Source organism: Mesoflavibacter sp. CH_XMU1404-2, from assembly GCF_037029465.1.
Classification (GTDB): Bacteria; Bacteroidota; Bacteroidia; order Flavobacteriales; family Flavobacteriaceae; genus Mesoflavibacter.
Genome location: NZ_JAYMEM010000026.1, coordinates 346,029 through 403,699, shown reverse-complemented (window position 1 = coordinate 403,699; position 57,671 = coordinate 346,029). Strand labels below are relative to the sequence as shown.

The window sequence follows — 57,671 nt, the reverse complement described above, 5'->3', positions numbered from 1 at the left end:
TAATAATAAGAGAAGTGAAATTAGGTAGGTCTTTTTCATTTTAATGATTTATGGGTACAAATTAATAAATTATTGAAAAGAAAAAAGCCTGATAAAATTATCAGGCTTTAAGAGTGTATCAATCTTTAATTCATTTCTTTTTTAAGCTTTTTGGCTAATGTTGCTTGGTCTTTGTAGAGTTTCCCACTCATTCCTAAACATTGTCCGTCTTCAAGCTTCATTGTTTTACCGTCTTCCGTCGTATAAGTTCCATCTGTTTGCACAATAGTTCCGTTGTGCAGTTTTAATTCTTTTTTTAAGGGTTCTACTCCTTTTTGTGTATAATGATATACTTTTTCATTTAATAGAATTACATAATTAGCGTCTTCTACTTGTATTTTATCTTGTGCCATTACTGCTCCTGTTGTCATAAATAGAGCGAATGCTAAAAGGATAACTTGTTTCATTTTGATGTGTTTTAATATGATTAAATATACTAATTTTTGATGAGTAATATTCATCTTTAACTTATAATTCACTAATTATGCCAAAAATAAAAAGCTTGGTTTTACACCAAGCTTTTTAATCATTCTATCAAAATAAATTAGAGGATTAGCCTTTTAACCAAGCTTGTCTAATTTCTTTTTGCTTTTGTGTTGCTTCTGGGTTTTCGGTAATAGTTTTTCCTGTAGTATAAGACTGTGTTAGTTTTGTTTTTACAGTATATTCTTTACCATTTCTATCAATAACAACTTCTACTTCTTGTCCTGGTTTCCACATATACATATCTGTTAAGATTTTTTGTGCAGTCATAAAAGAAAAAGCTTCACCGTTTACAGTTTTCATTACATCACCAGGTTGTACACCATTATCTGCCCAAAAACTGTTTTTTTTTACAGCTTCAGAAAATGGAAGTTTCATAGTTTCTTGATTAGGAGCAAAAATTAACTCACCGCCATTCTGGATGTAGTTAGTTTTTACTTTTCCTTCACTCATCATTAAGCCTACTTTTTCAAAATATACATTATAGTCTATTGGTGTTCCTCCAACTACATGTGTATTTAAAAACTCTCCAACGCTTGGGTAAGTCATTGCAGTGATTTCGTCTATTAATTTATCGTCTTCAAATGGTTTGTTTTTTCCGTATTTATTAGATAATTCTTTCATTAAAGATAAAATACCACGCTGTCCATTACTTTCTTCACGCATAATGATATCAATACACATACCGATTAAAGCACCTTTCATATAAACGTTATAATATTGTGGTGCGTAAGGCTCATCTAAAACATTTTCACTCATTTCGGTAAAACTCATTGAGTCATTCATGTTTTTAGCGGTTTGTATTTTTTGTAAAATATCACCGTAAAATTCTTGGTTATCCACTAAACCTTGATCTACTTGAAATAACGTTGCAAAATACTCTGTTACGCCTTCATACATCCATAAATGCTTAGAAAATGTTGGCTGGTTGTAATCAAAATAATGTACATCTTCTGAATGTACACTTAATGGTGTTACGATGTGAAAAAACTCATGAGACACGACATCTATCATACTTTCTGCTAAAGCATCAAATGGCATATCTTCTTGTAAAACAACTACTGTAGACGTATGATGCTCTAAAGCTCCAAATCCTTTAGGAGAACCTTCTGATCCATCAGATAAGTATAAATAGATATCGTAACGAGGTGTGCTGTTTATATCGCCTAAATATGTTTTTTGAGCTTGCATCATTTTTTCAACAACACCTTTAATTTCTGTAGCTGAATGTACTTTGTTAGGAGAGTAAACACTTAATACAATTTTAATGTCTCCTACTTGAAATTCTTCTACATCTAATTCTCCATAAAACATTGGGTTATCTGTAATGTCAAAATATCTTGGTGCAAAGTAGCTTGATGTGATTAAGCTTCCGTCCTCGCTTGTTTTATTTGAAGTTTCCTGCAAAGCAGATGTACGTTTAAAGTTTGCTGGCGCAGTTACATCTAATTTATATTGACTGTTTTTTAAACTATCAAAATACCCTATAAATCCATGTAAATTCATTACATAATTTGTTGGCTCTATGTTTGTTCCTGCTGGCGAAAAAGGTTGCTCGCCTCCTATTCCTCCTTCAACTTCTTGATCAAAAGTATCATTTACATAATAGGTAATATAATCTAAGTCTTTAGCATTAGTAATTGTCCAGGTATTTGTGTCTACCTTACTTGTAGATAACTCTTCTCCTTTATAATTAAAAGCTTTAAAACTATCAATATATTTACCAAAGTCGCTTACCGAGTATGTTCCTTGTACAACTCTTGGCAGTCTATACGTTACTGTTTCTGTAGTAAAACGACCAGGGTTAATCGTTACTGGTACTTTATCATTTGTTACTTTAGATAAGTCTATTGAAGTTTCAATAGGTGTTTGTGTTGCTAAAAGACTTGTAGTGGTTTTAGATCCACCGCAACCTACTAGTAAAAGTCCTGAAGCAAGTGTTGATAATAGGAGTTTTTTCATATTTAAATATTATTTGTTAATGGTCTTGGTAACAAGACGCTCAAAAGTAAAATTTGTTACAATCGTAAAGATTAAGATTTTGTTAAAATGTTAATTTCTTATTGCTGTTTTTAATTGTTCAATTATTATCTTTGACAAACTTTTAATAACACATGCAGTTTAAAAACCCAGAACTTCTTTACGCGCTTTTCTTACTGCTAATTCCTATTATTGTTCACTTATTTCAACTAAGAAAGTTTCAAAAAGAATACTTTACAAACGTTGCTATTTTAAAAAAGGTACAATTACAAACACGTAAAAGTCAACTAATTAAAAAGTGGCTAGTCTTATTAACTAGGTTACTACTTTTAACTGCTATTATCATTGCTTTTACTCAGCCCTATTTTTCAAAAACTAATAGTTTTAACACAGAAAAGGAAACCGTTATATACCTAGACAACTCGTTTAGTATGCAAGCTAAAGGTAATAATGGTCCACTTTTAAAACGTGCAATACAAGATATCATTACTTCTATTGATGAGAATGAAAAATTCTCACTAATTACCAATACTGATAGTTATAGAAACACAACTATAAAGGCAATTAAAAACGAATTACTTCAACTTGAATATTCTTCAAATCAATTAAGTTATGACGCTGCGTTATTGAAAGCTAAAAAGCTATTTTCTAATAAAGCAAATAGCATTAAAAACTTGATTTTTGTGTCAGATTTTCAGCAAAAAACACAAGAATTTAGTATTGAAAAGGATTCAAGTATTACTTTAAGTGCTATTCAGTTAAACCTTGTAAGTAAAACAAATGCGTTTATTGACAGTTTGTATATTTCTAAACAAAACGCAACTAATTATGAGTTGACTGCTTTATTAAAAAGTAATCAAACTACTACTATTAATTTACCTGTTTCTTTATATAATAATGATCAATTAGTCTCAAAAGTTTCAGTTGAAATTAAAGACGAAAACAAAGCTATTTTTACAATACCTAACAATCAAACTACAAAAGGTAAAATTACTATTGATGAGGCGCAACTTCAATTTGATAACACCTTATATTTTAGTATAAATACGCCTTCAAAAATTAATGTTTTAGCAGTGTCTAACGATGATGCCAACTATTTAAATGGAATTTTTACTGAAGACGAGTTTAATTTTACAAAAAAAACACCAAACACATTAGATTATGCCCTTTTTGATACACAAAACCTAGTAATATTAAACGAAATTGAAAACCTACCAAATACTTTAATTACTGCTCTTAAAGTCTTTACAGACAAAGGTGGCGTCGTTGCATTTATACCTAATATAAAAGGAAATTTATCAGACTACAATAGGTTTTTACAGCAATTTAACTTTAGTGTTTTTAATTCAATTTTAGAGCAAGAAAAGCGCATTACATCCATAAATTATGCACATCCAATTTACGCTAATGGTGTTTTTGAAAAACGTATAGATAACTTTCAGTATCCAAAGGTTAATCTGTATTTTCCTCAAAATACATCTCAAAGCACTGCTATCCTTCAATTTGAAGATAACAAACCATTTTTATCACAACGTAATAACGTGTTTGTTTTTAGCGCTGCAATTAATGAAGACAATTCAAACTTTAAAAATATAAATCTAATTGTACCTACATTTTATAACATTGCAAAACAAAGCTTAAATACTGCCCAACTTTATTATACAATCGGTCAAAACAATCAATTTGATGTGTCTGTAAATTTAAAACCAGATACTGTATTAACTCTTGTTAATAATGACGAGTCTTTAATACCAGAACAGCAATATTACAACAATAAAGTGGTTATAAAAACTAACGATTTACCAGAAAACGCTGGTGTTTATGAAGTAAAGAATAAAAATGAAATTTTAGAATACGTAAGCTTTAATTACAACAGAAACGAAAGTGATTTAACCTATCAAAACCTTGAAAACATAGAAGGCATCAATGTTTCAAACTCTGTTAAAGAAGCTTTTAACACAATAAAAAATGACACTAAAGTTAATGAGTTATGGAAATGGTTTGTAATTTTAGCTTTAGTGTTTTTAATCATAGAAATGCTCATCTTAAAATACTTTAAATGAACGTCTTAATCAAATCGGCAACAGTAATTGATACATCTAGCAAGTTTCACAATCAAATTGTGGATGTTTTAATTGAAAAAGGAAAGATTTCACAAATTGCTAAATCCATTAAAAACACTAGCAATTATAAAGAAATTGAGTTAGAAAATTTACACATTTCTCAAGGATGGTTTGACTCTAGCGTTTGCTTTGGCGAACCTGGTTTTGAAGATAGAGAAACGATAGAAAACGGTTTAAAAACCGCTGCAAAATCAGGATTTACAAGTATTGCGCTGCAAGCAAATACCAATCCGATTATCGATACCTGTTCTGATGTTGCCTTTTTATTATCAAAAGCACAATCGCAAACCGTTGATTTGTTACCAATTGGCGCATTAACAAAAAATAGCGAAAGCGTTGATTTAGCTGAACTTTTTGACATGAAAAATGCTGGCGCAGTAGCGTTTAGCGATTATAAAAAACCAATTACTAATCCTAATTTATTAAAAATTGCTTTGCAGTATGCTAGCAATTTTGAAGGATTAGTTTGTAGTTTTCCTTTAGAACAAAAAATTGCAGGAAAAGGCATGGTTAACGAGCATGTTTCAAGCACGTTATTAGGCTTAAAAGGAAGTCCTAATTTAGCCGAATCACTACAAGTAGCCAGAGATTTATTTATACTAGAATATGCAGGCGGCAAACTTCATATACCAACAATTTCTACTAAAGAAAGTGTAAAGCTAATTAGAGAAGCCAAACAAAAAAAGTTAGACGTAACTTGCAGTGTTGCCATACATAATTTCTTTTTAACCGACGATGTTTTAAACGAGTTTGACACACGTTATAAAGTCAATCCGCCATTACGTACACAAGAAGATGTGGAAGCATTAATTGAAGGTGTAAAAGATGGAACAATAGATATGGTAACCAGTGACCATAACCCACAAACTATAGAAGAAAAGAAAGTAGAATTTGATCACGCCAGCTACGGTACCATTGGTTTAGAAAGTGCTTTTGGAGCTTTAAATCAGATATTTTCTACTAAAAAAGCTATTCAACTATTAACCAAAGGGAAAGAACGTTTTGGCGCAATAGCTTCTAGTATTGAAGAAGGTGAAATTGCAAACATCACGCTATTTGACCCAAACACAAAATATGAGTTTAATAAGTCAGATATCCTTTCAAAATCAAAAAATAGTGCCTTTTTAGGACAAGAATTAAAAGGAAAAGTTTACGGTATTTATGCCAACAAAAAATTAGTTTTATAATGAATCAAAATATAATTGAAGAAGGAAAAACATTAGCAGTAGTGAGTTATTTAACCATTATTGGAAGTGTTATTGCCATCATAATGAATAACGAAAAGAAAAATGAGTTTACTGCATTTCATAATCGTCAAGGTTTAGGACTTTGCTTAATGTATATGATTATTGCATACTTTATCAGTCAGTTTGATAATATGCAAATTTCTATAGCATTTTGGGTAGGAATGGGTTTATTATTTTTCTACGGAATTATAAATGCTGTTAACGGTAAAATGCAAACTGTGCCATTAGTTGGACCGTTTTTTCAACGAATTTTTTCATCAATAGGAAAATAAAAATGACTGATTTAAGCTTAGAGTATTTAGTAAGACCTTCAACTTTAAAAGAAAATGCACCATTACTTCTACTCTTTCATGGTTATGGAAGTGATGAGAATGATTTATTTAGTTTTGCTTCAGAGTTACCAGAGGAATTTTTAATTATTTCCGCGAAAGCGCCTTACCCAATGCAACCTTTTGGAAATGCATGGTACGCCATAAATTTTGATGCAGAAAAAGGAAAATGGAGCGATAACGAGCAAGCCAAACAATCTAGAGATTTGATTGCTAATTTTATAGATGAAATTTTAGCTAAATACAACGCAGATAGTGATAATGTAACACTTTTAGGTTTTAGTCAAGGCGCAATTTTAAGCTATGCAGTTGCTTTTACATATCCTGAAAAAATTAAAAATGTTATTGCTTTAAGCGGCTATGTAAATCCTGATTTATTTGAATTAAAAGCACCAGAAACTTATAAAAATCTTAATTTTTACTGTTCACACGGAAGTGTAGACCAAGTTATACCAGTGGATTGGGCAAGACAAACCAAACCATTTATGGAACAATTAGGCGCAAACTATAAGTATAGCGAGTTTCCTGTTGGACATGGCGTTGCGCCACAGAATTTTTATGAGTTTAGAGAATGGTTGAAAGCAAACACTAATTTGTAGGATACAACAAGTGATCTAATACTTTAAAATTCAATTGATTTTCAGGAGTAATTTCATATTTAATTAGTAATTCTCCCCAAAACACACCATCAGAAAAATCGGCAATAATCCACTTGTGATTTAAAATTTTAATAGAATTGAATTGCATTTTCTTTCCTTCTGAAGCTGCATAAGGAATTAATGGATGTTCTCCTGGTACGTCTGTTAAATCATACAATTCATTTTCAATTAAAGTAATTAAAGAATCCGTATTGATATTTCGGTTATAATAATAGTCTTTAGCTTCTTGATTATATCTAAAATCAAACATTATAAAATCATTTAACTGATTGTTTAGAAGCGCTAAAGAGTCTTTCATTCTTATGTTTTTCTCTTTTAAACTTTTTAATTGTCCATCATTGGCATTTACGTAGTTTTTAGTGTTTACGTACTGAAACAAAACAACAAGTAACGTAAAAATAAACAGGTACATAAAAATTTTATTCTTCATTATAATTTTTGATTTTAAAGTTGAATTTGAAGTTCATCATATGCCAAAAAAACGTTTTTTGGTAATTTTTGTTGTACTTCATCATGAAAACCTAACAAGTGGCTTATATGAGTTAAATAGGCTTTTTTAGGTTGTAATATATCTATAATTTGTAATGCTTCTTCTAAGTTTAAATGCGAAATATGAGTCTCTTCTCGCAAGGCATTAATCACTAAAACATCTAGGTTTTTAAGTTTTTCCATTTCTTCATCAGGAATTGTTTTAACATCTGTTAAATAAGCAAAGTTGTTAAATCTAAATCCAAATACTTGCAATTTATGATGAAAAACTTCCACAGGAAAAACCTCTAAATCATTCAGCTTAAATGGTTTATTTTCAATTTCGTTTATTGCTAAATTTGGTACACCTGGATATTTATTTTCAGTAGCAAAAATATAAGCAAAACGTTGCTTAAGTTGCTCTACTACTCGTTTATGTGCATAGATTGGAATATCTCCTTGACGAAAAAAAAACGGTCTAATATCGTCTAAACCTGCGGTATGATCGGCATGCTCGTGTGTGAAAATAATTCCGTCAATTTTATTCACATTTGCACGAAGCATTTGTTGTCTAAAGTCTGGACCGCAATCTATTACGTAAGTGTAATCATCCCATTCTACCAAAACTGAAACACGCAAACGTTTATCTTTAGGGTTTTTGCTTAAACACACTGGATGAGTGCTTCCTATAATCGGAATGCCTTGTGAAGTACCAGTACCTAAAAATGTAATTTTCAAACTGTTTAAAATTTTAAACAAAAATAAGTTAATTTTTTTGTTTACTATAGTTATTTGGTACCTTTGTAGCACTTAATTTTATAGGGATTTTTATGGAAATTACGCTAAAAGGAGATAAAGAATTTGAAAATATTCCATCCTTAAAAGACAAAGCGCTTCGTATTAACTTAAACGAAAACATCTACGGTACATTTGCCGAAATTGGTGCTGGTCAAGAAACTGTAAGGCATTTTTTTAGAGCTGGTGGCGCATCCGGTACTATTGCAAAAGCAATGTCTGCTTACGATAAAAACTTTAGTGATGCCATTTATGGTATAGAAGAAGATAGACGTTATGTAACAGAGGCGCGTTTACGTAAAATGCTTCAACATGAATACAGACTTATTGAAGAGCGTATAGGAAGAGAAAACAATCCCCATAGAATGTTTTTTAGTTTTGCAAATACCGTTGCAACTATTGATTTTGCTAAGAAATATAAAGGACACGGTTGGGTAGGAATTAAATATCAAATAGATCCCGAAGACAAAGAAGTAAACGAAATTATTCTTCATATTCGTTTTAAAGAGAATGATGCTAGATTACAACAAGAAACATTAGGTATTTTAGGAACTAACCTAATTTACGGAGCTTTCTATAAATATAACGAACCTAAAAAATTATTAAGATACTTATACGATCATTTAGATAAAGACCAATTAGAAATTGATACCATCAACTTTACTGGTCCTGTATTTAAAGATGTAGACAACCGTTTAATGAGCTTACAGTTAGTTAAAAATGGTATGACAGATGCCGTTATGTTTGCTCCAGATGGTAATAATGTACTTCCTGCAAGAGTCCTTTACAAGAAAAACATTTTAGCATTACGTGGTAGTTTTAGACCTGTAACTAAGGTTAATATGGATATGTACCACAAATCCTTAGAAATGTTTATTAAAGAAAATAAGGTAGATGAAGACAAAACACAAGTTATCTTCGAAATTACACTTTCTAACCTAAGAGCAGAAGGTGAAATTGACGAGCAGGACTTTATGGATAGAGCACGTTTACTGTGTTCTTTAGGTCAAACTGTATTGATTTCTAATTTCCAAGAGTATTACAAGTTAGTAGAGTATTTCTCTCAATATACTAAAAACCGTATGGGATTAGCAATGGGTGTAAATAACTTAGTAGATATTTTTGATGAGAAATATTATCGTCATTTAAGTGGTGGAATTTTAGAAGCTTTTGGTAAGTTATTCTTTAAAGATTTACGCGTATATCTTTACCCTATGGAAAATGAAGATGGAACAATTACTACAAGTGATAATCTTAAAGTTCATCCAAGAATGAAAGAGCTTTACAAGTTCTTTAAATACAATGGTAAAGTGGTTGATATTACTGATTATGACCCATCTACATTAAACGTTTTCTCAAGAAAAGTATTAAAAATGATCGCTGAAGGAGAAGATGGTTGGCAACCTATGTTACCAGAAGGTGTTTCTAAACTAATCGCAGAACAAAGTTTATTTGGTTGTGAAACTGAAGAAATTCAAAGTAAATAATCTTATATTGTATAAAAAACAAAAAGGCGTTAGATTAAATCTAACGCCTTTTTTATTTAGGTTTCAACTAACTTCTTATACCAACTCTAATATTTGAGCTGCATGGTCTTTTGTTTTTACTTTATCAATAACGTGCTCCACTACTCCATTTTCATCTACTAAAAAAGTTTTACGGTGTATACCATCATATTCTCTACCCATAAACTTTTTTGGTCCCCAAACTCCAAACGCATTGATTACTTCTTTTTCTTCATCTGCTAAAAGCGGAAAAGGAAATTCATACTTATTCTTAAAATTAGTTTGCCTTTTTTCAGAATCGGCACTAACACCTAATAATTCAAATCCTTTATCTTGTAAAACTTTGTAGTTATCTCTTAAATTACAAGCTTCGGCAGTACAACCTGGTGTACTTGCTTTTGGATAGAAAAAAACAATTAATTTTTTTCCTTTATAGTCAGATAAAGAAACTGCATTTCCATCTTGATCATTTACTGTAAAATTTGGCACTTTATCGCCTTGTTTTAATGTATTCATAGTTGTAATTTTGATTTTATTCAAAAATACGAATTAATGACTAAGCAAGAAAAGGTACATTTTGTTATAAATACGTTAAATAAGTTATATCCTGAAATCCCTATCCCTTTAGATCATAAAGATCCTTACACTCTTTTAGTAGCCGTTTTACTATCTGCACAATGTACAGATGTTAGAGTTAACCAAATAACACCGTTATTATTTGCAGAAGCAGATAACCCTTATGATATGGTTAAATTATCTGTAGAAGAAATAAAAGAAATTATAAAACCATGTGGTTTATCACCTATGAAAAGTAAAGGCATTTATGGTTTATCTAAAATTTTAATTGAAAAATATAATGGTGAAGTCCCGCAATCTTTTGAAGCTTTAGAAGAGTTACCTGCTGTTGGACACAAAACAGCTAGTGTTGTAATGAGTCAAGCATTTGGTGTACCTGCTTTTCCTGTAGACACACATATCCATCGTTTGATGTATCGTTGGAATTTATCTAACGGAAAAAGCGTAGCTCAAACAGAAAAAGACGCTAAACGCCTATTCCCTAAAGAACTATGGAACGATTTACATCTGCAAATCATTTGGTATGGAAGAGAATATTCTCCTGCTCGTGGTTGGGATTTAGATAAAGATATTATTACAAAAACTATTGGAAGAGCTACAGTTTTAAAAGAATATCATAAAAAAACGTCCTAATGTTTTAGGACGTTTTTCTTTTAATTTTGAAGTGATTCAAACTTCATGCTTTTATAATTTATAACACTTAAAGCCTTAGAGTAATTAAGGATAAAACTTATTGTTTCATCTTTTGGGTTCAATTTAAAATCTGATTTAGGTTTATTAGAGTAAAGTTTTGCCATTTAATGTAGATTTTTAGTTTGTTACTACATTATAACGGATAAGATTTAACTTTATTGTTTATCCTAATTTGTTAAAACAATATTGTGCTTTTCTATTACTTTTCTCATATTAATTAATGCATATCTCATACGTCCTAAAGCAGTATTTATACTTACTCCTGTGCGTTCTGAGATTTCTTTAAAACTCATATCTTTATACATACGCATTACCAAAACTTCTTTTTGGTCTTCTGGTAACTCGTCAATCAAACGTCTTACATCTGCTTCTACTTGACCTTTTATAATTGTTTTTTCTGCATTTAAAGCATTATCACTTATTACAGAAAAAATATTAAAATCTCCTGAGTTGTCAAACTTAGGCATACGACTGTTTTTTCTAAAATGATCTATAACCAAATTATGAGCAATACGCATTACCCATGGTAAAAACTTACCTTCTTCGTTATATTTACCTCTTTTTAAAGTTCTTATTACTTTGATAAAGGTATCCTGAAAAATATCTTCAGATATATCTCTATCAAAAACTTTAGAGTATATAAAACTGTAAATTCTTTGTTTATGTCTTGTAATTAAAACTTCTAGAGCAGATTCTTCGCCTCTTATATAATTACTCACTAATTGAGCATCAGAGATTAATTCTTTTTGCATAATCATTACTTTTTTTTGCACAGAAAACGTGTTTCGGGCTTGGGGTTTATAAATTAAAAAAGTAATGTTTTGCTATAGGCAAAAGTGTTTGTGGGTTAATTGATATGTTTCAAATGTAACAACAATTATTCCAAAAATGCAAACATAATTTCAAGTTTTAACATTTTAATGCACAATAATCTATTTTTTAAGCTGAAATTGTTGTGTTATCTTTGCAAATCTATACGAAAATTGACTATGAAGACTACGCTTTCTGAAGTAAACCCTAAAGAGAACATCATAATTAAAGGTGCTAAATTGCATAACCTTAAGAATATAGATGTTGTTATACCTAGACGTAAATTAGTTGTTATAACAGGTCTATCAGGTTCTGGTAAATCTAGTTTAGCATTTGATACGTTGTATGCAGAAGGACAACGTCGTTATGTAGAAAGTCTTAGTAGTTATGCACGACAATTTTTAGGTAGACTTAACAAACCTAAAGTAGACTATATTAAAGGTATTGCGCCTGCAATTGCTATAGAACAGAAAGTAAATTCTACTAATCCACGCTCTACTGTCGGAACTACAACCGAGATTTACGACTATTTAAAACTACTTTTTGCACGTATTGGTCGTACCTACTCTCCTATTTCTGGTAACGAAGTCAAAAAAGACACTGTAACAGATGTTTTAGAATTTATAAAAACTATTGATTTAAAAGAAAAACTTTTACTTCTAGCTCCTATTTATTTAGAAGAAGGAAGAGCACTTCAAGACAAACTTAGCGCCTTAAATGCTCAAGGATATTCTAGAATTAAAGTAAAAGATGAAGTTTTAAGAATTGATCAAGCAAAAGATTTAACATCTACTGAAGATGTATTTTTAGTTGTTGATAGAATTGTAACAAAAGACGATGACGATTTTTATAACCGATTAGCAGATGCCATTCAAACTGCTTTTTTTGAAGGTAAAGGCAATTGTTATATTGAAACTTTAAAAGATAACTCAATAAGACATTTTAGTAATAAATTTGAATTAGATAACATGCAGTTTTTAGAGCCAAATGTGCATCTATTCAGCTTTAATAACCCTTACGGTGCATGTCCAAAATGTGAAGGTTACGGTGATGTTATTGGTATTGATGAGGATTTAGTAATTCCAAATACTGCACTTTCGGTTTATGAAGAGGCTATTTTCCCTTGGCGAGGAGAAAGTATGAGTTGGTACCGTGATCAATTGGTAAACAATTCGCATAAATTCGATTTTCCTATACACAAACCCTATTTTCAATTAAGTCAAGAACATAAAAATTTAATTTGGGAAGGTAATCAGTATTTTGAAGGTTTAAATAGCTTTTTTGAAGAGCTAGAAAGTAAAGCTTACAAAATTCAAAATCGTGTTATGTTATCGCGCTATCGCGGAAAAACAAAATGTAACGTTTGTGGTGGTAAACGTTTGCGTAAAGAAGCTAGTTATGTAAAAGTGAGTAATGCTACAATTACAGATTTAGTTGAAATGCCATTAAGTAAGTTGTCTATTTTTTTCAATCAATTAGAATTGAATGATTATGACACCAAAATTGCCGAACGTTTATTAATCGAAATTAAAAATCGTTTAACCTTTTTAAGCAACGTTGGTTTAGATTATTTAACCTTAAACAGACGATCTAACACACTTTCAGGTGGCGAAAGTCAGCGTATTAACCTAGCAACATCACTAGGAAGTAGTTTAGTGGGTTCGATGTACATTTTAGACGAGCCTAGTATTGGTTTGCATCTAAAAGATTCAGAAAAACTAATATCGGTATTAAAATCTTTACGCGATTTGGGTAATACGGTTATAGTTGTTGAGCATGACGAAGATATTATGAAACAAGCTGATACCATTATAGATATAGGTCCAGAAGCTGGTACTTTTGGTGGTGAAGTTGTTGCTACAGGTACGTTTAAAGACATCTTAAAATCAAAGTCACTTACTGCTCAATATTTAAATGAAACTTTAAAAATTGAAGTTCCAAAAAAACGTCGTACAAGCAAGTATAGCGTAGAAGTTGTTGGTGCAAGAGAAAATAATTTAAAAAACATTGATGTTACTTTTCCTTTAGAAATGCTAACCGTTGTTACCGGTGTTTCTGGAAGTGGAAAAAGTACATTGGTTAAGAAAATTCTTTTTCCTGCTATTCAAAAGAAATTAACAGGATTTAGTGATAAAGCTGGACAATTTTCAGAATTAAAAGGAAATTTTAGTAACATCAAGCATATTGAGTTTATCGACCAAAACCCAATTGGTCGTTCATCACGTTCTAATCCTGTAACGTATATCAAAGCTTATGACGATATCAGAGCTTTATTTGCAAAACAAAAACTAAGTAAAATTAGAAATTTTGCTGCTAAACATTTCAGTTTTAATGTTGATGGTGGACGTTGCGAAACCTGTAAAGGTGAAGGCGAGGTTACTATAGAAATGCAATTTATGGCAGATGTACATTTAGTCTGCGAAACCTGTAATGGTAAACGTTTTAAAAAGGAAGTTTTAGAAGTTACTTTTGAAAATAAAAGCATTGATGATGTGCTGAATATGACCATTGACGACGCTATTTCTTTCTTTGATACACACAAGCAAAACAAAATAAAAGACAAATTACAGCCTTTACAAGATGTTGGTTTAGGCTACGTAACACTTGGGCAAAGCAGCTCTACCCTTTCTGGCGGAGAAGCACAACGTATAAAGTTAGCAACATTTTTAGGCAAAGGAAATACTAAAGACAAAGCCTTATTTATTTTTGATGAACCTACAACAGGTTTGCATTTTCATGATATTCAAAAATTACTAAAATCATTTTATGCTTTAATTGAAAAAGGACATTCTATTATTGTTGTCGAGCATAATTTAGATTTGATTAAATGTGCAGATTACATTGTAGATCTTGGTCCTGAAGGTGGTGAAAATGGTGGACAATTAGTCGCTTTTGGTACACCTGAAGAAGTGGTAAAAGTTAAAGAAAGTGTTACTGCTAAATACTTAAAAGATAAGATTTAATAGATCATAAAAGCTAATACTGCTATTAACACTGAAGCAAAAGGAATAATCATGCCCATAAAAATTGTAGTTATGGCTCCACTTTTTATAAAACTTAAAATCCAACCTTGTTGGTAAAACTTTTTTACTGCTATAAAAAAGTAGAAAAACGTAGATAAAACCAATAAAAAGTCTAACCAATCGGGCATATCATAAAACCAGTTTATACCTAAGTCTATAGCCATTACCGCAAATATAAAAGAGAAAAAATAAAAACTAAATACCAAATGGTAGGCATATCTTCCTTTATTAAAATAGAAAACCTTTAAAAGCAACGCAAAAATTGGTAACAGAAAAAACATAGCTATCGGAAAACTATCTGTAATGGTTTGATAAATAGACCCAACACCTTTTTCTTTTTGAAACTTAAACATTTGCTCAAAAAACTTTCGTTTTAAATAACCTGCATCTTCAGGCATTCCCATCTTTTTTAAGATAAGCTTTTTGTCTGCTCCAGCATCAATTAAAGAGTCTATTTCTTTTTCATCATAAGTAAAAGAAGTCCCAAAAAAACTACCGTTAGGTTTTCTATCTTTTGCATCTATTTTTTTATTTATTAAAGAATCTAACTTTATAGAATCTGCTACTTTTTCAAAAGCTTCTCTATATTCTCTTTCTTTTTTTACAGCTAATTCTTCTTTTATAGCTTTATCTAATTTTGATCTAGTTTCTCTGATATAAAAAGAAAAAATGAAGAAAAATACTACCGAAACAAATAAGTAAAACTGTGCTGGATGCAAATAAGTTAGTCGTTTACCTTGTAAAAACTTTTTTGGTAAAAAACCTGGCTTTACCATTAAAGGCAAAAAGCTTTTTAAAAATTTAGAATCCCAAAGTAAATAGTTATTAATAGTATTATAGAAAAGACTTCTAACTGTTAACTCTTCTCTATTTTTCATACCACAACAAGGACAAAACTTAAAGCTGTCTTTAAATTCTGTTTCACAGTTTTCGCAAACTTTATATTGAAGTGACATGGTGGTTGGTTGTTTACGTAAATGTAAAAATAATCTTTAAAATATGCCTAATTTCTTTTAAAATTGAAATAAAAGGAATGTAATTTCACTTCAAAATACTAGTAAAATCAACACTTTTCAAGTTTGGCACAGCTATTGAAACTAATTAATCAAATAGCGAACGCCGAAACGCTTAATAGTAGGCAAAAATCTAAATCCTTAATACTATGAAAAAACTAGTACTTTTAATTACAGGTGTGTTAATGGGATTAACCACTGTAACCGCAGAAAATAAATCTGCATCGCAAGGTGAAGATTTAGTTGTAAACCCAAATCGTTTTGTACAACCAATTTTGTTTGTAGAACGTGGTGTTGAATTTTTAATTTTCCCTGACGGAAGTTTTGATTTTAATACTCAATTAGATTATACTCAAGGAGATAATTATTACAGACGTAGTAATGTAAGTGTCAATACAAAACGTAGTAGCGTAAATCGTACTTATGGAGCGCCTGGTACTTACAACACCTACTACGGACCAACAAATAACGGAACTATTGTTTTACATGATAGATCAGGTAAAGTAAGACGTGTTGGATATGTATTTTTGAATTATAATAGACAAGGACAAGTTAAACGTATAGGTTCTGTTTATGTAAATTATAATAGATTAGGATTAGTAAGCCAGATTGGAGGTATGCGATTAGTATATAACCCAAGAGGAAAATTAATCAGAACTATAGGACACGTAAACAGATACAACACTTCTTTTATTTTAGATAACAACTACGGAAATCCATACGGATCACCAATAGATAATAATCATGATTACAATTATAATAATGATGATTTTTACTACTACAGAAACGGTGTTAAAACCGAAAAACCTAAATTGAAAAAATAATTTTCAATAACACAAAAAACCTCGTAAGTCTTTATTTACGGGGTTTTTCATTTCAAAATTCAACTCTTAACTACAACGTTTTCGGTTTTTGGCACGATGCTTGTAATTAACTAAGTGTACAATCATAAAACAAACAGTTATGAAAATTTCAAGCAAATTTCACGAACACTTATTTAATATAAACAACGTGAGTAAAAAATTATTCCTTTTATTATCAGCATTTACCTTAAGCATATTTGCTGTTAATGCAGACACAACAAACAAATCAGAAAGTTTAACTATAAACGAATCTTTTAACCGTGGTTACGGTAACTCTTTCATCTTTACTGAAGCTGGAATTGAGTTTTCGGTTTTTGCAGATGGGCAGTTTGATTTTTACATGCCTAATTATGGACCTAATGTAAATGTTTCAGTTAATACACCTAATGCATCTATTAGCTTTAATACTGGTTACGATTATAATCCTTATGTACAATATGATGAGTACGGTGCGATTATTCAAATTGAAAACACACCAATATTTTACGATTATTACGGACGTGTTAATCAAATCGGTAACATTATAATTAACTACAATAACCGTGGTTATGTAACAAGAGTTGGTGGACTTTATGTACACTACAACCGTTACCACAGATTTTCTCACTGTACAGGATTTATAAACATTTATAATAGAGTTTATGTATACAGACCTTGGCATGCGTATTATGTAATTCCAACAACGTTTTACAGAGTAGTTTATACAACACCTTACAGAAGACATTATAGACCTGTTAGATATGTATATAACAGACCTTTTGTAAACAATTATAGACGTAAAACTGCGGTAGCAACTAGACGTGGTAATACAATTACTAGAAGTAGAAGTCTTGCTACACGTAGCGAAGGTAGAACAGTTAGAAATGTAACAAGAAATAATGTGCCAAGAACACGTAGTAATGCTACTAGTTCTACACCAAGAACTAGAGGTAATTCTACAGCTTCTACACCAAGAACAAGGGGAAACAGCTCTGATTCACAGCCTAGAACACGTGGCAATAGTTCGGTTAATACTCCAAAAACTAGAGGAAACTCAAGTAATGCAACAAAACCTAGAACTCGCGGTAACAATAATGCTTCTCAACCAAGAACGGTTAGAAATAACACAGTTACTTCTAAGCCTAGAACAAGAAGTAATTCTACTGTAAAACCTAGGACTAGAACACAAACTAGAGCTAATACAAGTAGATCAAGCTCTACACCAAGAGCAACTCAAAGTAGATCTCAGTCAAGATCAAAAGCATCTTCAAGTAGATCAAGTTCTAATTCAAGAAGTACATCAAGATCGTCTTCTAGATCTGGAAGAAGAGGATAAAATATTTATAACACTTACTATAAGTCCTATAACAATGGTTTATAAAACCTCAAGTTATAGGGCTTTTTTATTTCTTTAAAAATGAATTTAAAATTTCTGTAATTTCTGAGGATAAATTAAGCTTATAAACGCTTAATCCATAAATTAATACAAGAAGTAATGATTTTAAACCGATGTTAATTATTGAATGAAAAGGAAATTCCCAAAAGAATAAACCAAAAGCACAAATTAAAATTAGTAACGCAGAGTTTAATGTTTCTTTGGTAAACGGTTGAATTTTAAATTTACTATAAACAAATAACAACTTTACAGTATTGTACACAAAGATGGTTATACAACTTGCGTAAGCTGCACCATTAATACCGTAAACGGGAATAAAAACCAGATTTAAAATTATGGTTAAAATAGCCAACATAACTCCAAAGACTAATACCATTCTATAATAATCACTATTAAAAAGAATAGCGTTATTGTTTCCTAAAAGATTATCAAATAGTTTAGCTAAACCAATAACTAGAACTACTAAAAAACCTTCTGAGTAATTATCAGGAATCATTGTATATAGCTGATTGATATTGACTATAATTGCTAAAAAGATAAATCCGCTAATTATGAATAAATTCAACGAGCTTTTTTGGTATAATTTTTTAAGTTCAACTTTATTTTTTTCATTTAAAAATTGAGCTGTTAATGGGTTTGTTATTTGATGCATAGATCGTGATGGCACACCAATAACCGTAGCAATATAAATAGCTACGCCATAATAAGCTACATTATTTAATGCTTCAAACTGACCAATCATAAACTTATCAATTTCAAGAATGATATTTGCAATAGAGCCTGCAATAATTATTAATGAAGAGTATTTTAAAACACTAGATAATTTAGGAATTTTAACAAATTTAAATACTGGTAGTTTTAAATTGAATGCATAAAGTTTCATCACGACCATTCTTACAATATAAACGATAACTATACCATAAATAAGCTGCTGTACATTTAAATATCCAAAATGAAGTGCTAACAACAAAATAGAAATACAAAGTCTATGAAAAACCTCTTTCATAAAATTACCAAACACACTATGTAAATGTACTTTACTCCATGCATAAAACACCTCAAAGTAAGCAAAAGCAATGGCGCAAACGTAAATTAACCAACTGTAATCTTTGATGATTGGGTTTTCTTTTGCAAGCCAATTTCCAACGGTATCATATGCTAAAACACCTATAAAACCTAATGGAATAATGACAATTAAAGGCAAAAATAACATTAAGGTTAAAAAACCATTTTGTGATTGTCTAGTCTTAAAAGACGAAAAGAATTTAATTATCGTATTATGTGTACCAAAAGCCATTAAAGGCATTAAAATATTGGCTGTAGAGAGTATAAAAGTAATTAACCCAAAATAGTCGTCGGATAAAAATTTAGTGTATAAAAACACTACATTAATAGCACCAATACCAAAACCAAGGTAAGTAATTACCGTGTTTTTTATGGATTGATTAACGACTATACCCATCAGTTTTACGAATTACGATTTTTGATATATAAAATAATTTTAAACTTCACTTATAAGATATTGATAATCAATGTTTTTCGTTTATTACTTATTGAGCATTATGATAAAATTCGTCAATTCGAGTGGATTTTACGATTGAAAATTAGTAAAATCAGTATCGAGAATAGAATTTTTAAATTTAAACAATTTCTCGATACAATTTTTCGTGCCTCAAAATCACTCGAACTGACGCTTAATTTTATTCGCAACGGGTTGTTTATTGTTTATTGTTTATTGAAATCAAATCTACTAATTGTTTTGTTAATGCTTGTCGCGAAAAACGTTGCAATCCAATAGCATTAACTTTTAAAGTATTGTTTTGATAATCCTCAAAAAGCTGTTTTATAGCTGCTTTTAAAGCTGAAAATTCTGAATAATTAAAAAACTGTCCTGTATTTGTTTGCTTGATAATATTTTCAATATCTGCACCTTTTGGTCCAACAGCTAAAATTGGTCTATTAGACACCATATATTCAAACAATTTACCAGGAATAATAGCTTTAGTATCTTCAGAATTTATTTCAATCAGCAATAATATTTGTGATTTTTTTTGAAACTTAACAGCTTCACTATGTGAAACATACCCAACTTTATTTACATAGCTAGTTAAACCGTAATCTTTTAAAGAGTTTAACACGTTCTCTCCTACTTCACCTACTAAATTTAACTGAAAATGTTTTGCAAAATTTTCATCTTCCTTAACAAATTCAGAAAGTGCTTGCCATAAAATCTCAGGGTTTCTTTTAGATAATAAAGAACCTATGTGAGATATGGTAAATTTTTCATCTAAATCGTTAACTATTACTTTTTCTTTATCGTAACCGTTTGTTATCACGCTAATTGGCTTATCTGTAATAGTTTCAAATTCAGTTTTTGTACTTGGACTTGTTACCACAATCTGATCGGCTTGATTAAGCACTTTGCTTTCCAATTGCTTGTGTTGCTTTTTTGCATAATTGGTTAATTTAAGCTGCTTATGGTAACCTATACTTGTCCAAGGATCTCTAAAATCTGCAATCCAATTAACATCTAATTTTTGCTTAATTTTTAAACCAATTAAATGTAAACTATGTGGTGGACCAGTTGTAATTACTGTATCTATATTAAAATCTTGAATATAAGTTGTTAAAAAATTAGTAGATGGTTTTACCCATTGTTTTCTGGCGTCTGGAATAAAAAAGTTACCTCTAATAAATAATAACAAACGTTCTGGTATGCTTTGCTTGTTTTTTTCTTTTATAATCCCTTTACTAATTGTTTTGGTTTGTTTAGAAAACAAATTAGCCAATTTATATGGCTCTTTTATGGGTTGTTTTAAAATGATTGCATTTTCAGGAATTTCATCCTTTAAAGACTCATCAATTATTGGGTAATTAGCATTAGAAGGACAATAAACAATAGGCTCTATATTGTATTCTGGTAAGTATTTTACAAATTTTAACCAACGTTGTACGCCAGGTCCGCCAGCTGGTGGCCAATAGTAAGTCACTATAAGAACACGTTTTGCCATATTACTCTGGTTTTCTGTTTTTAAATTGGTAAAATAAACCACCAATTATTAAAATGAATAACAACACAGAACTTGCCAAAGCAATTTTACTTCCAGTTTCTATTACTTTTGGTTCAAATTTAAATTCAACAGTGTGTTTTCCTTTAGGTATTTGAAGACCTCTTAACGCATAATTGACTTTGTAATGTGGCTTTAAGTTTCCATCGATGTAAGCATTCCATCCATTACCATAATACATTTCTGAAAATACTGCAAAACCATCATTTGGATTATTTGAACTGTATTTAATGTAATTAGGTTTATACGTTTCAACTTTTATAGATGCTGTTGAATCCACTTGAAACGTTTTTTCTTGTAATTCTGCTATACTGAAAATAGCTACATTTTTATTATCTAAACTGTCTAAAGTTTTAATTTCTTGATCGGCATTTTCAACGTTTTTAAGTTGTTTTACAAACCAAGCATTTCCGTTAGCTTCATTATTTACGTATGGAAATGGTTCTCCGTTTTCACCTTGTCCAATAATATATTTTGCATTAAGCATATTAAGGACATTTATATTATTATTAGATAGATAAAACTCGTATAAATCTTGGTAACGCTTCGGTTTTGCAGCGTGATAACCACCTAAAGCGTTGTGGAAATAACTTGCTTTTGCGCCACCTGAAGTTAAATCATACACTCGATAATTAGAATCGTCTTTTAAGATTTGTAAGTCGGCTTTATTGGCTTGGTACGGACGTTCCATTTTAATTTTCGATACAAAATCTTCATTGTTAACATAACGTCTATCAACACTTACTAAATCTACTACGATAAGAACAGTAAACGCAAGAATAACTTTAGTTTCGGTGAATTTCTTCTTTAAAAACAGATAAATAATTCCTGCGGAAAGTAGGACGAAAATTAAAGTTCTAAACGTGTCCATAGTTAGAAAACTAGCTCTGTCTTCGCGTAAAGCATCAACAAAATCTTGACCATAATTTTGACGATAATAACCGTCATTACCACCAACAAAATCGAAGAATCCAAATAATTTTCCTAACAGTATTAGAACTGTAAAACCAGCAGTAATTATAGTGGTTTTCTTTAATGCGTTAAGTTTTTCTTCATCAGAAGTATTATCAAATAATTTTTTTATTGCAATTATTGCCAAAATAGGAATACACAACTCTAAAATAACTTGTATAGAACTTACGGCTCTAAATTTGTTGTAAAGAGGTACAACGTTTATAAAAAAATCGGTTAAAAAGTCTAGATTCTTTCCGTAAGACAATAAAAGAGATAAAATAGTTCCGCCTAAAAGCCACCATTTTAAACGACCTTTTACTAAAAACAATCCTAAAACAAATAGAAAAATCACAACTGCTCCAACATAGGCTGGTGCTTCTACTATAGTTTGATCGCCCCAATATGTTGGTGTGCTTTTTGCGTATTCTTTAGCTTCTGCAGGTGAAACGCCTCTATCTGTAAAAAACTTATACATTGCAGAGTTTTCGCCAACATCTTCTCCGCTTCCGCCACCATAAAACCTTGGAATAAACAGGTTGAAACTTTCAATTATACCGTAACTATACTCTGTGATGTATTCTTTACTTAAACCATTTGTATTTGCTCTACTTGATCCATCTGGATTTATAGTTAACTCAGATTTTCCTCGTGTACTTTCATTAACATATTCCTTTGTCGCTAAAATATTTGTAGCATTAAGACCAATAGATAAAATTACAGCAACAGCTAATATTCCTATAGACTTAAAATAATGCGGTAATTCTTGTTTTTTATAAGCATCTATTAAATACACTATACCTAAAACAATGACTAGTAATAGTAAGTAATAGGTCATTTGATAGTGATTTGCAACCAATTCTAATCCCATTGCAACAGCTGTTAGTAAAAATCCAGCGATATATTTTTTTCTAAACGTGAGGATAATACCACTTAACACTAAAGGCATATAAGCAATAGCATGTGCTTTACTATTATGACCAACGCCGAGTATAATGATGAGATAGGTTGAAAACCCAAACGCTAAAGCGCCTAATCCAGCTAGTTTCCAATCTACTTTTAGCACCAAAAGCAGAATATAAAAACCTAAAAAATAAAGGAATAAATAATCTGCAGGTCTTGGTAAAAAGCGTAATGATAAATCTAATTTTTTAATATAATTATTTGGGTACTTTGCCCCTAATTGATAGGTAGGCATACCTCCAAAAGCACTATTTGTCCAATAGGTTTCTTCACCAGTTTCTGCTTTAAAATCTTTTTGTTGTTTTGCCATACCTTGGTAATGGACAATATCACTCTGGAAAATGGTTTTGCCTTGTAAAACAGGATTAAAATATAATAAGGCGCAAACAATAAAACCTACCAACACGATTAAGTGTGGTAATAACTTTTTAAAAGAAAATGGCATAAATAATTATAAATTCAATGAGGTTGAAAATTAGTCAATTTCTTCGTAATCTACATATTCACCTACATTTTTATTTGAAGATTTGTTTTCAGGCATTTTGTCTATGGTCACTTCACCTTCTTTACTTAAAGGTTCTTGACGTTGTTGGTTAAATGCACCACCAAAGCGTTCTTCAGCTTTTTTAGCAGCGTATTTAAATAAGACTGGCGCGAATATTCTAGATAGGATTTTAAATCCGTAGTAAATCAGTAATATTATTAATATGGTTCTTAATAAACCCATAATTCAAATTTTATTCAATAAATACAAAAATACAATTCTCTAATTTTAATTTCGTTATTTAATAGCTAAAAAAAATATAAAATCTCTATATTTGACTTTAAACAAATAGCTATGCTTAACCCAAAATCCTATATTAAATACGTATTATTTTTCTTTAGTATTTCGGCATTTTCTCAGTATACCGAAGTGATTAATTCTAACAGACCTGGCGAGTCTAAAAGTGCTTTTGCTGTTGGTGTAAATGTTGGTCAAATAGAAGCTGGACCTTATACTGTTAATGAAAAACATACACCTTTAAAGAATGAAGCTAAAGGTTTTGGAATTGACTTTGCACTACGCTACGGTTTGCTTTGGGAAGAGTTAGAAATTAACCTTGAAGGTACCTACCAAAACGATACGTTTACAGATAATAGATCTGCATTATCACCTAACGAGACTAAACGATCTAATTTTAGAAATTTTGCATTAGGTGCTAAATATTTGGTTTATGACCCATTTAAAAACAAAGAAGAAGAAAAACCAAACCTATACAGTTATCACGCTAATAAAAAGTTTAAATGGAGTAATTTAATTCCTGCTGTAGCTATTTACGGAGGCGTTAATCTAGATGCTAAAGACAATATTTACGTACCATATACAAATCCTTTTACTAGTCCTGCTTATGAAGGTGGCGTTAACTTTAAAGCTATGTTTGCTACACAAAACAACTTTAGTAGCGGTTGGGTATTTGTCACTAATTTTTCTATGGAAAGATTAGGTACAGATTTTTCTAGTTTTCAGTATATCTTAACGCTTACAAAAGCTTTAAATGAAAAGTTTGTACTGTTTGGAGAAACTCAAGGTATTAGCGGAGATTACTACGCAGATAATTTATTTAGATTTGGTGGTGCTTACCTTTTCGGAAAAGACTTTCAGTTAGATACCGCTTTAACTTTCAATACAAAAGATACACCTTCTGTTTTTAGCTTAAATTTTGGTGCGTCTTACAGGTTAGACTTTCACAAAGATCCACAAGTAGACAACGGTACTAATGTAATGGATGAATATGAAAGAAAAGCTAACAGAAACAGAAATAAGAAAAAGAAAAAAGGTGACGACGATTCTCCTTCTGATGATGGAAAACGAAAGAAAGAAACGCAAGTCATCAATTTTGACGACGAATAATCCTTATTTATAATCTATGATAACCATTAAAGAAGTAAAATCTAAAGCAGATTATAAAGCTTTTGTAAAGTTTCCTTTTAAAATCTATAATGATTGTGAATATTGGATTCCGCCAATAATAAGTCAAGAATTAGAAGTTTTTGACACTTCAAAAAACCCTGTTTTTAATGATGCTGAAGCTACATTACTATTAGCTTACAAAGAAGGTAAAGTTGTTGGTCGTGTAGCTGCAATTATAAATTGGTTAGAAGTAAACAAACAAGATGACAAAAAAATGCGCTTTGGTTGGTTTGATTTTATTGATGATTTAGAAGTTAGTAAAGCATTAATAGAAGAAGTAATTAAGATAGGAAAAAACAATAATTTAGAGTTTGTTGAAGGTCCTGTAGGCTTCTCAAACCTTGATAAGGTTGGTGTCTTAACCGAAGGATTTGATCATCCAAACGACATGATAACTTGGTATAACTATCCGTATTACCAAAAGCATTATGAAGCACTTGGCTTTAACATTGAAAAAACTTATATAGAAAGCTCTTTTAAATTTAGTAATGTAAATCCAGAATCTTTTGCTAAAATTCAAGATTTAATTAAAAGACGCTATAAGTTAAAACCACTAAATTTTACTAAGACTAAAGAGATAATGCCTTACGTAGATAAGATGTTTGACTTGTTTAACCTTTCTTATGCTAAACTATCTTCTTTTGTTGAAATTACTGATATTCAAAAAGAATATTTTAAGAAAAAATACATCAATTTTATAAATCCAGAATACATCAAATTTGTTGTAGATCAAGAAAACAACTTAATCGCTTTTGCTATTGTTATGCCTGGATTTACAAAAGCATTAAAAGAGATGAATGGTAAATTATTTCCTTTTGGATTTTTAAAACTTTTAAAAGCTAAAAAGGAAAGTAAAAGCGTTATCTTTTATTTAATTGGAGTACATCCTGATTATCAAAACAAAGGTGTACATGGTATTATTTTTAATGAATACTACCCTATTTTTAAAGAAAAAGGTATTGAAGATTGTTACCGAACTCCAGAATTAGAAAACAATGAAGCTATTCAAAAAATCTGGAAAAACTTCGACCCTAAAATTATAAAAAGGCGAAGCACTTATAGAAAAACATTATAGATAAAAAAATCCGATTTAAATATTTAAATCGGATTTTTAATTTTATATAAAAGTGAAAATATTATTCACCCATTGCTTTCATTAATGCTGCAGACATACGCTTGTAAGTACCATTTACAAGACGTTCTCTAATTGCATCAAAAGCATCTAATGTTTCATTTACATCTTCTAAAGTATGAGTTGCAGTAGGAATCATACGTAATAAGATTAATCCTTTTGGGATTACAGGATAAACAACTATAGAACAGAAAATACCATAGTTTTCTCTCAAGTCTTTAACTAACGCCATAGCTTCTGGAATACTTCCGTTAAGATACACAGGAGTTACACAACTTTGTGTAGTACCAATATCAAAACCACGTTCTTTTAATCCAGATTGTAAAGCGTCTACAATTTTCCATAAGTTTTGTTTTAACTCAGGCATTGTACGTAACATATCTAAACGTTTTAAAGCACCTTCTACTAATTGCATCTGTAAAGATTTTGCAAACATTTGAGAACGTAAATTGTACTTTAAATAGTCTATAATCTCTTGATCAGCAGCAATAAATGCTCCTGTACTAGCCATAGATTTTGCAAAGGTTGCAAAGTACACATCAATATCATCTTGTACACCTTGCTCTTCTCCTGCTCCTGCTCCTGTAGCTCCTAAAGTACCAAATCCATGAGCATCATCTACAAATAATCTAAAGTTGAATTTTTCTTTTAACGCTACAATCTCTTTTAAACGTCCTTGCTCACCACGCATTCCAAAAACACCTTCGGAAATTACTAAAATTCCTCCACCTGTTTGTTCTGCCATTTTTGTAGCACGCTCTAAGTTTTTTTCTAAACTTTCAATATCATTGTGCTTGTATGTAAAACGCTTACCGTGGTGTAATCTTACACCGTCAATGATACATGCATGTGCATCTACATCGTAAACAATAATATCATCTTTAGATACTAAAGCGTCTACTGTAGATACCATTCCTTGGTAACCAAAGTTTAATAAGTAAGCTGCTTCTTTATTAACAAATTCTGCTAACTCATTTTGTAGTTTTTCGTGTAAATCTGTGTGACCAGACATCATACGTGCTCCCATAGGGTAAGCAGAACCGTATTTTGCAGCAGCTTCTGCATCTACTTTTCTTACTTCTGGGTGATTAGCCAAACCTAAGTAATCGTTGATACTCCAAGTAATAACTTCTTTTCCTTGAAATTTCATACGATTTGAAATTTGCCCTTCTAATTTAGGGAATACAAAGTAACCTTCTGCTTGCGACGCCCATTTTCCTAACGGTCCTTTGTCTTTGTATATTTTCTCAAATAAGTCTTTCATCTTTAAATGATTATTAAGCCTATGGCTTAAGCTATTAGTATTTAGTTAGATTGGACAAAATTAGGCATTTTTATAATTCTTGCATAATTAATCTTCCAACTATTATTAACAAAAAAGTTAACCAAAATGAAATCTCATTAAGGCTAACTTTTATTTTATGATTTTATGCGTTATTTAACGTACTGAATGCTTTGAGCTGCTTCTTCATTTTGACTATCAAAAAAGCCTTGATCACTCATCCATTTGTCACTATAAACTTTGCTCATGTATCTTGATCCATGATCTGGGAAAATTACGACAACCTTATCTGTTGGTTTGAAGTAATCTTCTTCGTTTAATTGTTTTATAGCTTGCATTGCTGCTCCAGATGTGTAACCTACAAATAATCCTTCTGTTGTTGCAATCTCTCTTGCTGTATGTGCACTTTCTTCGTCTGTTACTTTTACAAACTGATCGATTACATCAAAATCTGTTGCTGTTGGTATTAAGTTTTTACCTAATCCTTCAATACGATAAGGATAGATTTCATCTTTATCAAACTCACGTGTTTCATGATACTTTTTTAATACCGAACCGTAAGCATCAACACCAATAACTTTGATATTTGGATTTTGTTCTTTTAAATACTTTGCAGTACCAGAAATTGTTCCTCCTGTACCACTACAGGCTACTAAATGCGTGATTTGACCTTCAGTTTGGTTCCATATTTCTGGACCTGTTGATTGGTAATGTGCATCTAAATTTAATTGATTAAAGTATTGGTTAATGTAAACCGATCCTTTAATCTCACTATGTAAGCGTTTTGCTACTTCGTAATAACTTCTTGGGTCATCTGCACTTACGTTTGCTGGGCAAACGTAAACTTTTGCACCCATAGTTTTAAGCATGTCTATTTTGTCTGCAGAAGACTTAGAGCTTACAGCTAAAATACAATCGTAACCTTTGATAACACTTACCATTGCTAAACTAAATCCTGTGTTACCAGAAGTAGTTTCGATAATAGTATCACCCGGTTTAATTATACCTTGCTTTTCTGCTTGTTCAATAATGTATAAAGCTATACGATCTTTTGAGGAGTGTCCTGGGTTAAAAGCCTCTACCTTAGCGTGGTAGTTTCCTTTAAACTCAGACGTCATTTTGTTTAGTTTTATTAGCGGAGTATTGCCGATTAGGTCTAATGCGCTATTAAAAACTTGTTTACTTTGTTCCATAAATGCTGTTTAAAAGCTACTTATTTTTCAGTTTTAATCACTAAAACCTGACAAAAATAAGCATTTTTTTTGATTAATCAGTAATTCCTTCCAAATAGAATAAAAAGGCGTACTCTAGTGCAACTTCTTTTAATGCTTCAAACCTTCCAGAAGCACCGCCATGACCAGCATCCATATCTGTTTTTAATAATAATAAATTATTATCTGTTTTTAACTCTCTTAATTTTGCAACCCATTTTGCTGGTTCCCAATACTGTACTTGAGAGTCATGTAACCCTGTAGTAACTAACAAATTAGGATATTGTTTTTCTTCTACATTATCATATGGTGAGTAGGATTTCATATAATGATAATAGTCTTTATTGTTTGGGTTACCCCATTCATCATATTCTCCTGTGGTTAATGGGATACTATCGTCTAACATAGTAGTTACAACATCTACAAATGGTACTGCTGCAATAACACCTTTATATAATTCTGGATTTAAATTGATAACTGCTCCCATTAATAATCCGCCAGCACTTCCTCCCATAGCATATAAATGATCTGAAGATGTATAATTTTGTTCAATTAAATATTTAGAACAGTCTATAAAATCTGTGAAAGTGTTCATTTTTTTAAGAAGCTTTCCGTCTTCATACCATGGTCTTCCTAAATATTCACTACCTCTAATATGTGAAATTACATATATAAAGCCTCTATCTAACAAACTTAATCTAATCGTAGAGAAATAAGGATCTATGGTAGAACCGTAACTTCCGTAGGCATACTGAAGTAAAGGATTTGTACCATCTAATTTGATACCTTTTTTGTAAACAACAGACATTGGTATTTTTTTTCCGTCTCTAGCTGTTGCCCAAATTCTTTCAGAAGTGTAATTATCTTTATCAAAATTTTTATCTAAAACTTCTTGCTCCTTTTTAATTTCTTTAGTTTTTGACTTAAAATTATAATCGATTACAGAGCTTGGTTGTGTTAATGCATTAAAAGAATACCTTAACACATCACTATTAAAATCTGGATTATTGCCAATACTTGCTGTGTAGGTTTCACTTTCAAAATCAAGATAATAGTCTTCTTTATTATCCCAACTCATTATACGTAAAAGGTTTAATCCGTTTTTACGCTCGTTAACGACCAAATAATTTTTAAAAATTTCAATATCTTCAACTAAAACATCTTCTCTGTGCGATAGTACATCTGTCCAGTTTTCTTTTGCTGTAGCTGTTTCTGGCGTTTTTTGAACCTTAAAATTAGTCGCTCCATCTTTATTAGTGATAATGTAAAAACTATCGTTATAGTGTGCTATGGAATACTCTAAATCTCGCTCTCTAGTTTGAAATACTTTAAAGTCGCCTTCAGGATTATTAGCTTGTAAAACTCTATATTCTGAAGTCTGTGTACTAGAACTACCAATAATTAAGTATTTTCTTGATTTTGATTTATATACATAAGTATGAAATGTATCATCTTCTTCAACAAAAACCAATCTATCATCTGCAACCTTTTCTCCTATTTTATGACTGAAAATTTTATCCGATCTTAAAGTAACTTCATCTTTTTTAGCGTAAAAAATAGTTTTATTATCACTAGCCCAAGTAGAACTACCTGTTGTATTTTCAATAGTATCTTCTAAAATTTCACCAGTTAATAAATTTTTAATTTTAATGGTGTATTGTCTTCTACTTACCGTATCTATTGAAAATGTTGCCAAAGTATTGTCTTCACTGACAGAAAAACCACCTAATTTAAAGTAAGAATAGCCTTTAGCCATTTGGTTACAATCAAACAAAATTTCTTCTTCGGCATCTATAGTTTCTTTTTTTCTGGTGTAAATTGGGTAATCTTTTCCTTGCTCAAATTTGGTGATATACCAGTATCCGTTAAACTTATACGGTACACTTTGGTCATCTTCTTTTATACGAGATTTCATCTCTTCAAAAAGTGATTTCTGAAAATCTTCTGTAGACTTTAAAACAGCATCTGTATAGTCATTTTCGGCATGTAAATAATCTAAAACGTCTTTATCTTCTCTTTGGTTTAACCAATAATAATTATCTACTCTTACATCGTTATGTATCGTAAGTTCTTTCTTTATTTTTTTGGCTTTTGGAGCTATTAATTCAGAATTAAAATCTGTCATTTTAAGTTCATTTTTTTAGGAAAAAGCAAATGTAAAGTTAAATAACAAAACAGCTAAATCATTTAATGAATAATTGAGTTGAAATTTATCTATTGAAATTAATAAATTTGCATTTATAATTTTAAAACTAATTAAGATGTTTGGAGACCTTATGGGAATGATGGGTAAATTAAAAGAAACCCAAAAAAAAGTTGAAAAAACTAAAAAACGTTTAAACACTGTTTTAGTAGACGAGAAAAGTGCTGATAACCTTTTACAAGTTACTTTAACAGCTAATAGAGAGATAAAGTCTATAAGTATAGATGATGCTTTACTTGAAGATAAAGAGCAATTAGAAGACTATTTAATCTTAACATTAAACAAAGCCATTACAAAAGCTACAGAAGTGCATGAAACCGAAATAGCTGCTGTTGCTAAAGATGGTATGCCAAATATACCAGGTATGGACATGTTTAAATAACATTGTGTCTTTAATACAAATAAAAAAAGGGAGCCTAATTAGGCTTCCTTTTTTGTTTGATTATATTGATTTTATAACTTTTTCTACTTTATCAATTTGTTGATCTGTGATATGTAAATGTGTGACCATTCTTAATTTATTATTACCCATATTGGTGATTAAAATTTTATGTTCAGAAAGTAATTTCAATAGCTTTTCACTTTTATCCTTGAACAGTTCAAAAATAACGATGTTTGTCTCTACCGGTTCTACATTTTTAACACAGTCAGATTGTTTTAATAATTCAATTAAATACTTCGCTTTTTTATGGTCTTCTGCTAATCTTTCAATATTATGTTCTAACGCATACAAGCCTGCTGCTGCTAAAAATCCTACTTGACGCATACCGCCGCCTAAAATCTTTCTAATTCTTATGGCATTTTCCATTATGGCTTTATCACCAACTAAAACAGAACCAATAGGACAACCTAAACCTTTACTTAAACAGACAGATATGGTATCAAAAGCTTTACCGTATTGTTCTGTAGTTTCGTTTTTTGCAACTAACGCATTCCATAATCTTGCGCCATCTAAATGAAATCCTAAGTTATGTGTTTTACAAAGTGATTTTATTTTTAATATTTCGTCAAAATCCCAACATGCGCCGCCACCTTTATTGGTTGTATTTTCAATTTCTACTAATCTAGTTAAGGGACTATGATAAAAATCTGGTGGATTTATAGCTTCTTCAACTTGTTCTGCAGTAAACATTCCGCGATTTCCATCTAATAAGTTACAAGACACGCCACTATTAAAAGATGCGCCACCACCTTCATAATTAAAAATATGAGCATATTTATCGCAAATTACTTGGTCACCAGGATTGGTGTGTAACTTAATAGCGGTTTGATTAGCCATAGTACCACTAGGAAAAAACAATGCTTTTTCTTTTCCAAAAAGATTAGCTATTTTTTCTTCTAAAGCGTTAACCGTTTCATCTTCATCATACACATCATCTCCAACTTTGGCTTGCATCATTGCTTCAAGCATTTTTGGTGTTGGTTTAGTTACTGTATCGCTTCTTAAATCTATAATCATTAGTATATTTTTTAGAGATAAAACTATAAATATTGTTTTAATAAATTTTAGAATCTTACTAATAATTTTATTTTTGTTTCAAACAATATATTATATGATTACAACAGATCAAATTAAAGATCTTAACAAACGCCTTAATGCTTTAAGGCAATATCTTTGACTTAGACGCAAAGACTATCGAGCTTCGTAACGAAGAAGAAAAAACATTTGACCCGAATTTTTGGAACGATTCTAAAGCTGCAGAACAAATCATGAAATCCATTAGAGAAAAGAAAAAATGGATAGAAGATTATAATACTGCCAAAACTTTTGTAGAAGACTTAGAAGTTATTTATGAGTTTTTTAAAGAAGAGGAAGCTAGCTTAGAAGATGTAGAATCTAGGTTTGAAAAAGCTGAAACTGCTATTGAAAATCTTGAATTTAAAAATATGCTTTCTGAAGAAGGTGATAGCCTAAGCGCTGTTTTACAAATAACAGCAGGTGCTGGCGGTACAGAAAGCTGCGATTGGGCAAGTATGCTTATGCGTATGTATTTAATGTATGCTGAAAAAAATGGTTTTAAGGTAAAAGAACTTAACTTTCAAGAAGGTGATGTTGCAGGTATAAAAACAGTGACTTTAGAAATTGAAGGCGACTTTGCTTTTGGTTGGTTAAAAGGCGAAAACGGTGTACATAGATTAGTAAGAATTTCGCCATTTGATAGTAACGCAAAACGACATACAAGTTTTGCTTCTGTTTATGTTTATCCTTTGGTTGATGATACTATTGAAATCGAAATTAATCCAGCAGATATTGAAATTACCACCGCTAGATCAAGTGGAGCCGGAGGACAAAATGTAAATAAAGTTGAAACTAAAGTGCAGTTAACACACAAACCTACTGGAATTCAAATTTCGTGTTCCGAAACACGATCTCAACACGATAACCGTGCTCGTGCCCTACAAATGCTAAAATCTCAGCTTTATGAAATTGAACTTCAAAAACAAATGGCACAACGTGATGATATTGAAGCTAGTAAAATGAAAATTGAATGGGGAAGCCAAATACGTAACTACGTTATGCATCCATACAAGTTAGTTAAAGACGTACGTTCTGGTCACGAAACTGGTAATGTAGACGCTGTAATGGATGGTCATATAGAACCATTTTTAAAGTCTTATTTAATGATGATGGGACAACAAACCGAAGACAATAATAACCTCTAAAAATTAATATGATTAAAATATATCACAACCCAAGATGTAGAAAATCTAGAGAAGGATTTCAAATTCTTGAAGAATCAGGTAAAGATTTTGAAATTGTAAAATATTTAGAAAATACGCCTACAAAAGAAGAACTTTCTGACATCATAAAACTACTGGGTATTAAACCAATTGACCTAGTTAGAAAAAATGAATCTATTTGGAAAGAAAACTACAAGAACAAACAATTATCTGACAATGAAATAATTATAGCAATGACTGAAAACCCTAAGTTAATAGAACGACCAATTGTTGTAAATAAAAATAAAGCTATTGTTGGAAGACCACCTGAAAATATTAAAAAAATTATTTAAATTGTATCGCTATTAATCATTAATATTTAAAATCATAAATAATTATAGAGTAATAAAATCTCCCCTTAAACAATAATGATAGTAGTATATCACAACCCAGACTCTCCAAACTCAAATAAGTGTTTAGAAATTTTAGAGACAAGTAAACATGACCAAGAAGCTATTAAATATCAGGATAAACCTTTAGATAAAATAAAACTTCAAAAAATAATAAAGCTTCTTAAAATTAATCCAGAAGAACTAATTAGGAAAGAAAGTAAAGTCTGGAAAGAAAATTTTGATCACTTGCATCAAGATGATCATAAGTTTAATAACGAAGAGCTTTTGGATCTAATGGTTGAGTATCAAGAAATTATTGAAAGACCAATAATTATTAACGGAGAAAAAGCCCTAATAGGAAAACCTGCAAAACGCATCTTTAATATAACTTCAGACTAATTAACGTACGTTAACACTATTCATTTTTATTTAACAAAGCTTTAACCAAGTCAGGTTAAACCTGTAAGTATTTTTGGCGTCTTAGAACAAAAACCTAATTATGACTAAAAAAATACTAACCAGTTTTATTCTTTTATTTACAACGCTAATTTTTGCTCAGAGCGAAAAAGAAATTACAGTAAAAGGTAAAATTGTAGACGCTAACACTCAAACACCATTAGAATACGCTACAATTGTATTTACTAGCACAACAGATGCAAGTGATGTTACCGGAGGAATAACAGATACCAAAGGTAATTACAACATTAAAGTTGCAGCAGGAACTTATAACATTTCATACGAATATATTGGCTTTAAAAAGCTAACAATCAACAACAAATCAATTACTAGTAATACAAACTTAGGTACCACTTCCCTATCTGTAGATGCCGAAACTTTAGATGAAATTGAAATCGTTGCCGAAAAAACTACTGTAGACATCAGACTTGATAAAAAAATCTACAACATTGGTAAAGATTTAACCACAGCTGGCGGAACTGTAAGTGACGCTTTAAATAATGTACCATCAGTTTCTGTAGATATTGAAGGTGGTATTAGTTTAAGAGGTAACGAAAATGTTAGAATTTTAATTAACGGTAAACCATCTGCACTTGCTGGTTTTGGAGACAGCAATGTGCTAAGTCAGCTTCCTGCAGAAGCAATAGAGCGTGTAGAGGTTATTACGTCACCATCTGCTAGATATGATGCCGAAGGTACTGCTGGTATCTTAAATATTATTCTTCGTCAAAAAGAAACTTTAGGATTTAATGGATCTATTAATTTAAATGCTGGTAACCCAGATTTAGTTGGTGTTGCTACAACATTAAACTACAGAACAGAAAAATTCAACCTATTTTCAAACATAGGTTTTAGATATTATGATGCACCAAGAACAAGTGATAGTGACACCTATTACTTTGATTATTTAGATGAAGACGGTATTTTACAAACACCAGAATATAGACAAATTATAGAAGACCAAGATGTTACTAGACTTAATCGTAATTATAACGGTAACATTGGTATGGAATACTTCTTATCAGATAAAACCTCTTTAACAGGAAGTTTTTTCTACAGATATGGTGAAGATGCAGATTTATCAACAAATATTTCAGAACGTTATAACGGTGGTTTAGTTGAACAAACTACAAGATACGAGCGTCAAAATGAAGAAGATAATAGCTACCAATTCGCATTAAATTACATCACTAAATTTGATGATAACGGACATCAATTAACTGCAGATTTCCAGTATGTGATTGATAAAGAAGAGCAATTTACGTTTTTAGATGAAAATTACGATTTTACTGAAGATACTAACCCAGAACCTTTTCAAAGAGAACAAATTTATCAAACTGAAGACCAAAAAGAATATTTAGTACAAGCAGATTATGTATTGCCAATTGGTGAAGATTCTAGGTTTGAAGCTGGTTACCGTGGTAGTTTTCAAAATGAAATTACAGACTATCTTTTAGAGCAAGAAGATATAACTGATGGTTCTTTATTTGTAAACGATACTATCACAAATGTTTTTGATTATACTGAAAATGTTAACGCACTTTACACGCAATACGGTACTAAATTAGGTAAATTCTCTTTCCTTTTAGGTCTTAGATTAGAGCACACACAGTTAAAAGGAAAAATTGATTCAAGATTATCAGATCAAGAATTAAACGATGCTTTTGGTTTCCCGATTGATACAGATTTTGATAAAAACTATTTAGGTTTATTCCCTACGGTAAACTTAATTTATAACCTTGCAGATGAAGATCAAAGTGAAGAAAGTATAACACTTGGTTATAACAGACGTATTAACAGACCTCGTGGTTGGTTTATTAACCCATTCCCAACTAGATCAAGTAGAACAAGAGTTTTTCAAGGTAACCCTAATTTAAATCCTGCGTTTTCAAGTACATTTGATTTAGGTTATTTAAAACGTTGGGACAAATTAACCCTTACTACTTCTGTGTATTACCAACATGAAACTGACTCTTTTGAGCGTGTTCAAGAAAATACTGGTGGTACAACATCAGACGGAATTAACATTATTAGAACCATTCCGGTTAACCTATCTACAAACAAGCGTACAGGTGCAGAACTTGGCGTGTTATACAACCCAGAAAAATGGTTACGTTTAAATTCTAGTATTAACTTCTTTCAATTTAATACAGAAGGAGAATTTAACGACGTAGATTATAGCGCAAAAAACACAAGTTGGTTTGCTAGATTTAGTAGTAAAGTGACTTTACCTGCAAAGATAGATTGGCAAACAAATGCTTTTTATAGAGGCGCAAGATCTGATGCTCAATCTGATACAGACGGAATTTTCTCTATGGATTTAGCCTTTAGTAAAGAGATTTTTAAAGACAAAGCAACACTATCACTAAACATTAGAGATGTATTTAACTCTAGAAAAAGAAACTCGGTAACTACAACTGCTACAGAACGTGTTATATCTGAGTTCCAATGGAGACAACGCCAAATTACATTATCTATGATCTATAGATTTAATCAGAAAAAAGATCGTAATAGAGGTAACAGAAATAATGACTACAACGGTGACGACGAATTTGAAGGATAGTTTTTCAGTTAGCAGTTAGCAGTTAGCAGTTAGCAAAATTAAAAAAGGGTTTATTAAATTATAATAAACCCTTTTTTACATCCTAAAATAACAATCAACTTGTCATTCCGAAGGAGGAACGACTGAAGAATCTAAAAATAAAAAAGACTCTTCGCTACGCTCTGAGTGACAAACTAAAAATAGAAATATCAACTGTCATTCCGAAGAATTGAGGAATCTCATAATCTTAAATAAATAGATTCTTCACTTTCATTTCGACTGCGCTCAATGTGACAGCTCTAAATGACAAACAACTCTAATAAAGAGCATAAAAAAAGGGAAATTCTAAAATAGTTTTAGAATTTCCCTTTTTAAATATGATTAATAAAAAGCTTAAGCCTGTTGTCTTTTTGCTTTTTTCTCTTCTTTAATTTCTTTTAAACGCTCTATTAAGCTTCCTCCAATCCAATAAGGAACTACAAATGTGATTAAAAAAATCATTAACCAAAATCCTATGGTTAAGATAGTTAAAAATGCTAAAAAGCCTAAATATTGGTCAAATTCGAACATGATTACGTCTAATTACTTGTTTATTGTTACCGCAAAGATACTTATTACCTTTTTTTTAAACAACACTATCCTAAAAATTATTAACAGAGTTGTTAAGAACTAATCTAAAAACTCAAGAACCTAACATTATTTTTTTTGTTATTTCAGCAACTACACTCACAAAAACCTCTTTAATTATTTGTAAACCAGTTTTTTGTGCTCTGCCCCAAAACTTTGAAAGACGCATCATAATTTTTCGTTTTGACTCTGTGGTCAAAGCATTTTTTATTTCATCTGTTTCCTTTTCTAAAATTTCTATTTCTATTATTTTCTCTTCCGTTTGATTTTCTTTCAAATTTTTAAGCTTCTCTTTAGAGCTTTCTAAATATTCCTCTAAAAATAATTGTTGTTCTAAATTAAAAGTTTCTTTATCTGCATTATCATCTAATATTTCAAACTTTTGAAAGAATTTTTCTGCATTTGATATAACAATTGGATCATCAAAAAATGAATTAGTACTTTCATAAGAATGAAGAAGATCTAACCAAATTTTAAATTGTGTATCAAGATGTTTTATATTAATCCAAGCTTTATATTGATTAGGTTCATCATCATTTTTCGGCTTTCTATCCATTAGAAATTGAAATGAACCATCTTGCTTTTTTTGATACTGTACTATTTTAAAATAAAAATCAGACTCTTCATCTACATCAACAACTGAAAGTAAGTTATCTCTTGGATCTGTGACTATAAATTTGTCACCAGATAAATTAACAAATGATTCTAACGCTTTTAAAATCGTTATAGGCAATTTCTTCTTTTTATTATTCATTTTTTTAATTATTCCTTTTAGTAAAATATTTTCATAAATAACATTTCCAATTTCGACAAATTATTCAAAACCTCAAACACAAACCCTAAAAAGTATTTATTTCTTATTAACATTCACTTAATTAAGACCTCATTTTTTTATAAATTTGTAGTCTTATTTTTATAATCAACTATACCATGGAATACAGAATAGAAAAAGATACAATGGGCGAGGTTAAAGTGCCTGCAGACAAACTTTGGGGCGCACAAACAGAACGCTCTCGTAACAATTTTAAAATTGGTGCGCCTGCATCTATGCCTTTAGAAGTTGTTTACGGTTTTGCTTACCTTAAAAAAGCGGCTGCTTACACTAACTGCGAGCTTGGCGTGTTACCGGTAGAAAAACGCGACCTTATTGCTAAGGTTTGTGACGAAATTTTAGCAGGTAAACATGATGATCAGTTTCCGTTAGTAATTTGGCAAACTGGTTCTGGTACACAATCTAACATGAATGTTAACGAGGTTATCGCTAACCGTGCACATCAATTAGCTGGTAAAACTATTGGTGAAGGCGATAAAACCATTCAACCAAATGATGATGTTAACAAATCGCAATCGTCTAACGATACCTTCCCAACAGGAATGCACATTGCGGCGTACACAAAAATTGTAAAAACAACCATACCTGGTGTTAAACAATTACGTAATACCTTAAAAAAGAAATCTGAAGAGTTTAAAAACGTTGTAAAAATTGGTCGTACACACTTAATGGATGCAACACCATTAACCTTAGGACAAGAGTTTTCTGGTTACGTATCTCAGTTAGATCACGGTTTAAAAGCGTTAGAAAACACTTTAGACCACTTAAAAGAATTGGCTTTAGGTGGAACAGCTGTTGGTACTGGTCTTAACACTCCAAAAGGTTACGATAAACGCGTTGCAGAGTTTATAGCTGAATTTACAGGTTTACCATTTATCACTGCACCAAACAAATTTGAAGCTTTAGCTGCACACGATGCTATTGTAGAAAGTCATGGCGCTTTAAAACAATTAGCAGTGTCGCTTAACAAAATTGCTAACGATATACGTATGATGGCGTCTGGACCAAGATCAGGAATTGGTGAGATTATCATTCCTGCAAATGAGCCAGGAAGTTCTATTATGCCAGGAAAAGTAAACCCTACGCAATGCGAAGCTTTAACCATGGTTTGCGCGCAAGTTATGGGTAACGATGTGGCGATAACTGTTGGTGGTACACAAGGTCATTACGAGCTTAACGTATTTAAACCTGTTATGGCGGCTAATATTTTACAATCTGCTCAATTAATTGGTGATGCTTGTGTAAGTTTTGACGAAAATTGTGCATCTGGTATAGAGCCTAACCACGCTGTAATTAAAGAATTATTAAACAACTCTTTAATGTTAGTGACTGCTTTAAACACAAAAATTGGTTACTACAAAGCTGCCGAAATTGCTAATACAGCACACAAAAACGGTACTACTTTAAAAGAAGAAGCAATTAATTTAGGTTATGTAAGCGCAGAAGATTATGACGAATGGGTTAAACCAGAAGACATGGTTGGAAGCTTAAAATAAGCTATTTTAATAACCAAAATAAAAAAACCGTTAAAAGAGATTTTAACGGTTTTTTGTTGAGAATAGTTAGTTACTTTAAGTCTTAAAGTATAAATATAGTAATTGTTTTTTTTCAAAGCAAATGTGTTTTAAAGACTGTCTTTCAATTCTTGTAATTTCTATATCTTTGAAACTATAACAAACCATAACAATATTACATGTCTACATTAATTATCAATATAAAATCATTACTACAAGTTAGAGAAAATTGTCCGTCTTTTATTTCAGGAAAAGACATGAAAACGCTTCCAACTATTGAAAACGCTTATGTTTTAATTGAAGATGATACTATTGTAAGTTATGGACCAATGGAAGACGCTGCTTCCATAGAAGCAGAAACCACTATTGACGCGACTGGTAAATTTGTGTTACCAACATGGTGCGACTCACATACACATATTGTTTATGCTGGTAATCGTGAGTTAGAATTTGTAGACCGCATTAACGGATTGACTTACGAAGAAATTGCCAATCGTGGTGGCGGAATTTTAAACAGCGCTAAAACACTTCAAAATACCTCTGAAGACGAACTTTACAATCAGTCGATAGAACGTGTTAAAACCGTAATGAAACTTGGTACTGGTGCAATAGAAATAAAATCTGGTTACGGATTAACACCAGAAGCCGAACTAAAAATGCTTCGCGTAATTAAACGTATAAAAAAGGAATTTCCAGTAAAAGTAAGAGCCACATTTTTAGGTGCACATGCGCTTCCTCTTCACTATAAAAATAACAAACAAGGTTATTTAAATGAAATTATAAATGAAATGCTACCGCAAATTGACAGAGAACAATTAGCAGACTACATTGATATTTTTTGCGAAAAAGGCTATTTTGATTTAGACGATACTAAACAAATTATAGAAGCTGGTAAAAAATATCATATGCCTTCAAAAATACATGTTAATCAATTTAATACGTTTGGTGGCGTAGCTTTAGCGGTACAACACAATGCTTTAAGCGTAGATCATTTAGAAGAAATGAATGATGAAGATATCAACATATTAAAAGGAAGCAGCACTATGCCAGTTGCGTTACCGTCTTGCTCCTACTTTTTAAGTATACCGTATTCACCTGCAAGAAAAATGATTGATGCAGGTTTACCTTTAGCTTTAGCTACAGATTATAATCCAGGATCTACACCTAGCGGAAATATGAATTTTGTAGTAAGCACAGCTTGTATTAAAATGAAAATGACTCCTGAAGAAGCCATAAACGCAGCAACCATTAATGGTGCTTACGCTATGGGTATAGAAAAACAATACGGAAGTATTACAAGAGGTAAAAAAGCCAATTTAATAATCACTAAACAGATACCTAGCTACTATTATTTACCATATTCTTTTGGTGAAAACAATATAGAAACCGTAATCATTAATGGTCAAATTATTGCATAAAAAAACCCAAAAATTAATTTGGGCTTTTTAGTGGAATAATTAACAATATCTACATTGTTTCTGAATATTATTTAAGGGTAAATTCAGAGCTAGATACCAATTCGTTTCCGTTAAATACGTTTACTTGATAGCGACCATCTTCAAAATCGTCGTCTGTATTATTACTTACAAACTCACATATATCTAAGTTTCCATTTTCGTAATTAAACTTACTTATAACGCTATAATTTAAAGTTTGCTCTCCAAAAGTTACTTGTTGATTTGCTCCTAAAATATTGTTTTTAGGATCAATAACCTGTACGTAAAGCTCTTTATCTCCAGATTGTACTAACTTGTTTTTAGCAACAGTATAACATACTCTAATTTTGTCTACACGTCTTGCTCTTTCCATTGGCACTAACTTACCATTATTACGCACTAAAACACCATATCCTTTAAGATTTACTGTATTTAAAACAGCTGCATTTTCCATAACTTCAGCTAAAGCTGTATTTTGAATCATTAAAGAGTCATTAAATATTGCTCTTTCTTCAAGTTGAACTTTTGTACTGTCTAAAGTTGTTGCTAATTGCATGTTTTCTACTTTTAAACGATCATTTTCTGTAAGTAAAACATCCATTTCTTCTTGTAATGCAAGATACTTTTGTTTGTATCTCCATAAGCTTTTTACGTTAGTTTCAGCAGTTTCTAAAGAGTCTATCAATCCTTGTATACGTTCTCTTGCTTCTACTAAGTTTTGGTTAGTGACTTCGTTTTCGCTTAATGCTAAATCATATTTAGCTTTCATTTCGTTTAAATTAGCTAATACGTCGTTTTTTTCTGTTGTTAATTGCTGTTCTGTTTCTTGCTTTTCATTGTAAAGAGAACCTGTATAAACAGCTGTACCAATAAACAAGACTAGTGCTATACCTAATGCCACTTTTAATCCTGTGCTTGCAGTGTCGTTTGCCATAATATTTAATTGTTTTTAAGGGTGAAACGTTAATTCTTTTTTTTGGATAAAACTTTGATTTAAAAACCTTAATTTTATTCTGCAAAACTTATAAAAAGCAAATGGAAAAACTAATTTTATTAGAAAAATCAGAAGTAAACAATATACTTAATACTCGTGATGGAGAAACAAAATTTGGTGAACAAATTAAGTTGTTATCCAACGTTTCTAATATATACGACGCAATTAAATCTTTAGACGTTGACTATGTGATTTTTGGTTTACCAGAAGATATTGGTGTGTTCGCAAACCTAGGAAATACTGGCACTCACAACGCTTGGAATGCTACAATTAAAGTTTTGTTAAATATACAAAGTAACCATTTTACAGCAGCCAATAGAGTTTTAATATTAGGACATTTAGATTTTACTGAAGAATTAGTGCAACTGTCAAAACTTAAGCAAAGTCATAAAAAACACGTACAAAATGCCAGAAAATTAGTTACCGAAATTGATAAGCACGTTACAGATTTAGTGAGCACCATTATTAGTACTGGCAAAACACCTATTGCTATTGGTGGCGGACACAATAATGCTTACGGAATGATTAAAGGCTCATCATTAGGATTAAAAAAACCGATTAATGCCATTAATTTTGATGCGCATACCGATTTTAGAGCTTTAGAAGGACGACATAGCGGAAATGGTTTTAGTTACGCATACAATGAAGGTTTTTTAAAAAAATACTTTGTTTTTGGTTTACACGAAAACTATACCTCTATTCCTATTTTTGAAACTTTAGACACTGATAAAAAGCTAGATTACATAACCTATGAAGACATAGAAGTAAGACAAAAAACATCATTTAAAAACGCTTTAAAACAAGGTAAAGATCATATTAGCAAAAATGAATTTGGTATTGAAATAGACTGCGATGCTATTATAAATATACCAAGCAGTGCAAAGACACCAAGCGGATTTAGCGTAAAAAAAACAAGGCAATTTTTACATTACTTTGCAAAGCGTAAACACGTAAAATATTTGCATATTTGCGAAGCTGCTCCAACTAAAAAAACAGCTAATCAAGTAGGAAAATTAATTACTTACTTAATAACCGATTTTATAAAAGCAAAACACACTAAAAATGAATAAACTTAAACTTGAATACATACGATTAACCTTAGCTTTTTTAGTTTTTGTTTATGTAGTTACACACTTATTTATGTACATAAATCGTGTGGAGTCACAATGGTTTCAAGTGTTAGCAGAAATACTTACCATACCAAGTTTAATATTAATTATTGCTATTCCTGTTTGGATGATTATTGATTTAGCTAGAAAAAAAGTTGCCGATAAATCTATTTTTAATTTAACGTTTTTTATCTCGGTTATTTCAATTCTTTTGATAGGTTTTGCTATGGTTGCCATAAATTAACTTTCATTAAAAAGGCATCAAAATCATTACAATATTTTTCATCGGAATTACATAAAACAGAAAGAGTTTCAATCATTAAATTGTTAAGTTGTTCATTATTTGGGTTTAGTTGATAGGCCAATTTAAACTCAGCATAAGCACCTTTATAATTTTTAGAATACATTCGATTAATTCCTGATTCTAGTAAAAAATTATAAGCTATTTTATCTTCTCTATTTTCTAACTTTTGCTTGGCAATATTTGTAGTTTTTGAGTGCTTCATAAAATCATTTATCATTGAAAATGAAATAGGTGTAATAATCAAAATCATCACCAAAGCTATTAAAGCAACTTTTTTAGATGAAGATTTAGAATGCTGAAGCTTAAATTCTCTTTTATAATTAGAAACAGCTGTGAAAGACGGTTTTCTTTCAACAGAAAAAGGTTTACGTGGTTTCATTTTATAAACCCAACTTAACGAACCAAATCCCATGTATCCCATAATCTGCTTTACTTATAAGTCTGAAAATCAAAATAATTGTTACAAAAAAAGCACTCAAAAATTGAGTGCTTTTTAAAACTAACTAACGTCTAAAATTAAGCCATCACGCTTATAACTTTATCTTCTTTTTCTTTAGCAATCTTAGTTTCAAATTGATTGGAAGTATTTTTTTTGCCACCAGCTTTTAAAGCTTTTTCTCCAGCAAAAAATGTTTTATGGTCGTCTCCTAAATCTGATCCTGCCATACGTTGGTGTTTTACACAAGCTACACCTTTACGTATTTCTTGTCTTTGTACACCTTTTACATAAGCCAACATACCGTCTTCACCAAAATAACCTTTGGTTAAATCACTCATGTGTAACGCAGTTGTGTGATACGTAGGTAACGTAATTAAATGATGAAAAATTCCTGCTTCTTTAGCCCCATCTAATTGGAAGGTTTTAATTTTTGCATCTGCTCTTTTACATAATTCACTACCATCATATTTTACATCCATTAAATTGTCTTTATCGTATGCAGTTACATCTTGTCCTGCTTCTAACATGTCTTCAAAAACTTGTTTTCTAAAGTTTAATGTCCAGTTAAATGAAGGCGAATTATTGTAAACCAATTTTGCATTAGGAATAACTTCTCTTACACGATTTACCATATGCGCTATTTGCTTTACATTTGGAGTTGGCGTTTCTATCCATAATAAATCTGCTCCGTTTTGTAAACTTGTTACACAATCTAGCACAACTCTATCAATGTTAGATCCATCTTTAAACTTATATAATCCATTTGGAAGACGAACAGGTTTTACCAGTTTACCGTTTCGTTTTAATAACACTTCGTTGTCTTTTATTTGATCAAGATTGACTTCTTCTGTTTCAATAAAGTCTAAATATTTTGAAGCTAAATCTCCAGGAACTTGGCTTACCGGAAGCTTTTGTGTTAATCCTGCACCTTCAGAGTCTGTTCTTGCGACAATAATTCCATCATCAACACCAAGCTCTAAAAAAGCATATCTAACCGCATTTAATTTTGCAATAAAATCTTCATGAGGTACAGTAACTTTACCGTCTTGGTGTCCGCATTGTTTAGCATCAGACACTTGATTTTCTATTTGAATCGCACAAGCACCAGCTTGTATCATTTTTTTAGCTAATAAATAGGTAGCTTCCTCATTACCAAAACCAGCATCAATATCTGCTATAATTGGAACAATATGGGTTTCAAAATTATCAATTTGATCTTGCACATCTTCTCCTAATTCTAAACGTCTAAATAAATCGTTTAGTTCTATTGCATCTGCTTGACGTAAAAAGTCATAAATTTCTGCAATTAGACTTGGAACAGCTGTTTTTTCGTGCATTGATTGGTCTGGTAACGGTCCAAATTCTGAACGTAATGCTGCAACCATCCAACCTGATAAGTATAAATACCTTTTGCTTGTTGTTTTGTGGTGTTTTTTTACAGCAATCATTTTTTGTTGTGCTACAAAACCATGCCAACAACCTAAAGATTGTGTGTAATTTGAAGCGTCTGCGTCATAATCTGCCATATCTTTTCTCATAATTGCTGCTGTATATTTAGCAATATCTAAGCCTGTTTTAAATTGGTTTTGTGTGACCATTCTTGCAGCACTTTCTGGATTAATAGCATTCCAAGTATTTCCAAACTTAGCCTTAAGTTCTTTTACTTTTTGTAATGCAGAGCTGTAATTAGTTTCTGATAAATTTTTCATAATTTTGCATAAGTTATTTATTAATAATCAGATCCTGTAGACTGTTGCCGCAATCGCAGGATCGCTTTTTTTATAGATATTGGTAAGCTGGAAGTGTTAAAAACTCTTCAAACTTTTTAGCTGTCACTAATTTTTTAAATAATGAAATAGCTAATTTAAATTTGGTTTTTGGTAAGTTATCTTCACCTACTTCTGTGATAATTTTTTCAATTTCGTCATCAAAAATATCCTGAAATAAAGCTTGATTAAACACGCGTCCATCTTCTAAAGTCACTTCATTTTTTAACCATTGCCAAACTTGCGTTCTTGATATTTCTGCAGTTGCAGCGTCTTCCATCAAATTGTATAATGCAACTGCACCGTAACCACGTAGCCAAGCTTCGATATAAAGAATACCTACGTTTATGTTTTTTCTTATTCCTGCTTCGGTAACAGTACCTTCTGGGATTTCTACTAAATCTTGTTCGGTAATAGTTACATCGTCTCTAGTTACGTGCAATTGGTTTGGCGTTTTCATGTGTTTGTTAAACTCATTCATCGCAACTTCTACCAATGCTGGATGCGCTACCCAAGTACCATCATGACCATTTTTGACTTCGCGTTCTTTGTCTTTTCTAACTTTTTCTAGCGCTTCTTTGTTAGCAGATTCGTTATTTTTTATAGGAATTTGTGCCGCCATGCCACCAATTGCTAAAATGTCTCTTTTATGACATCTTTGAATTACTAATTTTGAATATGCGTCCATAAAAGGCGACGTCATTGTTACTTGATCACGATTTGGCACTACAAAATTTGGGTGATTTCTAAACTTTTTGATGTATGAAAAGATATAATCCCAACGTCCGCAATTAAGTCCGACAATATGGTCTTTTAACTCATAAATAATTTCATCTAACTGAAAACTTGCAGTAATTGTTTCGATTAAAACCGTTGCTTTAAATCTTCCGACAGGAACATTTAAATAATTTTCGGCAAAAGTGAAAACCTCGTTCCACCAACGCGCTTCTAAATAATGCTCTAATTTTGGCAGATAAAAGTAAGGCGCTGTTCCGTTTTCTAACATAGTTTTTGTGTTATGAAACACATACAAACCAAAATCTACTAAGCTTCCTGACGCTTCTTGATCGTTAAATAAAAGATGTCTTTCGTTTAAATGTAAACCTCTTGGTCTAACTAACAAAACTGCTGTTTTTGCATTAAGTCTATAGCTTTTATTTCTATTTAAATCGACTAAAGAAATTGTTTTTTTATTAGCATCAATAAGGTTTTGTTGACCTTCAATAGAGTTTTTCCAACTTGGTGCATTACTATCTTCTAAATCTGCCATAAAAGTTTTTGCGCCAGAGTTTAAAGCATTAATTATCATCTTTCTATCTACTGGTCCAGTAATCTCTACGCGTCTATCTTGCAAATCTTCAGGAATTGAATTTGCTGTCCAATCGCCTTCTCTAATTACTTTTGTTTCTCTAGGAAATTCAGGAATTTGACCTTTATCAAACACCTTTTGTTGGTCTTTTCTTCTGGAAAGCAACTTTAATCTAGAGTCGTTAAATTTTTCGTGTAACACACCTAAAAACTCTAAAGCTTCATCGGTTAAAATTTCTGGGTAATAGTTTTTTACTTCTGCTGAAAATTGCACTACTGGCATTTTTAAAGTTTTGTTTTCCATGACATTTAATTTTATGAAACAATATTAAAACAAACTTTTGAAAAAAACAAGCGAACGTTCGCTGATTTTTAATATTCGCTAAAAAAATATATTCGCAAAATTGATTATATTTGCTATTATGGAAGAAGATTATATAAAATTAATTTTTGGCTTAAAGCTAAAGCAGATAAGGACTGACAAAGATTTATCACTATTTGGATTATCAAAACTTTCAGGCTTATCAAAATCGTATTTAAATGAAATTGAAAAAGGAAAAAAATATCCTAAACCTGATAAAATTGCTATTCTTTCAGAAAAATTAGATGTTCCGTATGATCAATTTGTATCCTTAAAACTAGATAAAAACTTAGCGCCAATTGGTGACATTTTAAAGTCTAAAATTTTAAAGGAAATTCCGTTAGAACTGTTTGGTATTAAAGAAAGTGATTTGATTGATATTGTAGCAAATGCACCAGATAAAGTCAACGCTTTTATTAGTACAATTATAGAAATAGCCCAACATTACAGCTTTAGTAAAGAAAGTTTTTATTTAGCTTCTGTACGATCTTTTCAAGAAGCAAATAACAATTATTTTGAAGCTTTAGAACAAGAAGTAGTAAAATTTGCCAATGCTTATCATTTAGATTTAAGCACTAATATTTCATCTAAAGAATTAGAAGAAATTTTAGTTGAAGAATATGGTTACACTATTAACAATAAAGATTTAGAAAAGTATCAAGAATTAGATAATCTACGCTCTATTTTTATCCCAAAAACCAAAACCTTATTACTAGCAAAGCATATAGATGAAGCGCAACGCACGTTTATTTATGCTAAAGAAATTGCCTATAATTTTCTTAATTATGAAGAACGTCTTTACACGTTTTCTTGGATAAAATTTGACAATTTTGACCAAGTTTTAAATAATTTTTATGCCTCCTATTTTGCTGGTGCATTAATATTGCCACAACAAACAATTACCGAAAAGCTAGAAACTATCTTTAAGAAGAAGACTTTTGACAGAAAGCAATTTGTAAGTATTGCCGAATCTTTTAATGCGTCACCAGAATCTTTTTATCAACGATTAACCAATATTTTACCTAAGGATTTTAATATTCAAAATTTATTCTTTTTAAGGTTTGTGCATAAACAAGAAAGCAAACATTTTTATCTAACAAAAGAGCTTCATTTATCACACCAACATTCGCCACACGCTAACGAGACCAATGAACATTATTGCAGACGTTGGGTTTCTTTAAAAGTTTTAAAAGATATTATACAATCCGATAGTCAACATGTTTTTGATATACAAATCTCTAACTATCCAGATAGCAACCAATCCTATTTGGTGTTTTCTTCTGCAACAAAAGATCCTTTTAAAACAAACCAATACCGAAGTGTTACTGTTGGATTATTAATTAATCAACAATTAAAAAGAAAAATTGCCTTTTTAGATGATAAAAAGATTAAGCATTTTGATGTTGGTGTTACCTGCGAACGTTGTGCCATTAAAGACTGTAACGAAAGAATGGTACCTGCAAAAATCTTAGAAAAAGAACAGAAAAACCTAAAAATTGAAACCGTTGTAAACGATATTTTTAAACAATTTAGTTAGTTTTCTAAAGCTTTTAAAGAGTCTAGTTCGCGTTGTAAACGTTCAACTTCGCTTTGTTTTCTAGCATTTTTAATAGAATCTATTTGTGCTTTAAGTTCTTCTACCGTCAAGTCTTTGTTAGTAGAATTAGTTATTGTAGAATCTATTTCAATTACTTTATCTTCCAAATCGTTTAAAGTATCTAGCATTGTGTTGTCTTCTTGAAAATAATTGCCAATACCTTCGCTAGCACGCCAAGCTTCATTTAATTGATTGTAGACCGTTTTTTCCCATTGACTTGGATGTTTTGCATCAATCCAAACCACATCACGATATTCGCTATCAATTAAGGCTAAATCTGGTGTTGCAGAACCATCAAACTGTGCGTTATCCTTTTTTATTGAAGAAATAGTACCTAAAAAGAACATACGTTTTTTGCCTGCAATTTCTTTTATATACGGTCTAAATTCTACTGGTTTATTTACTGACCAATCGTATTCTTTTCTAGATTCTATAACTTTTAAGGGCATTGCAGAAACACCTGCATAGCCTTGCTTTTTACTTGCATGATCGTAGTAAAATAGTTTTTCTGTTCCATCTGCAGGCACAAAAACACTGTAGGTTAAACTGGTACGCTCATCTCCTACTGGTTCTAAACCAAACCAATGATATAAACCACTATACGCATCTTTATTAGCTTCTGAAAAATCAAAATCGGTTACAAATGGTTGTTGATTTTGATCATCTGGTAAGACAGGAATTTTCACAGCAGTTTCCATATTCCACGGTAATGGATCACTAAATCCGCCAAGAAACTTTAAAGATTCTGCCTGAAGACGTGATACTTTTTCTGCCAAGGTATTTTGACGTGTTAAAAATGGGTAGTTTTTCATTTCGTCTGGAGCTATAAATGTTCCTTTACCAATAGCCATTCGTTCTAAATAATCATTAAAATCATGCTCTCCATTTTCAATAATCATAACGCCACCAAACGTTGGATACGGAAAGAAAAAACCTTTCCATTTAATTAAACTAACGACTTCAACCCAATCTCCTTTGTCATTTTTCATATAATAGGTATCGCTTGGCTCATAATTGAACAACATCCAAGGATTAAAGCGTTGTACCACTGCATTGTATGTGTTGCGACTAAATTTTAAAGATTCGCCTATTGAAAAGGTGACTGGAATTCGGTTTTCATTAGAAAAACGAGGAAATGGTGTTGTACTTGGTACTGCAAATACTTCTTCTGTATTATCGCTCATACCTTGCCACACGTACTTTTCGGTTGGCTGAATTGCCATAGTCCATTTATTTTCGCCATCTACTCTGACTAAATGTGGCAAGGAAACATCTTTAGTCTCGCCTACACTTTCATTAGCCATAGAAAAAATGTTGCGTAATGGTTGTATGCGTTCGTTTTGTGTTAGCGGTAATTCATTAATTTCAACTCTATTTAAATTATTGAACACGTTATAGGTTTTCATATAATCATAAAGTTGTAAATGCCAACCTAACACGTAAAGCAAGCCAAAAAAGGCTACTAAAAGTCCTAAAATACCAAGTCGTGTTCCTGTTGAAGCTGATTTTCGGAATTTTCTAAGTCCAAAAAATAAAACAACAGCACTTAGTAATATGATAAAAATATACTTTCTAAAAAATAGCAATGCTGGTTGATAATCGTCTCTTAAAAAGAATAAAAGACCTATTATAACCAAGGTTAATACAACGACGATTGCTTTTTGTTTTCCGCCTTTATTCCAATAATTTTTTATCATATTTTTAAATTCTGTTAAAGAAAAACATTAAGCTCTAACTACATTAAACCTTTGTCTTTTAAACGTTCTCGAGCGCTTTTTTCTTCTTTTTTAGGTTCTTCTTTTATTTCTTTTTTAGCTTCTTCAACAACTTTTGCATCTTTGGTTTTTAAATCTTCAATAAACTCTTTTCCTTTGTTTATGCTTTCGTTTAAAACGTCTTCAAAAGATTCGCTTTTTTCACCAATTACATCGCTAGATTTGAGTATAAAATTAGCTAAATATGTACCAATTAAAGTACCAACAATTGCAGACACAAACCACTGCACTAAAGATGCTGAAATCGGTAAAATAAATTGAACAACTATAATTGCTACTAAAAACAATACAGTAATATAAACCAACCTCAGCAGAAAATTTTGCTGAAATATGAAGCCTTTTTTACTGTCTGATTTCATCTGTAAGTCTTTAGAATACATTAGTTTATTAAAAAATCGATAGACCTTATTACTTTTGGATTCTCTCCAATACAATAAAATTCCGAATAAAATTGAGGCTACAAATATGATGAGTTCTAGTGTCATGTTTTTAAGATTTAATTTTTGTAGATTCCGCATCAAGTGCGGAATGACAAGTTTATACTAAATTAGTCTTTAATTTTTTAAATATTGTTACTAATTGTCTCTATCACCCAATCTTTGAACGATTCATCCCAAGTGGCGTATTGTTTATAAAATTCTTCTTTATCGTACCAAAACAAGAATAAAATATCTTTTGGTGAAATATTGATTAGCAATTTCCATATCAAATCTTGTTGGGTAATATGTAATGATGAATGTGGCGTATGCAAAGCATTAAAAATACCTTTATCTACTAAATCATGAATTTTGTACTGATTACTTACTTCAAGCTTTTCAAGATACAGTTCTACACCCATAATTTTTTTTCTATTATCAATATCTAACTTATTCAAATAACTCTTAAACAATACATTATCATCTAAAATTTGCTGAATTGGATGTTGCGTATCCTTTAAAGACATTGCAAATTCCATTTTTTTGATACGCTGGTATCTATCAGTATCTAAAGCAGCTTCTAAATCATATTCTACAATAATATGATCACGAAGTTTCTCCATTAACTCTGGTTGATTAATATGATAAATCAACACATCATGTATTGTATCTTTTATCGCTTCTTTATACCATTTTAAATCCTCAAAAACCACTATTGGCGATATAAAATCTCTAAGTAAGTAAACACCTCCAAAAGCTTTGGTGTAAAACGAATCTGTTTCATATTGAAGACTGTGTAAACTTAAATCTCGGTTACGTAAATCGCCATATTTTTTAGCCGATTCTAATAATTGCTGATGAATACTTTCATCTATAAAATTATTACCTTTTTTAAAAGTTTCAATAAGTTGCTCTTGTTCTTTTTGGACTTTATTTAAATTATCTATTAGATGAAAGTTGATACTTACTTTATCATATTTTAAAACATCTAATGGCTCATAAAACGCATCTATATTTTGGTCAAAGTCTAAGCAAATAGCACTATCGCGAGTAATATCATTTATTTTATCACCGTGTATTCTAAATACTTGCTGCATCATTTCTTTATCAAACGTATGAAACGGAGAATACACAGGTTTTCCTTTTTGTAAAGGCGAAATGATGATGGCATGCGGATTAGCTTCTCCATTATTTAAATACATTGTCGAGCCTTTTTCTTCGGCTATTTCAGGACTATAACCAACGCCATCAATAGAGAATTTAGTTAGTTTAGTTGGAGAAAAACCAAGCTTAACTAAGCATTTATTATAACGCTCTACTAGCTTTCCGCTAACGGGAATTAATTCACTTCTATATAAATTGGCTTGTTTTAGTTTTTGCATTTTTATTATTAGTTGAAAAGTTGAAAGTTGAAAAGTTTTAATGTTGAATAACTTTTAAATTAACCCATATTCATTTTTACTTCTAAACTTTTTTACTTTATAAACTTTTAAAACTTAATTAAGATTTATCAAACTGTTTTCTTGCTTCCATTTCAATATTTAATTGATTAACTCTACCTTCTACTTGACGTTTAAAATCGGTATCTGCAATGGTTGCTACGTTATCTAAATAACGTACGACTTCTTGTCGTCTAATTTCTGAAAAGTCTAAACCTTTCATATTAGCTTTCATTAATTCTTGAAGCATTGCAAACTTAGTATCATAATCTTTTTTGAAATAAATCTCTGGATTTTCAAACCAGCTTTCTTCTAAGTCAAAATCGGTTAAACGTAATGAAATTGCGCTTTGTATATTCCTAACATCTCTAGAGGAGAAAAACGGAAATATCTTCTGAATTTCTTTATACAACGTTGCATAAAACAAATGATCTGTTGTTTTATGTTGCTTTTCGGCAATATCATAAGCTTCTAAAACACGTTGTTCTGTTGGTTTGTTAGACATGTTTAAAATTTCACCCATATTTTTAGCCAAACCTTGATCTTGTAAATAGTTATAATTTGCAGGGTTTTGCATGTTTACAAAGTCTGGCATTGTCTTTTCAAATTTACGCCACCATAAGTGATCTTGATCTAAAAAGTCGTATTCTGTACGTGCTCCATCAATTTTAAAACGTCCTTGTACACGAGAGATTACCGCTTTATCCAGCATTTCTGGTAAGTTGGTAAACAAACCTATAGAACTGTTACCATAATTAACTGCATACGCACCTTCAGTATAACGTAAAAAGACACCAATAACTTCTTTTACACCAGCCGAAACACCTTGTGCTGTTCGCTCTTGCAAGTTATTTTCCGCATCATCAATTGGTGCAAAAATTAATTTTGTAGGATCTTGTAAAGGTTTCATCCAATCTACCATTTTCTCAGCAGATCCACCTTGAAATGTACTAATTAACGTATCTGGCATTGGATGAAATAAAAACGGAATGTCTAAATTATCACAATGTTCTTTTAGACGTGTTGCTATTGCTGCAATAAGCATACTTTTTCCTGTACCAGGAATACCGTAACCCATAAACACAGGCATAAATCCACCTAATTCTTGAAATGGATTTTTCTGCGCTTGAAAATCGTAACTTAACATTCTTTCCGTTAAACGACGCGCAAAGTGTTTAGCATCTCTGTTACCAACAATTTGCTCAAATTGAATTTTATTAAAGTCGACACTTTTAGCTGTGCCTTGAAACGTGTTTTCCCATCCAGAAATTGCAAAATCACTATTTTCTAGTTTGTATGTTCTATCTACAATGGTTTGGGTGTATTCTAAACTGCTTCGTCTTAAATTAATTTCGTCAATTACTACTTCAAAAAATACCGCAGTAAAATCGGCTACATCTTTATCAGATTTGATTATATCTGGATGCGCTAAATATTTGTCATAGTAAAATAATGTACACGAAATTCCTTTTAATGGTGATAGTAAAGACACTTCCGGTATACCTGCAAACTTCTGTTTCATCACACTTAAATCGTCTGACGCATAAGGTTTTATTTGATGCAGAATATAATATGATGTTGCAAATAGCATAAACGCTGTTGCGGTTTGCATTTTGCTTTCGTATTCGCGTTTTCCACTACTATCTAATGCCGATTTACGCTCGTTTAAACTTGATAAACCAGATGCATCGTAATAGCTATCTTTTATCCACGTTCCTAAAGTAATTCCTTCTTGAACGGCATATAACGTCTGGTTAAGATGAATTGGAATCGCAATACTATCTGGCAACAAACGCTTTTTTAGCGCTAAAATGGTTTTTGAAACTGATGTTACAGAAACTGAAGAACCGTTATTGGCACGAGACAGATACAATAAAATAGACTCGTCTTTAGCATCTTTATCTCTGTTTTTTGCACGTGCACCTTGCTCCCAACTTACACTTTTTAAGTAAGATGATGCTTCGTCGCGTAATACATCTAGTTCTGATTTTTTTATAGGAAATGTGGAATTGTGTTCCATTATCTTTTATTTAAGTATGCAGTTTACAGTAAGCAGTTTGCAGTCTTGCGCTACTACTTTATCAAACTGCATGAGTTTATTTTTTTATCTAAATTTATTAGGATTATTCATCATGTAATTAATCAATTTTCCTATTTCTTCACTTTTACTTTGTAAATCTATTCTCTTTTCTTCAGAAATATAATCACATGCTAAAGCAAAATCTAGCCACAATTGAGTTTCTGAATTTTCACTATCTGCATCAGACATTTTACTTTTAAAATGCTTTTCATACTGCCTCTTTCTATAACCTTCAGCTATATTTGAGCAGACAGAACGACTAGAACGAACAATTTGAGATGTTAAACTAAACATTTCTGATTTTGGAAAAGACTTTGTTAAATGAAATATTTCCATTGCTAAGTCAAATCCCTTTTGATATGCCAATAAAGTTTTAAAACTCATGAATTTAAAGTTATTTATTACTGAGTACTGCAAACTGCAGACTGTCTACTTAAACTCTATCAATTTTTAAATCTGAAATTTGAAATGGCGGTTTAGCCAGTTTATTCATTATTTCAGGGTTTTTGTTGTATAATAGCTGTATGATTCTATGAGGCGCAAAGACGTATTTTTGTTTGATAACTGGACTCCAATTTTGTAACACTTGCTTATTAAAAAATCCGCCTTCTTGAAATGTGCTTCCAGACATAACCTCATGTACTTTAAAAGACAATGCGTAAGCTTCTAAAGGCACTTCTTTTTTTGCTATTGCTTCTAAAATAGTATGTGTTAATTCGTTTTCGTCTTTTGCAAACACATTATGAAATGCACCAACATCTAACCGCTTAATATGTTTTGGTAATACACGTTTTAAACGTCTATCTATACCATAAGCCATAGTATCTAAATCCATTTGGCGATCTGCTACTTTGTTTAAAACCTCGTAGATATCTTCTTTGTCTTTTAAAGGATCTTTACCATCGTAATCAAAATACATGTAACAAATAAATGGTCTATTTAAAGACACGTCATAAAAACTCCAACTGGTCATATATTCTGCTTGACTACCTTCTGGTGCTTTTATGATTTTACCTTGAACAAAGCGGTTGAAAATATATTTTTGTTCTACAGAGGTATAATAAACTATTGACGCTGCTTGAAATAATTTATCACGTCTGACTGGTTCTTTTACCCTTAATAATTGGTCTAAAAACTCTTCCTGTAATTGTGATACATCTTTTAATTTATTAATGTAATTATGACGTAATGATAAATCATTATATAGGTATCTAAACTCTAAATAATTAGGAAACCCAGAATCCGTTACATCAACTTTCATGTTATCTTCCTCGTCGTACATGTATTTAATACGCATAGCCTCGATAGAATACAACAACAAATCTGCATATTGCTTAAAAAACACAATCTCTTGCTGTGTACACAAGTTGTTTTGCTGTACAGCAACAATTAATTCTTTAAGAGCAAAATCTACTTTTTTATGATAAAACACGTATTGTGCTTTACTATCTAAAATAGCCGAATCTAATGGTGTTGTAATATGGTTTATTGACATGTTTTTGCTGTTAGCTTTATGCTTTAGCTTTTATTTTTTTAAATATTGAATAAGTGCCTTTAATATTAATCCGCCAAAGACTAATACATTAACACTACCAATGATTAATCCAATGTCTGAACTTGTTGTTTTTATAATAAAAATACCAACAATGACTATGACTATTGATAATCCGTTGTCTTTTATAAATTGAATGAAGTTATCCATTTTACACTGTAAATATTGACTAACTTTTGCGCTTTACTTTTACTTGGCTAAGTGATGCGTTAAGGATTGAAGCGACATCCTTTTTTGCTACTTTCACTTCGACTACGCTTAGTGACCATTCGCAAAAAAGATATAGCGGAAAGCCTGACCTACTTTTGCCATTAAAAGCAAAAGTAGGTAACGCCCATCTTCTCGATACAATTTCTCGTTCCTCAAAATCACTCGAAGTGACAATTTTAACCTAATAAATCGTCTTCGGTGTCTTGTTTTGGAGCACCATTACCAACACCACCAGAATTATCTTCAGAAGGTTTGTTAGCATCTGCTTTATAGTAGTCTTCAAAAATTTCTTTCATATCGATACCGTAACGCTCGGCAAAATTCTTTTGAATATCTACGTCTTTGGCGCGGATTTCTTGCAACGCTTCTGCATAACTACTGTAAACACCTTGCATTACTTTTTCGTGAACTGGTATATTGTCCATCATCTCTTGACGTGCTCTTGCACTTGCAGTGTGCATTGCTGCTAATGTCTCACCAATGTGCTCGTCTGTTTTTACACCTAAATGCTCTAAAATAGAAGCAAACTCCTGATCTGTACGCGCTTTAAGTGCTACAACGTAACCATCGTAATACTTTAAACGCTCGTCTGTATCTGACTTTAATTTTGCACGATGCGTCTGTAAATTACTGCGTAAAGACGTTAAAACTTTAATCGTTAAATTATGCTTGTGAACAAAGCTATCTTTTGATGCAGCTAAAGTTGTGTAAGCGTTTTTAAGACCTTCTAACTCTTCTACTTTTTGCTCTAGTTTGGTGACTTTAGCTAACGCTTCTGAGTATTCTGTAGATTGTTTATCTGCTACTTCTTCTAAAGCTTGACGCGCTTGTTTTAGTAATGCGTATTGCTCTTCTAATTTAGCTTCGGTTTCGGCTTTTTTCTCTAACGCTTTAGTATGGTTTTTAGACGCTTCTACTATCGCATCTTGCAGCTTATCTTCTACTTCTTTTATTTCTACCTCACGGTTTTTTAATCGTGTAATTGCAGCTTGAGATTTGTAAGACAACTCGCTTAATAAGGTTTGCACATCTGCACTTTCTATACGCTCTTGGAACATTGCTTTTGCTTTGTTATCTGCAGCTGCACGTGTTTTTTCGGCTTCTTTTAAAGTATCTTCA

Annotated in this window: 52 protein-coding genes (2 of these 52 cut by a window edge); 21 read left to right on the top strand and 31 right to left on the bottom strand. The window is 31.2% G+C overall.

The features are described 5' to 3' along the window. The 3 genes from WA327_RS10285 to WA327_RS10275 all read right to left on the bottom strand — a co-directional run. Positions 1–39: the 5' end (the start) of a hypothetical protein gene (locus tag WA327_RS10285; RefSeq protein WP_336069408.1), read on the bottom strand. The gene continues 1,227 nt to the left of window position 1, outside the view; only the first 39 of its 1,266 coding nucleotides appear in the window; the start codon lies at positions 37–39; its stop codon lies off the left edge, out of view. An 86-nt stretch (positions 40–125) separates the two neighbouring features. Beyond that, positions 126–446 carry a DUF6799 domain-containing protein gene (locus WA327_RS10280; RefSeq protein WP_336069406.1) on the bottom strand — a complete coding sequence of 107 codons (321 nt, stop codon included), beginning with the start codon at positions 444–446 and terminating at the stop codon, positions 126–128. 145 nt (positions 447–591) lie between these two features. Beyond that, positions 592–2,484: a peptidase M61 gene (locus WA327_RS10275; protein ID WP_336069404.1), complete on the bottom strand. Its 1,893-nt coding sequence runs from the start codon at positions 2,482–2,484 to the stop codon at positions 592–594. Positions 2,485–2,636: 152 nt separating this feature from the next. Between WA327_RS10275 and WA327_RS10270 the strand changes: the two genes are divergently transcribed. Genes WA327_RS10270 through WA327_RS10255 form a run of 4 tightly spaced genes read left to right on the top strand, consistent with a single transcriptional unit; the run spans position 2,637 to position 6,800 of the window. Then, the gene (locus WA327_RS10270; RefSeq protein ID WP_336069402.1) at positions 2,637–4,565 is read left to right on the top strand and encodes a BatA and WFA domain-containing protein; all 1,929 of its coding nucleotides are present in this window, start codon (positions 2,637–2,639) and stop codon (positions 4,563–4,565) included. Beyond that, a complete protein-coding gene (locus tag WA327_RS10265; protein WP_336069400.1) occupies positions 4,562–5,812 on the top strand; it encodes a dihydroorotase in 1,251 nt (416 codons plus the stop codon). The genes WA327_RS10270 and WA327_RS10265 overlap by 4 nt, the downstream gene beginning before the upstream one ends. Continuing rightward, the gene (locus tag WA327_RS10260; protein ID WP_336069398.1) at positions 5,812–6,144 is read left to right on the top strand and encodes a hypothetical protein; all 333 of its coding nucleotides are present in this window, start codon (positions 5,812–5,814) and stop codon (positions 6,142–6,144) included. The genes WA327_RS10265 and WA327_RS10260 overlap by 1 nt, the downstream gene beginning before the upstream one ends. A 2-nt stretch (positions 6,145–6,146) precedes the next feature. After that, the gene (locus tag WA327_RS10255) at positions 6,147–6,800 is read left to right on the top strand and encodes an alpha/beta hydrolase-fold protein (protein WP_336069396.1); all 654 of its coding nucleotides are present in this window, start codon (positions 6,147–6,149) and stop codon (positions 6,798–6,800) included. On the opposite strand, the gene WA327_RS10250 is transcribed toward WA327_RS10255, so the two are convergent. Both WA327_RS10250 and WA327_RS10245 read right to left on the bottom strand, forming a co-directional pair. Next, positions 6,790–7,290: a hydrolase gene (locus WA327_RS10250; RefSeq protein ID WP_336069394.1), complete on the bottom strand. Its 501-nt coding sequence runs from the start codon at positions 7,288–7,290 to the stop codon at positions 6,790–6,792. The genes WA327_RS10255 and WA327_RS10250 overlap by 11 nt on opposite strands. A gap of 14 nt (positions 7,291–7,304) precedes the next feature. Next, the gene (locus tag WA327_RS10245) at positions 7,305–8,066 is read right to left on the bottom strand and encodes an MBL fold metallo-hydrolase (protein ID WP_336069392.1); all 762 of its coding nucleotides are present in this window, start codon (positions 8,064–8,066) and stop codon (positions 7,305–7,307) included. Between the two features lie 92 nt (positions 8,067–8,158). On the opposite strand from WA327_RS10245, the gene WA327_RS10240 reads away from it, so the two are divergent. Continuing rightward, positions 8,159–9,610: a TonB-dependent receptor gene (locus WA327_RS10240; protein WP_336069390.1), complete on the top strand. Its 1,452-nt coding sequence runs from the start codon at positions 8,159–8,161 to the stop codon at positions 9,608–9,610. Between the two features lie 75 nt (positions 9,611–9,685). On the opposite strand, the gene bcp is transcribed toward WA327_RS10240, so the two are convergent. Next, a complete protein-coding gene (gene bcp, locus WA327_RS10235) occupies positions 9,686–10,144 on the bottom strand; it encodes a thioredoxin-dependent thiol peroxidase (protein ID WP_336069389.1) in 459 nt (152 codons plus the stop codon). 36 nt (positions 10,145–10,180) lie between these two features. Here bcp and nth point away from each other — a divergent pair, with 36 nt between their 5' ends. Then, positions 10,181–10,837 (top strand): endonuclease III, encoded by a 657-nt coding sequence (gene nth, locus WA327_RS10230; protein ID WP_336069386.1) that lies wholly within the window; start codon positions 10,181–10,183, stop codon positions 10,835–10,837. A 20-nt stretch (positions 10,838–10,857) separates the two neighbouring features. Here the strand turns inward: nth and WA327_RS10225 are convergent, their stop codons facing one another. Together WA327_RS10225 and WA327_RS10220 are read right to left on the bottom strand one after the other, a co-directional pair. Beyond that, positions 10,858–11,001 carry a hypothetical protein gene (locus WA327_RS10225; RefSeq protein WP_169558266.1) on the bottom strand — a complete coding sequence of 48 codons (144 nt, stop codon included), beginning with the start codon at positions 10,999–11,001 and terminating at the stop codon, positions 10,858–10,860. A gap of 63 nt (positions 11,002–11,064) precedes the next feature. Beyond that, entirely contained in the window at positions 11,065–11,649 is a 585-nt protein-coding gene (locus WA327_RS10220) for an RNA polymerase sigma factor (protein WP_027878920.1), read from the bottom strand. 237 nt (positions 11,650–11,886) lie between these two features. On the opposite strand from WA327_RS10220, the gene uvrA reads away from it, so the two are divergent. Further along, entirely contained in the window at positions 11,887–14,670 is a 2,784-nt protein-coding gene (gene uvrA / locus WA327_RS10215) for an excinuclease ABC subunit UvrA (protein WP_336069377.1), read from the top strand. Here uvrA and WA327_RS10210 read toward each other — a convergent pair. Beyond that, positions 14,667–15,686, bottom strand: a complete 1,020-nt coding sequence (locus WA327_RS10210) for a DUF3667 domain-containing protein (RefSeq protein WP_336069375.1) — start codon at positions 15,684–15,686, stop codon at positions 14,667–14,669. The genes uvrA and WA327_RS10210 overlap by 4 nt on opposite strands. A 206-nt stretch (positions 15,687–15,892) precedes the next feature. Here WA327_RS10210 and WA327_RS10205 point away from each other — a divergent pair, with 206 nt between their 5' ends. Together WA327_RS10205 and WA327_RS10200 are read left to right on the top strand one after the other, a co-directional pair. Beyond that, positions 15,893–16,567, top strand: coding sequence for a hypothetical protein (locus WA327_RS10205; RefSeq protein ID WP_336069373.1), 675 nt, complete (start codon positions 15,893–15,895; stop codon positions 16,565–16,567). A gap of 139 nt (positions 16,568–16,706) precedes the next feature. Then, positions 16,707–17,921 carry a hypothetical protein gene (locus WA327_RS10200; RefSeq protein ID WP_336069370.1) on the top strand — a complete coding sequence of 405 codons (1,215 nt, stop codon included), beginning with the start codon at positions 16,707–16,709 and terminating at the stop codon, positions 17,919–17,921. Between the two features lie 67 nt (positions 17,922–17,988). On the opposite strand, the gene WA327_RS10195 is transcribed toward WA327_RS10200, so the two are convergent. The 4 genes from WA327_RS10195 to WA327_RS10180 all read right to left on the bottom strand — a co-directional run bounded on the left by WA327_RS10195 (position 17,989) and on the right by WA327_RS10180 (position 23,690). Then, positions 17,989–19,443, bottom strand: coding sequence for a polysaccharide biosynthesis C-terminal domain-containing protein (locus WA327_RS10195; RefSeq protein ID WP_336069368.1), 1,455 nt, complete (start codon positions 19,441–19,443; stop codon positions 17,989–17,991). 256 nt (positions 19,444–19,699) lie between these two features. After that, entirely contained in the window at positions 19,700–20,992 is a 1,293-nt protein-coding gene (locus WA327_RS10190) for a glycosyltransferase family 4 protein (RefSeq protein WP_336069366.1), read from the bottom strand. Between the two features lies 1 nt (position 20,993). After that, on the bottom strand, positions 20,994–23,408 hold the full coding sequence (locus WA327_RS10185; RefSeq protein ID WP_336069364.1) for a YfhO family protein: 2,415 nt from the start codon (positions 23,406–23,408) through the stop codon (positions 20,994–20,996). 30 nt (positions 23,409–23,438) lie between these two features. Continuing rightward, positions 23,439–23,690: a DUF4834 family protein gene (locus WA327_RS10180; RefSeq protein ID WP_336069362.1), complete on the bottom strand. Its 252-nt coding sequence runs from the start codon at positions 23,688–23,690 to the stop codon at positions 23,439–23,441. Between the two features lie 111 nt (positions 23,691–23,801). Between WA327_RS10180 and WA327_RS10175 the strand changes: the two genes are divergently transcribed. After that, on the top strand, positions 23,802–24,854 hold the full coding sequence (locus WA327_RS10175) for a transporter (RefSeq protein ID WP_336069360.1): 1,053 nt from the start codon (positions 23,802–23,804) through the stop codon (positions 24,852–24,854). A gap of 16 nt (positions 24,855–24,870) precedes the next feature. Then, entirely contained in the window at positions 24,871–25,989 is a 1,119-nt protein-coding gene (locus WA327_RS10170; RefSeq protein ID WP_336069358.1) for a GTP cyclohydrolase, read from the top strand. Positions 25,990–26,050: 61 nt separating this feature from the next. Here the strand turns inward: WA327_RS10170 and WA327_RS10165 are convergent, their stop codons facing one another. From WA327_RS10165 to WA327_RS10155, 3 genes are all read right to left on the bottom strand, one after another. Further along, entirely contained in the window at positions 26,051–27,310 is a 1,260-nt protein-coding gene (locus WA327_RS10165) for an aminotransferase class I/II-fold pyridoxal phosphate-dependent enzyme (RefSeq protein WP_336069356.1), read from the bottom strand. 170 nt (positions 27,311–27,480) lie between these two features. Continuing rightward, a complete protein-coding gene (locus WA327_RS10160; RefSeq protein ID WP_336069354.1) occupies positions 27,481–28,521 on the bottom strand; it encodes a cysteine synthase family protein in 1,041 nt (346 codons plus the stop codon). Positions 28,522–28,594: 73 nt separating this feature from the next. Continuing rightward, a complete protein-coding gene (locus WA327_RS10155; protein ID WP_336069353.1) occupies positions 28,595–30,664 on the bottom strand; it encodes a S9 family peptidase in 2,070 nt (689 codons plus the stop codon). A 136-nt stretch (positions 30,665–30,800) separates the two neighbouring features. Between WA327_RS10155 and WA327_RS10150 the strand changes: the two genes are divergently transcribed. Beyond that, positions 30,801–31,124 (top strand): YbaB/EbfC family nucleoid-associated protein, encoded by a 324-nt coding sequence (locus WA327_RS10150; protein ID WP_336069350.1) that lies wholly within the window; start codon positions 30,801–30,803, stop codon positions 31,122–31,124. A gap of 60 nt (positions 31,125–31,184) precedes the next feature. On the opposite strand, the gene WA327_RS10145 is transcribed toward WA327_RS10150, so the two are convergent. Next, complete coding sequence (locus WA327_RS10145; protein ID WP_336069348.1) at positions 31,185–32,201, bottom strand: GntG family PLP-dependent aldolase; 1,017 nt, start codon at positions 32,199–32,201, stop codon at positions 31,185–31,187. Between the two features lie 94 nt (positions 32,202–32,295). Here WA327_RS10145 and prfB point away from each other — a divergent pair. From prfB to WA327_RS10125, 4 genes are all read left to right on the top strand, one after another. After that, positions 32,296–33,406, top strand: a protein-coding gene (gene prfB, locus WA327_RS10140; protein WP_304141719.1) for a peptide chain release factor 2 whose coding sequence is annotated in 2 segments (ribosomal slippage) — positions 32,296–32,358 and positions 32,360–33,406 — 1,110 coding nt in all. Because the reading frame shifts where the segments join, the coding sequence is not laid out codon by codon here. 8 nt (positions 33,407–33,414) lie between these two features. Beyond that, entirely contained in the window at positions 33,415–33,756 is a 342-nt protein-coding gene (gene arsC / locus WA327_RS10135; protein ID WP_304141718.1) for an arsenate reductase (glutaredoxin), read from the top strand. Between the two features lie 75 nt (positions 33,757–33,831). Then, positions 33,832–34,194, top strand: a complete 363-nt coding sequence (locus tag WA327_RS10130; protein ID WP_304141716.1) for an ArsC/Spx/MgsR family protein — start codon at positions 33,832–33,834, stop codon at positions 34,192–34,194. Positions 34,195–34,294: 100 nt separating this feature from the next. Beyond that, positions 34,295–36,814, top strand: coding sequence for a TonB-dependent receptor domain-containing protein (locus tag WA327_RS10125; protein ID WP_336069342.1), 2,520 nt, complete (start codon positions 34,295–34,297; stop codon positions 36,812–36,814). 372 nt (positions 36,815–37,186) lie between these two features. Here WA327_RS10125 and WA327_RS10120 read toward each other — a convergent pair whose 3' ends face one another. Beyond that, on the bottom strand, positions 37,187–37,363 hold the full coding sequence (locus WA327_RS10120) for a hypothetical protein (protein WP_027878899.1): 177 nt from the start codon (positions 37,361–37,363) through the stop codon (positions 37,187–37,189). 112 nt (positions 37,364–37,475) lie between these two features. After that, positions 37,476–38,174, bottom strand: coding sequence for a hypothetical protein (locus WA327_RS10115; RefSeq protein ID WP_336069340.1), 699 nt, complete (start codon positions 38,172–38,174; stop codon positions 37,476–37,478). A 176-nt stretch (positions 38,175–38,350) separates the two neighbouring features. Between WA327_RS10115 and fumC the strand changes: the two genes are divergently transcribed. Together fumC and hutI are read left to right on the top strand one after the other, a co-directional pair. Beyond that, complete coding sequence (fumC, locus tag WA327_RS10110; protein ID WP_336069338.1) at positions 38,351–39,748, top strand: class II fumarate hydratase; 1,398 nt, start codon at positions 38,351–38,353, stop codon at positions 39,746–39,748. Positions 39,749–39,945: 197 nt separating this feature from the next. Further along, positions 39,946–41,184, top strand: coding sequence for an imidazolonepropionase (gene hutI, locus WA327_RS10105; protein WP_336069336.1), 1,239 nt, complete (start codon positions 39,946–39,948; stop codon positions 41,182–41,184). Between the two features lie 67 nt (positions 41,185–41,251). On the opposite strand, the gene WA327_RS10100 is transcribed toward hutI, so the two are convergent. Further along, positions 41,252–42,136: a chromosome partitioning protein ParA gene (locus tag WA327_RS10100; RefSeq protein ID WP_336069334.1), complete on the bottom strand. Its 885-nt coding sequence runs from the start codon at positions 42,134–42,136 to the stop codon at positions 41,252–41,254. A gap of 101 nt (positions 42,137–42,237) precedes the next feature. On the opposite strand from WA327_RS10100, the gene WA327_RS10095 reads away from it, so the two are divergent. Then, positions 42,238–43,266, top strand: coding sequence for a formimidoylglutamase (locus tag WA327_RS10095; protein ID WP_336069332.1), 1,029 nt, complete (start codon positions 42,238–42,240; stop codon positions 43,264–43,266). Beyond that, a complete protein-coding gene (locus WA327_RS10090) occupies positions 43,259–43,549 on the top strand; it encodes a hypothetical protein (RefSeq protein WP_336069330.1) in 291 nt (96 codons plus the stop codon). The genes WA327_RS10095 and WA327_RS10090 overlap by 8 nt, the downstream gene beginning before the upstream one ends. On the opposite strand, the gene WA327_RS10085 is transcribed toward WA327_RS10090, so the two are convergent. The 3 genes from WA327_RS10085 to aceB form a co-directional block, all read right to left on the bottom strand. Beyond that, entirely contained in the window at positions 43,530–43,988 is a 459-nt protein-coding gene (locus tag WA327_RS10085; RefSeq protein WP_336069328.1) for a hypothetical protein, read from the bottom strand. The genes WA327_RS10090 and WA327_RS10085 overlap by 20 nt on opposite strands. 137 nt (positions 43,989–44,125) lie before the next feature. After that, positions 44,126–45,757 carry an isocitrate lyase gene (locus WA327_RS10080; protein WP_336069326.1) on the bottom strand — a complete coding sequence of 544 codons (1,632 nt, stop codon included), beginning with the start codon at positions 45,755–45,757 and terminating at the stop codon, positions 44,126–44,128. A gap of 70 nt (positions 45,758–45,827) precedes the next feature. Next, positions 45,828–47,426, bottom strand: coding sequence for a malate synthase A (gene aceB, locus WA327_RS10075; RefSeq protein ID WP_336069324.1), 1,599 nt, complete (start codon positions 47,424–47,426; stop codon positions 45,828–45,830). A 118-nt stretch (positions 47,427–47,544) separates the two neighbouring features. Between aceB and WA327_RS10070 the strand changes: the two genes are divergently transcribed. After that, on the top strand, positions 47,545–49,020 hold the full coding sequence (locus WA327_RS10070; RefSeq protein WP_336069323.1) for a helix-turn-helix domain-containing protein: 1,476 nt from the start codon (positions 47,545–47,547) through the stop codon (positions 49,018–49,020). On the opposite strand, the gene WA327_RS10065 is transcribed toward WA327_RS10070, so the two are convergent. From WA327_RS10065 to WA327_RS10030, 8 genes are all read right to left on the bottom strand, one after another. Then, positions 49,017–50,777, bottom strand: coding sequence for a hypothetical protein (locus WA327_RS10065; RefSeq protein WP_336069321.1), 1,761 nt, complete (start codon positions 50,775–50,777; stop codon positions 49,017–49,019). The two genes, WA327_RS10070 and WA327_RS10065, sit on opposite strands and share 4 nt — an antisense overlap. 38 nt (positions 50,778–50,815) lie before the next feature. After that, positions 50,816–51,340, bottom strand: coding sequence for a hypothetical protein (locus WA327_RS10060; protein WP_336069319.1), 525 nt, complete (start codon positions 51,338–51,340; stop codon positions 50,816–50,818). Between the two features lie 77 nt (positions 51,341–51,417). Then, positions 51,418–52,653, bottom strand: a complete 1,236-nt coding sequence (locus WA327_RS10055; protein WP_336069317.1) for a DUF6638 family protein — start codon at positions 52,651–52,653, stop codon at positions 51,418–51,420. Positions 52,654–52,771: 118 nt separating this feature from the next. Continuing rightward, positions 52,772–54,730: an AAA family ATPase gene (locus WA327_RS10050; protein ID WP_336069314.1), complete on the bottom strand. Its 1,959-nt coding sequence runs from the start codon at positions 54,728–54,730 to the stop codon at positions 52,772–52,774. An 84-nt stretch (positions 54,731–54,814) separates the two neighbouring features. Then, on the bottom strand, positions 54,815–55,174 hold the full coding sequence (locus WA327_RS10045) for a four helix bundle protein (RefSeq protein WP_336069310.1): 360 nt from the start codon (positions 55,172–55,174) through the stop codon (positions 54,815–54,817). A 49-nt stretch (positions 55,175–55,223) separates the two neighbouring features. After that, positions 55,224–56,285 carry a hypothetical protein gene (locus WA327_RS10040; RefSeq protein WP_336069308.1) on the bottom strand — a complete coding sequence of 354 codons (1,062 nt, stop codon included), beginning with the start codon at positions 56,283–56,285 and terminating at the stop codon, positions 55,224–55,226. Between the two features lie 30 nt (positions 56,286–56,315). Next, positions 56,316–56,492, bottom strand: a complete 177-nt coding sequence (locus WA327_RS10035) for a hypothetical protein (protein WP_336069305.1) — start codon at positions 56,490–56,492, stop codon at positions 56,316–56,318. A gap of 236 nt (positions 56,493–56,728) precedes the next feature. Next, a protein-coding gene (locus WA327_RS10030; RefSeq protein WP_336069303.1) for a microtubule-binding protein crosses the window boundary here: on the bottom strand, positions 56,729–57,671 show its 3' portion. The gene runs 404 nt beyond the window's last position; 943 of the gene's 1,347 nt are visible here — the last part of the coding sequence; the start codon falls outside the window, past its right edge; its stop codon occupies positions 56,729–56,731.

Excerpts from the sequence above, each read along its gene's own strand:
- WA327_RS10165 (WP_336069356.1), bottom strand. The coding sequence starts at position 27,310 with ATGAAAGACTTATTTGAGAAAATATACAAAGACAAAGGACCGTTAGGA.
- hutI (WP_336069336.1), top strand. The coding sequence starts at position 39,946 with ATGTCTACATTAATTATCAATATAAAATCATTACTACAAGTTAGAGAA.
- WA327_RS10160 (WP_336069354.1), bottom strand. The coding sequence starts at position 28,521 with ATGGAACAAAGTAAACAAGTTTTTAATAGCGCATTAGACCTAATCGGC.
- WA327_RS10090 (WP_336069330.1), top strand. The coding sequence starts at position 43,259 with ATGAATAAACTTAAACTTGAATACATACGATTAACCTTAGCTTTTTTA.
- WA327_RS10225 (WP_169558266.1), bottom strand. The coding sequence starts at position 11,001 with ATGGCAAAACTTTACTCTAATAAACCTAAATCAGATTTTAAATTGAAC.
- WA327_RS10175 (WP_336069360.1), top strand. The coding sequence starts at position 23,802 with ATGCTTAACCCAAAATCCTATATTAAATACGTATTATTTTTCTTTAGT.
- WA327_RS10260 (WP_336069398.1), top strand. The coding sequence starts at position 5,812 with ATGAATCAAAATATAATTGAAGAAGGAAAAACATTAGCAGTAGTGAGT.
- WA327_RS10125 (WP_336069342.1), top strand. The coding sequence starts at position 34,295 with ATGACTAAAAAAATACTAACCAGTTTTATTCTTTTATTTACAACGCTA.
- WA327_RS10205 (WP_336069373.1), top strand. The coding sequence starts at position 15,893 with ATGAAAAAACTAGTACTTTTAATTACAGGTGTGTTAATGGGATTAACC.
- WA327_RS10040 (WP_336069308.1), bottom strand. The coding sequence starts at position 56,285 with ATGTCAATAAACCATATTACAACACCATTAGATTCGGCTATTTTAGAT.
- WA327_RS10070 (WP_336069323.1), top strand. The coding sequence starts at position 47,545 with ATGGAAGAAGATTATATAAAATTAATTTTTGGCTTAAAGCTAAAGCAG.
- WA327_RS10080 (WP_336069326.1), bottom strand. The coding sequence starts at position 45,757 with ATGAAAAATTTATCAGAAACTAATTACAGCTCTGCATTACAAAAAGTA.
- WA327_RS10200 (WP_336069370.1), top strand. The coding sequence starts at position 16,707 with ATGAAAATTTCAAGCAAATTTCACGAACACTTATTTAATATAAACAAC.
- WA327_RS10210 (WP_336069375.1), bottom strand. The coding sequence starts at position 15,686 with ATGTCACTTCAATATAAAGTTTGCGAAAACTGTGAAACAGAATTTAAA.
- WA327_RS10190 (WP_336069366.1), bottom strand. The coding sequence starts at position 20,992 with ATGGCAAAACGTGTTCTTATAGTGACTTACTATTGGCCACCAGCTGGC.
- WA327_RS10120 (WP_027878899.1), bottom strand. The coding sequence starts at position 37,363 with ATGTTCGAATTTGACCAATATTTAGGCTTTTTAGCATTTTTAACTATC.
- WA327_RS10060 (WP_336069319.1), bottom strand. The coding sequence starts at position 51,340 with ATGACACTAGAACTCATCATATTTGTAGCCTCAATTTTATTCGGAATT.
- WA327_RS10050 (WP_336069314.1), bottom strand. The coding sequence starts at position 54,730 with ATGGAACACAATTCCACATTTCCTATAAAAAAATCAGAACTAGATGTA.
- WA327_RS10195 (WP_336069368.1), bottom strand. The coding sequence starts at position 19,443 with ATGGGTATAGTCGTTAATCAATCCATAAAAAACACGGTAATTACTTAC.
- WA327_RS10085 (WP_336069328.1), bottom strand. The coding sequence starts at position 43,988 with ATGAAACCACGTAAACCTTTTTCTGTTGAAAGAAAACCGTCTTTCACA.
- nth (WP_336069386.1), top strand. The coding sequence starts at position 10,181 with ATGACTAAGCAAGAAAAGGTACATTTTGTTATAAATACGTTAAATAAG.
- WA327_RS10145 (WP_336069348.1), bottom strand. The coding sequence starts at position 32,201 with ATGATTATAGATTTAAGAAGCGATACAGTAACTAAACCAACACCAAAA.
- WA327_RS10270 (WP_336069402.1), top strand. The coding sequence starts at position 2,637 with ATGCAGTTTAAAAACCCAGAACTTCTTTACGCGCTTTTCTTACTGCTA.
- arsC (WP_304141718.1), top strand. The coding sequence starts at position 33,415 with ATGATTAAAATATATCACAACCCAAGATGTAGAAAATCTAGAGAAGGA.
- WA327_RS10155 (WP_336069353.1), bottom strand. The coding sequence starts at position 30,664 with ATGACAGATTTTAATTCTGAATTAATAGCTCCAAAAGCCAAAAAAATA.
- fumC (WP_336069338.1), top strand. The coding sequence starts at position 38,351 with ATGGAATACAGAATAGAAAAAGATACAATGGGCGAGGTTAAAGTGCCT.
- WA327_RS10100 (WP_336069334.1), bottom strand. The coding sequence starts at position 42,136 with ATGGCAAACGACACTGCAAGCACAGGATTAAAAGTGGCATTAGGTATA.
- WA327_RS10170 (WP_336069358.1), top strand. The coding sequence starts at position 24,871 with ATGATAACCATTAAAGAAGTAAAATCTAAAGCAGATTATAAAGCTTTT.
- aceB (WP_336069324.1), bottom strand. The coding sequence starts at position 47,426 with ATGGAAAACAAAACTTTAAAAATGCCAGTAGTGCAATTTTCAGCAGAA.
- WA327_RS10150 (WP_336069350.1), top strand. The coding sequence starts at position 30,801 with ATGTTTGGAGACCTTATGGGAATGATGGGTAAATTAAAAGAAACCCAA.
- WA327_RS10045 (WP_336069310.1), bottom strand. The coding sequence starts at position 55,174 with ATGAGTTTTAAAACTTTATTGGCATATCAAAAGGGATTTGACTTAGCA.
- WA327_RS10115 (WP_336069340.1), bottom strand. The coding sequence starts at position 38,174 with ATGAATAATAAAAAGAAGAAATTGCCTATAACGATTTTAAAAGCGTTA.
- WA327_RS10095 (WP_336069332.1), top strand. The coding sequence starts at position 42,238 with ATGGAAAAACTAATTTTATTAGAAAAATCAGAAGTAAACAATATACTT.
- WA327_RS10220 (WP_027878920.1), bottom strand. The coding sequence starts at position 11,649 with ATGCAAAAAGAATTAATCTCTGATGCTCAATTAGTGAGTAATTATATA.
- WA327_RS10185 (WP_336069364.1), bottom strand. The coding sequence starts at position 23,408 with ATGCCATTTTCTTTTAAAAAGTTATTACCACACTTAATCGTGTTGGTA.
- WA327_RS10180 (WP_336069362.1), bottom strand. The coding sequence starts at position 23,690 with ATGGGTTTATTAAGAACCATATTAATAATATTACTGATTTACTACGGA.
- WA327_RS10240 (WP_336069390.1), top strand. The coding sequence starts at position 8,159 with ATGGAAATTACGCTAAAAGGAGATAAAGAATTTGAAAATATTCCATCC.
- bcp (WP_336069389.1), bottom strand. The coding sequence starts at position 10,144 with ATGAATACATTAAAACAAGGCGATAAAGTGCCAAATTTTACAGTAAAT.
- WA327_RS10035 (WP_336069305.1), bottom strand. The coding sequence starts at position 56,492 with ATGGATAACTTCATTCAATTTATAAAAGACAACGGATTATCAATAGTC.
- WA327_RS10275 (WP_336069404.1), bottom strand. The coding sequence starts at position 2,484 with ATGAAAAAACTCCTATTATCAACACTTGCTTCAGGACTTTTACTAGTA.
- WA327_RS10130 (WP_304141716.1), top strand. The coding sequence starts at position 33,832 with ATGATAGTAGTATATCACAACCCAGACTCTCCAAACTCAAATAAGTGT.
- WA327_RS10055 (WP_336069317.1), bottom strand. The coding sequence starts at position 52,653 with ATGCAAAAACTAAAACAAGCCAATTTATATAGAAGTGAATTAATTCCC.
- WA327_RS10280 (WP_336069406.1), bottom strand. The coding sequence starts at position 446 with ATGAAACAAGTTATCCTTTTAGCATTCGCTCTATTTATGACAACAGGA.
- WA327_RS10250 (WP_336069394.1), bottom strand. The coding sequence starts at position 7,290 with ATGAAGAATAAAATTTTTATGTACCTGTTTATTTTTACGTTACTTGTT.
- WA327_RS10265 (WP_336069400.1), top strand. The coding sequence starts at position 4,562 with ATGAACGTCTTAATCAAATCGGCAACAGTAATTGATACATCTAGCAAG.
- uvrA (WP_336069377.1), top strand. The coding sequence starts at position 11,887 with ATGAAGACTACGCTTTCTGAAGTAAACCCTAAAGAGAACATCATAATT.
- WA327_RS10065 (WP_336069321.1), bottom strand. The coding sequence starts at position 50,777 with ATGATAAAAAATTATTGGAATAAAGGCGGAAAACAAAAAGCAATCGTC.
- WA327_RS10255 (WP_336069396.1), top strand. The coding sequence starts at position 6,147 with ATGACTGATTTAAGCTTAGAGTATTTAGTAAGACCTTCAACTTTAAAA.